This is a genomic window from Cohaesibacter haloalkalitolerans, from assembly GCF_003574655.1.
GTDB classification, from domain to species: domain Bacteria; phylum Pseudomonadota; class Alphaproteobacteria; order Rhizobiales; family Cohaesibacteraceae; genus Cohaesibacter; species Cohaesibacter haloalkalitolerans.
Genome location: NZ_QNUM01000004.1, coordinates 345,030 through 402,700, shown reverse-complemented (window position 1 = coordinate 402,700; position 57,671 = coordinate 345,030). Strand labels below are relative to the sequence as shown.

Below are 57,671 nucleotides of genomic sequence, written 5' to 3'. Positions count from 1 at the left end.
AAGGTCTGTCAGGCATGCAACCGCGACCGAGTAGGGGCTGTGAACATGAATGACGACATTGACGTCATCACGCTCATAGCAATTCATGTGCATGCGCCATTCCTTGGAAGGCTTGCCGGCTCCGATGACCGATCCGTCCATGGCGATGGTCACGAGATCCTGCTCCTCAAGCATGCCGAGGCTGACGCCCGAGGGCGTTATGACGATCCTGTCGCCAAGCCGCATGCTAGCATTGCCGCCTGAGCCGGGAACGAAGTCTCTGGCATAGATCCGGTGGCACAAGTCAATAAAGCGGGTGAGGGGATTGGGCGATTTCATTTTGATTTCCTTGAGACCTCCCGCTGCCGGGCACGGCGCATCCTGCTGTCTGCGCGTCTGTGACCCGGAGCGGAGCGGTCGTTCAAACCATGGGGCTATTTCAGAATGCTCGGCAGCCAGGTGGTCATGGCCGGAACATAGGTCGTGAACATCAGGATGACAAAGCCGACCAGGAACAAGCTTGCGCAATATCTCAAGGTCAGTTCCAGCCTTCCTTCGGCGATGTTGTTGCCCAGCAGGGCACAGAGACCGACCGGCGGCGTGATGAGGCCAAGACAGAGGTTGAAGCACATGACGACACCGAACTGGACAACGCTGAGGCCGCAGGCCATGGCGATGGGCAGCAGGATGGGGGTGAAGATCACAACGGCGACGTTGGCTTCCATGAACATGCCGACGATCAGCAGGAAGACGTTGAGCAGCAACAGCAACAAGACTGGTTGATCGGTGACGGACAGCAGATTGGCCGCGATGGCTTCGGGCACGCGCCCCATGGCCAGCACCCAGCTCGATGTCTTGGAACAGCCGACCAGAAACAGCATGATCGTGGAGACAATGCAGCTGTCATAGAAGATCCGGTTGATGCTCTTGAAGGTCAGATTGCGATAGACGAACAGGCCGATGATGAAGGCATAGACTGCCGAAACGGCTGCGGCTTCGGTCGGAGTGAAGACACCGCCAAAAATGCCGCCCAGAATGATGACCGGCATCAGCAGGGCCCAGAAACTGCGCTTGGTTTCCCGGCAGACTTCCTTGTGATCGAGCTTGTTGCCAACCGGCAGATCGAGGCTGCGGGCCTTGTAGTAGGTATAGGCCAGGAAGCCCAGAACAAGCGCGATGCCCGGAACGACTGCCGCCATGAACAGCTCACGAATGGAGGTCTGCACCGAGTTGCCATAGACAATCAGGATGATGCTTGGCGGGATCAGCGGGCCGACCGTCGAGGCGCTGGCTGCGATGGCTGCGGAGAGTTCCGGCGGATAGCCTTCCTTCTTCATGGCCGGAATGGTGATGCCACCAATGGCCGTGACGGTTGCCGTGCCCGAGCCGGAGATGGCAGCAAAGATGGCCGAGGCAATCACGGTGACAATGCCCAGACTGCCGCGCATCCAGCCCATGGTCGCCTTGGTGAAACTGAGGATGCGGTCTGTTATGCCGCCCCCTGTCATCAGGTTACCGGCGAGCACGAAGAAGGGAATGGCCAGCATGGGAAAGGAATCCATGCCTGCGAGGACCTTTTGCGGCACGACGATCAGGTTGTAGTTGCCGACGAGAATGGAGGCCATGGACGCAATGCCGATGGCAAAGGCGACGGGCATGCCCATCAGGACGAGGACAATCATGCCGACGAGTAGAACGGTTCCGATACCCATGACTATTTGCTCCCGGACGCTGATGTGTTGGCACCTGTTGGTACGAGGAAGTCCCTCAGGATGATCTGCACCGTGAACAGCAGCATCAGTGCAGAGCCGACGGGGATGCTCATATACATGAAGGACATCGGGATGTGCAGACCGGCCGAGATCTGATGGGTGGTCTTCAGCGAGATGGCGATGCCATATTTGATCAGGGTTGCAAGGAACCCGACGATCAGGATGTAGTTGATGAAATTGATCAGTTTCTGGGCGCGCTCGGGTAGCAGGTTGACCACGAAGTCGATCCTGATGTGCTGGAACCGGCGCAGCGCGCTGGCCGCTCCGAGGAGAACGACCCAGATGAAGGCATAACGGGCGAATTCTTCCGCCCAGATGTTTGAACTGTCAAAGACGTAGCGCAATACGACCTGATAGAAGATAACCGCTGTCATCATCATGAGGCAGACGATGATGATGAAGTTGATGGTCTTCTCGATCGCACTACAGACCCACTCTAAAGTACGCATGGTTTTCTCCGCAGGTCTCTGGCGGCGTCGGCCGCCCTGCAGTGGGGAAGGATCGGGCATGACTGACCCGTCGGGTGCCGGGATTGGGCTCCGGCACCCGTTGGTCATTCATTTGGCTCTAGTGAGTGCTGATTATTGAACGGCTTTGATCTTTTCGACCCAGTCGGTCAACTCAGGGAAGTTGTCTTTCACGACATCTTTTGTTGCTTCCCGGAAGCCATCGAGTTCAGGGGTGACGATCTCGGCACCGGCATCTTGCCATTTCTGCAGGAAGCCATCCTCGTTGTCAGTGATCAGGCCGCTGGTGTAGTGACCGGCTTCGTTGCCCGCTTCGACAATGGCCGTCTGGACATTTTCAGGCAGGCTGTTGAAGTAGGACTGATCCATCATGAAGACGTCGGCGCTCCAGCGGTGGTCGGTCTTGATGAGGAATTTGCAGATGTCGGCAAGGCCGAAGTTGTAGGACAGGATCGGAGGGTTCTCCTGAGCCTCCACGGTGCCCTGCTGCAGGCCGGTGAGCACTTCGGTCATGGCCATCGGGGTCGGGGTAGCACCCAGAGCCTGCCAGGTCTTGACGCTCATGTCGTCGGCGGGAACGCGGATTTTCAGGCCCTTGACACCGGCAACGTCGGTGAACTTCTTGGTCGAGGTGGTGACACGCACACCGCGATAGGATGGGCCAAACAGTTTCATGCCAGCTTCATCGCCAGCTGCCTTGAGCAGTTCCCCGCCAAGCTCGCCTTCCCAGACCTTGTCGAAATGGGCACGGTCACGGAACATGAAGGGCACGAGGTCCAGCAGGGAGAGATTGGTGTAGGACGGCAGGGTGCCGAAGCCTTCGATGACGACTTCGTTGGTGCCCAGCTGCAGGCCTTCGATGATCTCGCGCACGTTGCCAAGAACGCCCGCGCCGTAGATTTCAACTTTGACCTGACCGTTGGTCTTCTGCTCGACAAGCTCCTTGAACTTTTCGGCATCTTTTTGTTTCGGATCGGTATTTGCGTTGATATGGGCAAGACGCAATACGATCTGATCTGCTGCCAGAGCTGATGTGCTGGTCATCATTCCTCCTGCTGCGGTCAATGCAGCACCGGCAAGCAACGTCAATACCCAAGTTGTTTTTTTCATGATTTCCTCCATAGGGTTAAACGCAAATCTGTCTCGGGTACGAGGCGGGGTCCTGACCGTGCGGGCACGGGGCAGGCTCAGTCGAGACGTATCCAGGGCAGAAAGTCAGGAAATTTTTTGAGACGGTTTTCCCTGCCCGTCGAGGTGGCACTCTGCCAGCCTCTTTATCTGGTCGATGCGAAGCTGGGCTTCCTCATCGACGTTGTAGTCTTCGCAGGCATGCAGGACATGCCATGCGATGGCCTTGACAAATCTGGCTTGATCGAGCGCCTTGAGGGCTTCCATGATCTCACGGTGCTCAACCAGATTATTCTCGAAAATCGGCCGCTTCAGCGGCTTGTGTTCATTGTGCAGATAGGCAAAGAAGGTGAACTCATTGGTGTTGAGGCCATTGTAGACAGTCACCAGAGACTGGTTCTGGGCTGCCATCATGTAGCGCCGGTGAAAGCGGGTTTCATTTGATACCCAGGCTTCATAATCGATGCTGGCGTCGTCGCTGATTGCCTCCTCCATGGCAGTCAGACAGGCTTCCAGATCTGCCACCAGAGTGTCGTCCTTTCTGGCCGACCGAATGATCTCACCGGCATAAAAGAGCTCGCACATCAGTCGGACGCCCAGTCGCTCCACCAGTTCGTTGTTGGTGAAACTCTTGACGACCATGCTCTTGTTGGGGATCGCCTCGACCAGATCCTCGGATACGAGGCGGTTCAGCGCATCCTTGACCGGAGTGTGGCTTACGCCCAGCGTTTCGGACAACTCCCGCACAACCAGTTTTTCTCCCGGCAGATAGTCGCCGGCAAAAATCATCGAACGGATCTGTTTGGCCACCAGATCCACAAGCGAGGTGTTGATGAACTGTTTGAGGTCGGATTCGCGGGTGTTCTGCCCCTTCTGGGTTCCGGTCTTGAGGTCTTTCATTCAGGTGCTTTCCTTTGAGTTGAATTGAGCTGCAGCGTTCATTTTTACTCAAAAATATTTAGGTAAATCTTAGATCAGACTCGCTTTTTGTCAAGGAGGATTCTGGTCAAGGGTCGGCAGATGCCGTCAAACCAGCGGCTGAAAGCCGGTGGAGCAGGTATTCTTGAGGGTCGGAATGTGTCGGAAATTCAATGAGTTGTGAAAATTCGGTTGATGAATTCCTGGGTGTTTGCCCGTAGGCCAAAGTGTTGAGGATGAGCGCGCTGGTTCGTCATCCTGTCGATGTCTGATCAAGACATGACGATGCGTTCGCCCGTTGGGTGCGGCGTTCGGTTGATTGATCATCAACAGCGGCAGAGGGGATGATTAGCGATCCGTTGTTTCGTTGCCATATTCGGCAATGAAGGGCAGAGGGGCATCCTGCTCGTCATAGGCAAGGCCCTGTTGCTTCAGCCAGCCTGCGAGATGGCGGTTGAAGTCGGTGATGCCATACTGGACTGGGCGGAAACGCGGAGCCCACGGGGCAGGGTGGTAGGTGCCATCTTTATCGAATTCTCCGCCATTCCAATCGGTCCACGGGGCAAAGCGGTTGATGTGCCTGCCGATGCGGCTGTGAAGCACGGCGACCTTGCCTACCGCTTCCAGCGTCTTCAGTGCGATGGTGCCGGTCGGCTCCTCATAGTGGGACAATTCGTCAAGCGAGCAGCTATAGCCGGGCACCGGCGAGGAGCCATAGGGGGTTGCGCGCACCCGTTCGAACCATTGCCGTCCAAGATAGAAGCTGCCTTGCAGTGCGGCCTCGCTGTCGTCATGGGTGAAATCGCAATCCCAGAAGACGATGCCATAGGTGATATGGATGTTTGTGCTGGGGGCTGCGACATAGGTGTCGGATGTTCTGGCGCCTTTGGAGCGGATTTCGCAATGGTCGAAAAAGGCGGTGCTGTTGCCGAAGATGAAGTCGACGTCGCCTTCGATGTAGCAATTCCTGAAGCAGGACTTTACCGTCTTACGCGGCTCGTTGGTCTTGAAATAGAGGGTGTCCTGATCGCCGAGCAGGCGGACATTGTCAAACAGCACGCGGTCTGCAGCATCGATCAGAACGGCAACAGCCTGATGCTGACCGTGGGCCCACTGGCCTTGATGGTTGCGTGCTACATCCGTCCTGTCGGCAATGTCAGGCGTGAGCCGGTCTTCGTTGTAGCTGTTCTCGATGGTCAGGTTCAGGGCCTCGAAGCCATCGTTGCGCACACGCATGACACAAGAATTGGTGGTGCCGATGTCGAAATCGCCCCGTGCCGACACCTCCTCGAACATCGCCCGGATGCTGGGCTCGGTGTTGAGAAAGGCCGAGCCGAAGCGCATGGTATAGGCATCTGCCGTCAGGCCCTGATCGATGTCGACCGAGATGACGGTCTTGCGGGCATCCGTGTCGCGAGCGTAGAGCGTGATAGGCACCTTTTGTCCGTTCACTTCCAGCGCCGGGACGTAGACCAGTTCGTTGTATGTGCCCGGGGCAATCTCGATATGGAGGCGTCTGCTAAGGCTCTTGCCTTTGGCGTCGCGGACGGCCTGGCTGATGGCCTGCTGGATCGAGGCAAAGCAATCGGGTTTGGTCATGTCGCCCGGATCGACGCAATAGTCGGGCTTGAGACTGCGGGGAATGCCCTTCAGCACTGGTGCAATCGGGTCCCAGTCCGCTCCGCCTTCCGGCGCTTCGTCATGGTTGAGAACCACTTCGGGGCGATAGAGGGCCGCCAGCTCCTTGCTCATTTGCGGGCGCGTCGGGGTGCTGGCGATGGGCTGGTCGGTCATGAGTTTACCTTTGAAATCGGGGCGCGGCGGGCTGTTGGCTGGCGCAAAATCGGTTCCCCTTATGTCTCCTTCATTCCACTGTGCGGCGCGTGACTTTTGTCCCGTCGCCAAGGCCGGCGGATGGATAGAGGATGATTTCGTCGCCTGCGCTCAAACCATCAAGAATTTGCGCTGAAATGCCATTGTCTTTTCCGACCTTTACAAGGGTTTGATGTGCTGTTTTGTCCGTCACCCTGAAAACGGCCCAGTTTTCACCATCGCGGAACAGGGCGTTGGAGGGGACAATGAGGGTGTTGTCTGCCGACCAGACGACGATTTTGACTTCAACGCGATAGCCATGCCCTAGCTTTTCGCGTTCGGCTCGTGGGCTGGTGAAGCGAATGACGGCCTTGACCCGCTGTTCCTCGACGCCGAGGGAGGAATATTTGGTGTAGCCCCATGGCTCGACCCGATCGACAACGCCTTCAAGCTGCCTGTCGCCGCCCCAATCCTCGATCATCACGCGGTCGCCGGGGTTGACTTGAACCGCATCGGTGGAGAGCAGTTCGACCACGACTTCCAGATCATGATCGATATTGCCGATTTCCATGATGTCGGTGCCAGCAGCAAGCGTGGTTTCGCTCTTCTGAATGACACGCAGAACGGTGCCGGTGGTCGGCGCCGTGAGCGGGACCGTTGCCCCGGCGCTGTCGGGGGCTGCGCCCGAAGTCGTGTCAAAACCGATGAGGCGGGCGCGGGCGTTGTCGAGTTCGGCTTCCCTGACGCCAATCACCGCTTCGGCATTGTCGCGGGCAGCACTGGCGGTGCGATAGCTTGCCTCGGCGCGATCGAGGGCGGCCTTGCTGGCGGTATCTTTTGCTGCAAGCTGTCGGGTGCGGTCAAGCTCACGGGTGGCCAGCTCCAGATCGGACTGGGCCTTGTTGAGATCAGCCCGCGCAACCCGCAAAGTGGCTTCCGCCGCTGTAACGGAGGCGTTGGCCTGTTCGCGGGTCCGGATGTCGAGCATGGCAGGGCTTGCCGGACGCATCCGGGCAATAACCGTCTCGCCCTTGAGTACCGGATCGCCCGGTTCGACCTCCACCCGCAACAGGCGCCCGGCCACCGGGCTTGAGACCACATAGGCATCATGGACGCGGGTGAAGCCTTCCTCATTGATGGTTACCTGCATCGACCCAATCGTTGCCGTGCCCATGTCAACCGATGTCGGGCGTGGCCAGAAGGCATAGGCGAGGGCTGCCACGACGACAACTGCCGCCGTGATGGCGAAATAGGAGCGGGATCTTTTTCTGGCCATGACGGTCAGCCCTCCGGTTTGCAACTGGTGTTCATTTTCCCTGTTCCTTTCCTGCCGTTTCATTCCCTGATCTTGAGGGCTGAGACAAGGTCTGCGCGATCGATATCACGCCGGACGATCCAGCCCGAGAAAATGGCTGCGGCGAGAACCGCAAGGGCGGCCCGACCATAGCTCTCGGGGATAAAAAGGATCGGAATCTGATAGAGGTCCGTGCTGAACCCTCTGGCGATCACCATGGTGAAATAATAGCCCAGAATGGAGCCGATGGGCAGGGCGGCCAATGTGATAACCGCCAGTTCCCCCAGCAGAACGAAGGACACCTCCGACCGGGTGAAGCCCATTACCCTGAGACTGGCAAGATCGCGCTGGCGCTCGGCAAAGGCGATGCGGGCAGCGTTGTAGACGATGCCGAAGGTGATGATGGCGGCGATGATCAGCATGACATAGCGCATGGACCCGGCGCCGGTGTCCATCATCTTCTGGAAGGCAGCCCGGGCATCGGATTTCATGCTGACCCCCGCCACATAGGGGCGGCTTTTGAGTGCCTTGAAAATGGCTCCTGCCCGGTTTTTGTCGATGCGCAGATAGACTGAAGAAATGCGTCCGGGTTCGCCAAGAAGGCGGGTGAGGGAGGCGATCTGCATGTAGGCGGGGGAACCGAGCAGGCTTTCGGCGACACCGCTCACCGGAATGCGCAAGCTGGGGCGCTCACCTTCGAGCACATCGATGTTGAGGATTGTGCCGGGTTCGATGGCCAGCATCGAGGCGAGGGATCGCGACAGGGTGATGCCCTGCCGGGAGAGGGTGATGGGAGCGCTTTTCTCATCAAGGGCCCGTTTGAGGCGTGGCTGTGGTACAAGGCCGGTGATGGCGCCGCGATAGCTTTCCACGCCGTTACGGAAGACGACGGCAACGCTACGCTCCGGTTCCGTGTCGATAACGCCGGGGATGCTCTCAAGCTCGTGAACGACTGTCTCGCCGATCGGGTGGGTGAAGGTCACCGTCACGTCAGAGCGGTCCATTACCGTGTAGGTGAGGTCTATCGTGTGGTCGAACCCGGCCAGCATCGAGATCATCGAGACCGAAAGCGCCATGCCACAGGCAATGCCTGTCAGCGAGCCGAGCATGCGACCGGGCTGGCGCGTGATGCGCCGCAAAACCATCCGGCTCGGTTGATCAAGGAGGGTGATGAGTCGTCTGGCGAAGCGGCCCGTGGTCGAATAGTCTGGTGGTGCCGGAGGGCGCATGGCAACGGCGGGCGTGAGGGCAAATACCTTCCTGAGGACCAGCAATCCGCCTGCCGAGGCTGCGGCAATCGAGGTGAGGATTGCTGTGGCAAAGGAGGCCGGGTCAAGCCGGAAGACCAGCATCGGGAATTTGTAGTAGGTCAGATAGAGCGGCATCATCGCCCGCCCCATGGCGATGCCACCCAGACAGCCGAGCAGGGCTCCGCCGATGGCGATGATCAGCACGAATTTGAAATAATGCAGCCCGACCTCGCCGTTGGTGTAGCCGAAGGACTTGATGAGGCCGATCTGCTCGCGCTCTGCCTCGACCATGCGGGAAATGACGATGTTGAGCAGGAAGGCGGCCACGGCCAGAAACAGCGGCGGTACGACACGCGCCGAAGAGCGCATGCCCTCGATTTCCTCGGTGACGAAGCGGTTGGAGGTCAGATCCTTGAGACCATAGGCACCAAGCCCGCCGTAAGGGGACAGGATGCGGTCGACCCGGTCGAGGGTTGCCTGCAGATTGTTGCTACGGCCGATGGAGAGGATGGCCTCGTTGAAGGCCCCTTGCATGTCGAATGCGGCGGCAAGGGCGGTTCGGCTCATCCAGATGACGCCGAAGCGGCTGTCATCGGAGATCATTTCTCCCGGCGCAACGCTATAGAGATATTCCGGCGACTGGGCGAGGCCGACAATGGTAAGGGTGCGTCGGGCGCCATTCATGGTGGCCGAGAGAGTGTCGCCGGGTTTGAGGTCATGGGCTCGCGCGAAACTGTTGAGCAGGATGATCTCGTCGGCATCTTTCGGGTCCATCCGGCGACCATCGGTCAGGTGGATGGCGTTGAGGCGTGGCGCGCCGGTATCCGGTAGCGAAATGGCAATGGCACGCAAGGGCAGGTCGAGGCTTGGCAGGCTGATGAGGGCGGAGCCGGTGATGCGGCCTTCGGCTGCGGACACGCCGGGGAGCGCTGCCAGCTTGCGGATGACGTGGGAGGGGGCCCGCTTGACCGGCGCAAAGACATCGCCAAGGCGGTTGCGCTCGTAATAGACCCGCCGGGTTTCCTGTAGGGAATTGACGACCCCGGCCATCATCACCAGCAGTGTGACACCCGTGGCGATGACCATGGCAATGGCGATGGCCTGCCCCTTGATGCGCCAGAGATCTCTTGCCAGCTTCCGGTCCAGTGGTGTCATACAGAGCCTCTCCTACCACTCGATTTCGTCGGGGTCGCGCTTGGTTTCATTCTCCACCACTTCCCGGATGCGCCCGTCGGCAAAATGGATGACGCGGTCGGCCATGGCAGCGGTACTGGCTGCGTGGGTGACGATCAGCACCGTTGCGCCGAGCTGTTCGTTGATGTCCCTGAGGACCTTTAGCACCACCTTGCCGGTCTTGCTGTCGAGCGCACCGGTTGGTTCGTCACAGAAGAGTACGGTGGGCTGTTTGGCGATGGCACGCGCAATGGCAACCCGCTGCTGTTCACCACCGGAAAGCTGGGCGGGGAAATGGTCGGCCCGCTCGGCAAGGCCGACAAGCGCCAAGGCGTCCTCGGGCGCCAGCGGGTGGTCGGCGATTTCGGTGACCAGTTCGACATTCTCCCGTGCGGTAAGGCTCGGCATCAGATTGTAGAACTGGAAGACAAAGCCCACGTGATTGCGGCGGTAGAGGGTGAGCTTGTCGTCCGGCAGATCGGACAGGCACAAGTCCTGAAAATGGACGTCGCCGTCGGTGGCGCGATCAAGGCCGCCGATGATGTTGAGCAGGGTCGACTTGCCACTGCCCGAGGGACCGAGAAGGACGACAATTTCGCCGGACGGGATTTCCAGATCGACCCCGCGCAGGGCGTGCACCGCAGCGTTGCCCTCGCCGTAAACCTTTGTGAGGCCCCGTGTTCTGAAGGCGAAAGGCTTGTCCGCTTCGTTCGTCATCTGATGAGCCTCTCTATCCATCGGATCTAGCTCCGCGGTGTGGACACGGGGCGGGTGGTATGAATCCCACTATACACCATTTATGAGACCATATCGCTGGCAGGGTCAGGAAAGGGCCCGGAAAACGCCAAGAAAAAGTCCGCAGGGGTCGATGATCCCTGTGGTTTGGGGGCGAGGGGCTCGCTCAGTCCAACGTTTTGCGGAAGCGGGCGAGGGAGAAGATGATCAGCAGGATGGTGAAGCCGATGAGGGCCAGCATGGGTGTGCGCATGGCTTCAAGATCCGCCCCCTTCAGCATGACGCCGCGCACAATCCTGAGGAAATGGGTGAGCGGGAAGATCTCGCCGATCATCTGAGCCCAGTGCGGCATGCCCTTGAAGGGGAACATGAAGCCGGACAGCATCAGCGACGGCAGGAAGAAGAAGAAGCTCATCTGCATGGCCTGCATCTGGCTACCGGCAACGGTCGATATGAAATAGCCGATGAGCACCAGCGACGAGATGAAGATCAGGATTCCCGCGATCAGCAGCCAGATCGAGCCGACAAAGGGAACATGGAACACCAGCTTGGCGGCGACCAGAATGATGATGACCTGCACTGCCCCGACCGCCAGATAGGGCAGGATCTTGCCGAGCATGATCTCGAACGGTGTGGCAGGCATCGCCAACAGGTTTTCCATCGTGCCTCGCTCAACCTCGCGGGTCAGCGCCATGGCTGTCATCATCACCATGACAAGCTGCAGGATGACGCCGAGCAGACCGGGCACGATGTTATACTGAGAGATGCCTTCGGGATTGTAGCGGCGATGGACGACGATATCGACGGAGCTGGCCTCGTTCTGGTTTTTGCCCAGCTCGCGCTCGAATGCTTGTTTGGCAACGGTTGCCAGGGTCGAAACGGCGCCTGACGAAGCTGCCGGGTCAGAGGCATCGGCTTCGATCAAAATCTGTGGTTCGTCGCCACGCAAAACCCGTTTGGAGAAGTCGGACGGGATGGTCACCACAAAGGAAACCCGCCCCTCCTGCATCAGTTCATCGGCCTGACTTTCCGGAATGCCGACATAGTCAAAGCGGTAGTAGCCGGTCACTTCCAGTGCCGAGACGATGGCCCGGGTAAACTGGTCCTGCGAGGTGGTCACCAGCGCCGATGGCAGTTGCTTGGGGTCGGTGTTGATGGCAAAGCCGAACAGCGCCAGCTGGACAAGGGGGATGCCGATCATCATGCCGAAGGTGATGCGGTCGCGCATCATCTGCGTCATTTCCTTGGCCAGCAGGGCAAACAGGCGGGTGAAGGAGAAGAAATGGTTCATGTCATTTGCTCTCCGAGGCCGGCTCGGCCATGTTGTCCGTGGAGCCGGTCATATACTGGATGAAGACATCCTCAAGCGTCGTCTGGCCCGGTTCACAGCGGATATCGAATTCCTGCGACGCCTTGCGGACGGCCTGTTCCAGAAGGGTCTTGTTCTTGCCGACCACATGCAGGCTGTTGCCGAAGGGGGCGATCTGGTCGACCCCCTGTTGGTTTGCCAGCATGCGTGCGGCAGACTGGGAGCCCTTGCCGGAGAGGATGAAGGTGTGAAGGCCTGCTTCCGCCACGACTTCCTCAACCGTGCCGGAGGTCAACAGCTTGCCATAGGCGATATAGTTGATGCGGTGGCAGCGTTCCGCCTCGTCCATATAGTGGGTGGAGACCATGACGGTCATGCCGTCGGCGGCAAGGTCGTGGATTTCGTCCCAGAATTCCCGTCGGGCTTTCGGATCCACCCCGGCGGTGGGTTCGTCGAGCAGGAGCAGTTTGGGCTTGTGCATGATACAGGCGGCGAGCGCCAGCCGCTGTTTCCAGCCGCCGGACAGCAAGCCCGCCAGCTGATGTCGCCGGGAGGTGAGGCCAAGCTTGTCGAGCGTGTCGCGCACATAGCTGCGGGTGGGAGACAGGCCATACAGTCGGGCGACGAAAAAGAGATTCTCCTCGATTGTCAGATCGGTGTAGAAGGAGAATTTCTGCGTCATGTAGCCGACCTGGCGCTTGATCTTGAGTTGATCGGCGTGCAGGTCATAGCCCAGAACGGTGCCTTCTCCTTCGTCAGGAGTGAGCAGACCACACATGACACGGATGGTGGTGGTCTTGCCCGAGCCGTTGGGGCCGAGAAAGCCGGAAATCTCGCCCTCCTCGACGGACAGCGTGACGTGATCGACGACCGTCTTGTCGCCGAAGCGCTTGACCAGATTGCGGACGTCGATGGCCTTCATCAGTTGCCTCCGCCGTTGCCCGGAGCGAGCCACGCCGAAACGATCTGGCCGGGCTTGAGACCCGCCGTCACACCGGCTCGCGCCTCGATAAGGTAGACGAGCTTCTGGCGGTTTTCGAGCGAATAGATCACCGGGGGCGTGAATTCCGGGCCGTCGGCAATATAGCTCACTTTGGCGGTCAGTCCCGGTTGGCAGGAATCGCAGCTGATTGACAGCTGACTGCCCATCTTGACGCTGGCAAGGCTTTCCTCGGGGATGTAGAGGCGGAGCTTGATGCCGGTGTCAGGCAGGATCGAGAGGACAGGCACCTGAGGGCCTGCCATTTCACCCACTTCATGGATGATATCGGTGACAACACCGGCCTGCGGTGCCTTCAGCGTGCGCTGCTGCTGTTTCCATCGTGCAGCTTCGAGGCTCGATTGGGCCTGTTCGACGGCCGCTTCGGCCGCTGCGATCTCGTCCTTGCGGGCGGGCAGTCTGGTATAGGCCAGATTGGCCTTGATCTCTTCGACCTGCGCCTTGGCGACGTCGAATGCGGTTTGGGCGTTGTCAAAGACGCTTTGCGCAACGCTTCCCTTCTCAACGAGCGTCCGCTGGCGCTGCAGGTCGCGGTCGGCCTGCTCGACACCCAGCCGGGCTGCTTCCAGAGAGGCTTCCAAGGCCGCGATCTTTTCCGGCCTTGCCCCTTGCTGGAGGTTGGCAAGGGTGGCTCTTGACTGGGCGAGGGCTGCGCTGGCGTTGGCCACGGCTATGTCGGCGTCCTGCTGTTCCAGCGCGGCAACGGTCTGGCCGCGGGCAACACGATCACCCCGAGCGACGGCAATGTCGATGATCCGGGCCGTTTCAATCGGCGCGATCTGCACATAGTCCCCTTCGACATAGCCAGTGGCGAGCGGCGAGGGGGGCAGGCAACCGGTCAGCAGAGCGCCGACAAGGGGGAGGGAGCAGAGAAAACTCATGTTTTTCTCCTGTAGTTATCAATGATGCTTCGGATGTTCCCTTGCAGAACGCGCAGGATGATGCCGGTTTGGTCGGGCCCGTAGGCAGGCCAGTTCTGGTGTTTCAGGATGACGGGCTCGCCGATCCTGAAATAGGCAAGGACGCTGATCAGCGAGAAGATGGCGACCTTCAGTTCTTCCCTGTCGGCGTCGCTGTCCTCGCGGCCGGTTGCTTCCAGAAACAGCTGATAGAAAAGCAAGAAGGTGGGGTTGAAGAAATGGGTATAGACATGCTCGAACACCTCGCCCTTCGCGTGCGCCTCCCTGATCATGAAGCGCATGATGGCGTCGGCTTCCTCGATGCTGAGCACGACAATGGCCTGACGCAGCATCGAGGCTTCAAACCGGGTCTGGGGGGCGTCCAGCGTCGGCGGCAGGCTGATCGCTTCGGGGTGCCCGCGCAATCGGTCAAGGCGAGCAACGATTGTTTCCGCACAGGCCAGACGCAACCCGGCCTTGCCGCCGAAGTGATAGTTGATCGAGGCGATGTTGGTTTTGGCGTGCTGTGCGATTTCGCGCGTCGATGTCGCTTCGAACCCCTTTTCCGCAAAGAGAAAAAAGGCTGCCCTGATGAGATTGGCCTTGGTTGTGTCTGCTCGCGACTGAGCCATGGTGCATGCCTGCCCGAGGGGATCCTCGCCTTTCCTGTTGAGGTTGTTTTATCATGGTCATAAAATTTAATCAATCGATTGATTAAATTTTTGATCTCATTGTTTGGGGCGACTCACGCTAGCCTGCCGAAAACCGGAATGGGCGGGCCTGTTTTCCGCCGATTGGGCTAAATGACTATACGGCTGTGAGGGGATGAGATGGAGCGTGTGATCTACAAGGACAAATATCCTGTGCTTGAACTGGACATTGCCAAAACCAGAACGAAGGCCCGAAGTGTTGACGAGATCATCGCGGCCTTGCGGCAGCATATCGACGGCAACCCGGCGATAGCCTATCTGGGGATCTTCGAGCACTATGCCCACACCATGTCACTGGGTGGAGCCGTGGCCGACGGGGTGGTCGACGCGAAAAATCTGCTGTTCTGCTTTGGCAAGACGATCCCGGACCTGACCGTGCTTGCGGTGCGTCCGCGGTCGATTGGCATTCTCGATCTGGGGGATCATTTTCATATCACCTTTCTGGAACCGCCGCAGGATGGGGTGACAAGGCAGCTTGTGAGCTGGTGCGAGGCTCTGATAGAAGACTGACACTGTCCCCTGTTTCACCGCACTCTCCCGAACTTGCCCGAACTGGCATGGCTCCAAGGACCCTTCATGAACGACCCTTTGATCTCCCTTTCACAGCAAGGCGCCACGCCCTTGCATATCCGCATGGCTCGCGTTGAAGATGCCCCCGAAATTCATCGCATGATTGCTGCGCTCGCGGTCTTTCTGGGGGATGCTCACAAGCATGTGGCGAGCGTTGAGGACTATGTCCGCCATGGGTTCGGCGAGACACCGGCGTTTCAGTGTGTTTTGGCAGAGCAGGACGGCAGGGTGCTGGGGCTCTGCCTCTATTTCGGGATTTTCTCCTCCTGGATGGGGGTGCCGGGGCTTTATGTTCAGGATCTCTATGTGTCTGATGAGGCGCGTGGGTTGAAGCTCGGGCGGTTGCTGTTGCAGCAGGTCGCAAAGCTTGGTGCGGAACAGGGTTGCGGCTATCTGCGTCTGTCTGTGGATGCGGCCAATATCGGGGCGCAGGGCTTTTACGAGGCCTGTGGCCTTCAATGGTCCGGTTCGGAAAAAATGTATATGGCGCTCGGCGAGGCGTTCCAAGCACTGGCGGGGCGGGCGTGATGATGACGTTGCTTGAAGAACTCGACGCCTGTGGCGGCTGGCGTGACGCGCTTGCGGGAGAACGCCAGCGACTTGCCGGGCTGGAAGCGTGGCTTGCGGAAGAAGAGCGGCAGTATCAGGTTCTGCCGGAGCGCGGGCTGCGTCTCAATGCCCTGCGGCGAACACCGCTTGAGGATGTTCGGGTGGTGATCACCGGGCAGGACCCCTATCCGGGGCTTGAAGGCTCGGTTCCCCATGCCATGGGGCTGTCATTCTCGGTGCCGGAGGGGATCAAGCCGCCGCGCTCGCTCAACAATATCTACAAGGAGCTTGCCGACGATTGCGGGCTGATGCCTCCCTCCCATGGCGACCTGTCGACCTGGGCGGAGCAGGGCGTTCTGATGCTCAACAGCACGCTGACCCTCAGGCAGGGAGAGCCAGCCTCTCATGCCAAGCAAGGCTGGGAAGCCTTCACGGCGTCGGCCCTTGCCTGCGTCAACCGGGGGAGTGCGCCGGTGGTGTTCCTTGCCTGGGGCAAGCACAGCCACAAGCTGGCTGCCGATATCGATGAAGGGCGGCATGCTGTCATCCGCACCTCGCATCCGAGCCCGCTTGGTGCGCGCAAGGCTGGGGCCGATTTTGATGCCTTTATCGGTTCGCGATGCTTTTCCCGTGCCAACCGGTTCTTGAGGGAAAAGGGGCGCGGCGAGATCGACTGGTGCCGGCTCTGAGTATCTCAGGGCGGTGGCTGGTGGAACAAAACCCACCGGCGGGCGTTGAACAGAGGTAGTTGCACCCCTCTATCCGCGAGCCCATTGATGTCCGCCAATCCTCTTCAGACTAGCCGAACCGGTCCCATCCAGACCGAAGTGACGGAGATTTCCACCGAAGAGCGCTTGCGGCGTGTCGCCTATGCTGCGATCATCTTCGTCGGTTTTGTCGTTCTGGTGGTAGTGCTGGAACTGGCGCAGTCCATCCTTGCGCCATTGGTTCTGGCAATGATTGTCGGACTTGTCTTCGGGCCATTGGTCGAGCGCATCGAGGCTTATGGAGTGCCAGCGTGGGTTTCTGCCATGATCGCCGTTGTGCTTCTGTTGTTGCTGATCGGGCTGGCAATCACCGGGTTTGCGGTGCCGCTGTCTGACTGGATGGATCGGTTGCCGGTCATCTGGACCCGGGTTCAGAACGAGCTGGCCAACTGGAAGGGCCTGATTGAAACCATCTCCAGCCTGCAGAGCCAGTTCAGCGAGATAACGGGGGGCGACCCTGCCTCGATGACCGTCAACGTGGCCAATGGCGATACGGTCAAGCAGGTTGCCTTTTTTGCCCCGTCGCTTGCCGCCCAGATCATCCTGTTTCTGGCCGGGCTGTTCTTTTTCATCGCCACCCGGCATCAGATGAAATATTCGATCCTGATGCGGGCCGATAGCGGGCCCCGTCGCAAGGCACTGGCTCGAATGATTGTCGATATCGAAAAGCGGCTGTCGAGCTACATGCTGAGTGTCTCGATGATCAATCTGGGGCTGGCTGTGGCCGTTTCCCTTGCCATGTGGCTGATTGGTGTACCTTCGCCGATGCTTTGGGGGCTTTTGGCGGGCGTGCTCAATTTCATTATCTATATCGGCCCGGCCATCATGACGGCGATCATGCTGGCGGTTGGTCTTTCGCTGCACAGCCAGTTGGCCCTGATCATCGCTCCGGCAGCCGTTTATCTGTTCATCAATTTTCTTGAGGCGCAATTTGTCACCCCGATGGTGCTGGGGCGCATCATGACCGTCAATCCGTTCCTGATCTTCCTGTCGCTTGTGGGCTGGATCTGGCTTTGGGGTGCTGCCGGCGGGTTCATTGCCGTGCCGATGCTGTTGATCGGGCAGATTGTACTCAATCACGGGGATTTTATTGCCTCCGGTGGAGGTGATCGAGGATAAGTGAGCCTGTTCAGAGTATTTGGAGACTAATTATCTGCAAAATTACCGAATTTTAAAGCATTCAAAACAATACTGCTCGAATATCTCGAATTTCGAGATCAAAAGTTTTCCCAAGGCCCCTTAATCTCTGGATTGGCAAGGAACCCTTCGTGTCATACGTGCTGGAAAATCTGGATCAGTCCTTCTATGAGACGGTTCTTGATGCACTTAACGACGGGGTCTATTTTGTCAATCGCAAGCGCCGGGTGCTCTATTGGAACAAGGGCGCCGAACGGTTGAGCGGTTTTTCCGCCAAGGAAGTTCTGGGCAAAAGCTGCGCCGACCAGACCCTCAATCATGTCGATGACAAGGGCAGTTGCCTGTGCGTCAAGGGGTGCCCGCTTGCGTCCTGCATGCGTGATGGCATCTCCCGAGAGGTCAATGTCTACATGCATCACAAGGAAGGGCATCGGATACCGGTCAGTATCCGGTCTTTTCCGATCCGGGACAAATCGGGCAAGATTACCGGCTCCGTTGAGGTTTTCAAGGACAACAGCCAACATCTGTCCATGGTTTCAGAAGTCGAAACGCTGCAGCAGGAGGTCTTGACCGACCCGCTTTCCGGTGTTGGCAACCGACGCTTTGCCGATTTGTCGCTGGAGCGATTGCAGTCGCGTTTTGAAGAGGAGCAGGCCCAATATGGGGTGATCCTCGCCGATATCGACAATTTCAAGAATATCAATGACACGTGGGGACACACTGTCGGTGACAGGGTGATCAAGGCGATTGCCCGAACCCTGTCCTCCGTTCTGAGACCAACGGACATCGTCTGCCGATTGGGGGGTGATGAGTTCCTCATTCTGCTCCCCAACGCATCGGTCTCAGGGGTCGAGATCGTCGGCAAGCGGCTGGTCATGTTGATCAAGGAGTCCTGGATCGATCTAGGGGAGGAACTGCTGTCCTTCTCCTGCTCGATCGGGGCGGCTCATTCCAGCTCATGCAAGACCACAGGGATTGCTTTCGATCAGGCTGACAAGCAGCTCTACATGAGCAAGGGAGGCGGCCGCGGCTGCTTCTTCATGAACGACAAGCGGGTTTGTAACTACCCAGACTCCTGATCTCTCCGCAACGCGGCCAGCTTCCGCAGTTGCGCCCATCTGCCCATCTGCAGTGCCCATTTGTGATGCCCATTTGTGGTGCATGAATGGGTATGGCTTGCTCCATGCATCGATCTGCTGTTGGCGAAAAGTCATGATAATAGGGATTGAAACCCCGAGCGCTCGCCTTTAAAACGGGGCAACTCGTGATTTCCCCGCAGCATTCCCCTGATTCTTCCTGTGATCCAGGATGAAAGCTGCTGCTGGAGATCTTTTGGAACACTGTGCTTCTGACAGATCCTGCCGATTTCGGCAGGAGGGAAGCGCTCTATTCGGACGGTAGCGGTATATGGCTCGACAATTCATTTATCACATGCATGGTCTTTCCAAGACCTACGGTGGCGGCAAGAAGGTTCTGGAAAATGTCCACCTTTCTTTCTACCCGGATGCGAAGATCGGTATTCTCGGCCCGAACGGCGCGGGTAAATCAACCGTGCTGCGGATCATGGCCGGGCTTGACAATGAATTCACCGGTGAGGCCTGGGCCGCAGAAGGCGCCAAGATCGGCTATCTGCCTCAGGAGCCGGTGCTTGACGAGAGCAAGGACGTGCTCGGCAACGTGATGGAAGGCGTTGCGGAAAAGCAGGCCATTCTGGATCGCTACAATGAACTGATGATGAACTATTCGGACGAAACCGCCGAAGAGGGCGCCAAGCTTCAGGATGTCATCGACAGCCAGAACCTGTGGGATCTTCAGTCCCAGGTGGAAATGGCCATGGACGCCCTGCGCTGTCCTCCGTCCGATGCCGATGTTTCCGTGTTGTCCGGCGGCGAGAAGCGCCGTGTGGCGCTGTGCAAGCTGCTGCTTGCCGAGCCTGATCTGCTGCTGCTCGACGAACCGACCAACCATCTGGATGCGGAAACGGTCAACTGGCTTGAAAAGCATCTGCGCGAATTCAAGGGCGCCGTGCTGATCATCACCCACGACCGCTACTTCCTCGACAATGTCACGGGCTGGATTCTTGAACTCGACCGTGGTCGGGGCATTCCTTACGAAGGCAACTATTCGGCCTATCTGCAGGCCAAGGCCAAGCGTCTGGCTCAGGAAGGGCGCGAAGAAGCTGCCCGCCAGCGTGCCCTGTCGCGCGAACAGGAGTGGATTGCCGCCAGCCCGAAGGCGCGTCAGGCCAAGTCCAAGGCCCGTATCCGCGCCTATGACGAATTGCTCAAGCGTAACGAGGAACGCGCTCCGGGCACTGCCCAGATCATCATTCCGCCGGGAGAGCGCCTTGGTGATGTGGTCATTGATGTCGAAGGCCTGAAGAAGGGCTTTGGCGATCGCCTGCTGATCGATGGCCTCGATTTCAAGCTGCCACCGGGCGGCATTGTCGGCATCATTGGCCCGAACGGCGTTGGCAAGACCACCCTGTTCAAGATGCTGACCGGGCACGACACGCCGGATGAAGGCACGATCCGTCTTGGTGATACGGTGCATCTGGGCTATGTCGACCAATCCCGTGATGCGCTTGATCCGGACAAGACCGTCTGGGAAGAAATCTCCGAAGGGGATGACATCATCAAGCTTGGTAAGCGAGAAATGAACAGCCGCGCCTACTGCTCCGCCTTCAACTTCAAGGGTGGCGATCAGCAGCAGAAGGTCGGGTCCCTGTCTGGTGGGCAGCGCAACCGTGTTCATCTGGCCAAGGTTCTGAAGTCCGGCGCCAATGTGCTGCTGCTCGATGAACCGACCAACGACCTGGACACCGAAACGCTGGCGGCTCTGGAAGATGCGCTGGAAGATTTCGCCGGTTGCGCAGTGGTCATTAGCCATGATCGTATGTTCCTTGACCGTCTTGCCACGCATATCCTTGCCTTTGAAGGCGATAGCCATGTGGAATGGTTTGAAGGCAACTTCGAGGATTACGAGAAGGACAAGGTGCGTCGGCTGGGGCCGGATGCGGTCAATCCGAAGCGCATCAAATACAAACCATTTACGCGTTAAGCCGTATTTTCTGGTTATGAAAAACAAAAAGCCCCGTGGAGTGATCCGCGGGGCTTTTTGCTGAATCCTTAACAGAACGCGGTCGGCCTCAATTCGGTGCTGGCGGGCTGAACAGAAAAAATTCGCACTTCCACACAAGATTTTCCAACGAATTCCAGGGTGTTTGCAGGCGCACGCTGGCTGGCTTCGGAGGGGCGGAAACTTCGTGAGGCGTTGATTTCTCTTTTAAATTCGGAGCTTTGAATGTAATCGGCCCGGATCAATGCAATTTGAATAAAATTTTATTATTCTTTTCATAGATTTAGACTCAAATTCCCGTTCTCCGTTTAGGTGTTTGTATATGGCTTCTCTGTAGCTTGAATCGGAAATCAGATTCTCAAGTGGTGTCGATCTTAGATTAGAGCGGATTTTGTCAAATGCAGGCTGCCAACGTAAAAACCGAGCTCGTGGACTGGAAAGTTCTCAACGGTCAAAGCGATAATGGTAAGAGTGACGAACTGATGCGCCATGTTGCGTCCCTGTTCTCACTGACAGCATCTCATTGTGATGAAGAGCAACTGGCGACGTATGATACGGTTCTGCAGCGCCTCGCCGATCTTGTGGGGGAGGAAACGCGGTCCTTTGCGGCGCAGAAGATCTGCCATCTGGAGAATGCCCCGCACAGCATCATCCGCCGATTTGCCTTCGATGCGATCAAGGTTGCCGATCCGATTCTGCGCCATTCGCCGGTCCTCACTGACAAGGACCTGATCGAGGTGAGCGAGGTGCGTAGCGACGATCATCTCGTTTCGATCAGCATGCGCAAGACCCTCAGCAGTGTCGTCACCGATGTCCTGATCCGGACCGGCCATGGCACCGTCATGATCAAGCTGGCGGCCAATGCTGGTGCCGATCTCTCCGAGGAGAGCATGCAGGCTCTGGATGAGGCGGCGGCCAATGACAGATTTCTTGCCAATGAGCTGGCAAGCCGGATTGCTGAAAAGGATCAATCCCGCAAGTCAATCAGTTTCAGCGCTTTCCCGTCGCGTCAGGTTGATCTCAATCGATTGTGGGACGAGATCGAGCCGAAGGTCGAGGAGCGCTTCTACAATCTCTCCCGCCATTCCTATCTTGCGCGCTACCGGTTCGACCCGTCTTTGACCAAGATCGAGAAACTGTTCGAGCAGGGGTTCCTGGGCAATGGTGTGCTGAGGCAATTTGCCTGCAATGATCAGTTCGCCGATCTGGTCTGTGGTATCGCCAAGCTTTCCGGTTTTCCACATCAGATCGTGGCACGCATGATGTCGAGCCTTGAGTGGGACCAGATCCTGAGCCTGTTCCGGTTGCTGTCCTTCTCGGACGAACTGGTGCATGACATTCTTGAATGTGGCCCGTGGATGCTTTGCCTGTCTTCCGGCCAGTGCAATGCGGTCCAGAGGCGCTATCGACAGATCGGTCTCGAGGAAGCAAAGATCAACGTCAATCGCTGGCCGACAACCGGTTTGCGTCTGGATTGACGGCTTTGTGCCGGTTTTTGTGATTTGCAGTATCAGACCCTGAGCACGATCATGGGGATCAGAATTCGAAAGGCGGTCCGTTTCGGTGCCGCCTTTTCTTTTATTGGTTATCGGCTCGCCAATTCTCCATTTGTAGTGTCTTCCAAATCAAAAATCCGTTGTATCCTTGGCCATACACCCGCTTTGCTCAAGAGACCTTGTAAAAACAAAGCTTTGAAGCATTGGGGTGGAGCGTTAAAATCAGTAAGCACTTGGTTGATTACAACCGTTTTGCCTGCTATGGATTTCTCAGGTCGGTAACTATAAGTTCCGACTGCCAGTATAGGGGCCAGACAATGCATGTAACCGCATTCCGGATTTTCGTCAGAGATCTAGCCGTCGCGCGTGACTTTTATGCGAACGCGCTGCAATGGCCCATGGTTTGGGATCGGTTCGAGCAGGGCGCGGTCGGGTTCGAGCCGGGGATGCTGGTCATTATCGAGGAAGAAGATGCGCGCGGGCCTCAGGCTTCGCTGATCGGGCGTTTCACGGGGCTGTCGCTGGCTGTGGATGACCTGCCCTCGCTGTACCAGTCCCTGAAGGCGCGGGGGGTTCCCTTCGTTGCGCCACCGGAACGCCAGTTCTGGGGAGGGTCTCTGGTGCATCTCATCGACCCGTCAGGCAATATCATCACGCTGGTCGAATAGACCCGTTTGCTATTCCTTTGTGCGGACAGGCCGCTGCCGGGCGAACCAGAGCTGTGGCCATTGACGCAAGGATAACGGTCACCAAGAAAAAAGCGGGCTTGCGGCCCGCTTCTTCTTTATTGGGATTGTCAGAAGCCTAGTGGCCCTGTTGGGCATCATATTTTTCGATGATGGCGCGAATGGTGCTGGCCACGTTGGGGGCGATGTCGTCGCGCTCCATGCCAAAGGCGACGTTGGCCATCAGGAAGCCTGATTTGGAGCCGCAGTCGAAGGTCTCACCTTCATAGATCATGCCGGTGAACTCCTGGTCGTTGTTCAGGCTGATCATGGCGTCGGTCAACTGGATCTCGTTGCCACTGCCGGGCTGCTGATGGGTGAGATAGTCGAAGATTTCCGGCTGCAGGATGTAGCGGCCCGACAGGATGAGGTTGGATGGCGCGGTGCCCGGTTCCGGCTTCTCGACCATGCCCTTGATCTCGACGCTGTCCTCATACTGCCTGCCCGGCTGAATGACACCGTATTTGAAGGTCATCTCCATGGGCACTTCCTCGAGCGCCACTACGTTGCCATCCCGCTTGTGGTAAATATCCATCATCTGGGCAAGGCAGCCCTTGGGAGACTTCATGATCATGTCCGGCAGCAGAAGCGCGAAGGGTTCGCGACCGACCAGTTCCTTGGCGCAAAGCACGGCGTGGCCCAGCCCCAACGGCTGCTGCTGACGGGTAAACATGGTGTGTCCGGCCTTGGGCAGGTCTTTGCGCAGGCTCTTGAGAATATCGTATTTGCCACGCTGCTTGAGCGTGTCCTCGAGTTCGACCTGAACGTCGAAGTGATCTTCGATAACCGCCTTGTTGCGGCCTGTGACGAAAATGAACTGCTCGACACCCGCTGCCTTGGCTTCATCAACGACATATTGAATGACTGGTCTGTCAACAATCGTCAGCATTTCCTTTGGTAGCGCTTTGGTCGCGGGGAGGAAGCGCGTTCCAAGGCCTGCTACAGGGAATACGGCTTTGCGGATTGGCTTTACCATCTGTTTTAGCTCCGATCAGTTACTTTGAGCGTTTGACGTGCGGGCGGGATTCTAGATCAGCCCGGATAATGCTTTGCATTAATGTTTCTGGACATTATGGCGCTATTCACAAGAAAACGCAGTTGTTCCCTAACTTATTCAAAATTGCTTCGTTTCAAGAAAAGAGAGTGCCTATTCAAAACAGAAAAGCCGCTTCAATGCAAACAGGGAAAATTTATTTGACTGGTGACCTTTCTCTATCTTGGCCATATTCTTGTGGCAATGTGATTCACTGCAAAGTTGTATTCTCTCTCTCAGGATTTGTTAATGCCTATACGAAAATGGACAAGATCAATTGGGCGAACCCCGGTTGCCGGGGTGATTTCCACCGCGTTTCTGCTTTTTGCACTCCTTTCTTCTGAGTCCAACGCACAAACAGCCCAAGGGTTCCAAAACTGGATCCGGTCCTTCTGGCCGACTGCCCAGGCAGAGGGGATTTCCTCCAAAACCTACAATGCGGCGTTTGCCGGTGTCGAGTTCGACAGCTCTGTGATCAAACGGGCCACCAATCAGCCCGAGTTCGTCAAACCGATCTGGTCCTATATGGATGGCGCTGTCAGCGATGTCCGCATCAAGAATGGCCAGAAGATGAAGCACCAACACGCCTCGCTGTTGGCAAGGCTGGAGCGTGCCTATGGCGTCGACCGTCATGTTCTGCTGGCGATCTGGGGCATGGAAACGGCCTATGGCTCCATTTTCAGCAACAAGGCACTGATCAAGCCGACGATCCAGTCGCTGGCGATGCTGGCTTATGCCGACCCGAAGCGGTCGTCTTTCGGGCGAACGCAGCTGCTGGCGGCACTTAAGATCCTGCAGAATGGCGACATCGCGCCGTCGCAGATGGTCGGGTCCTGGGCGGGTGCCATGGGGCATACCCAGTTCATTCCGACCACATTCCTGCTCAAGGCCGTCGATTTTGATGGCGATGGTCATCGAGACATCTGGAATTCCGTCCCGGACGCTCTGGCTTCCAGCGCCAATCTTCTCAAGGATGCTGGCTGGGAGACCGGCAAGACATGGGGCTATGAGGTTTCGCTGCCAAGCAGTTTCGCCTTCGAGCTTGCGGACGGAAGCACCACCAAGACGCTGGCCGACTGGGGGAAACTGGGCGTCAAGCGCGTTCACGGGCGTGCCTTCCCGCGTCCGGATGATGAGGCCCAGCTGATCATGCCCGCTGGCTACAGGGGGCCCGCCTTTCTCGTCCTGAAGAATTTTTCCGTCATCAAGCGCTACAACAACGCCACCTCCTATGCGCTGGCCATCGGGCATCTGGCCGATCGCATCAGGGGCGGTGGCGGCTTCGCCCATGAATGGCCGCGGTCCGACCGGATGCTGACAACTAGTGAACGCGAGGAGGTGCAGACTATTCTGAACCGGCTTGGATATGATACAGGTGGCGTTGACGGGCAACTGGGGTCGCGGTCGCGGGCGGCCATCCGCCATTGGCAGAAGAAGGTCGGGCTGGTGCCAGACGGGTTTGCCAGTGGGGATTTGCTTGAGGCCTTGCGTAAGGCGCGTTAAAAGGAACCTGTCCCGCATGCAGGGTAGGCAAGGAGCATGAAACGATGGACGAAGTGAGAGGAAAGACTGCGAGCGGACGCGCAAGAGGCCTGATCTGCCTGTTGACGCTCGTCTGTTTTGCCCTCAGCACCTTCTTCTCCGGTCCTTCCCTTGCTGCGCCTTCTCTTTCGGGGGGCGACCTTCTTGGAGCCGGGACGGCGCCCTCGCGTGCGGTGCCTGATGATGGTCGTTATGATGTGGCATTGGGGTTCTTTGAATTTCTGTTCAAGCGGCGCACGCCCAAGAAGCAGAAAGAGGCCCCCAAGGCCCCGGCCTCCACGGCGCCCAAGGCTCCGGCTGCACCGGTCATAAAAACGGTTGCCAAGGACCCCGATGCGGCGGTGATCGCCGTGTTTGGCGATGAATTCTCGCAAGACATCGCCTGGGGGCTGAAGGATGCCTTTTCCAAGGCACCCGATGTCAAGGTCGAGATCTATTCCCAGCCCAACAGCGGGATCATCTATCGCGCCAAGAATAATCCGCTGGGCGATGCCGAAGCGTTCTTTGCTGCTCACCCGTTCAACTTTGCCGTGGTCATGGTGGGACTCAATGATCGCCGGGAAATCCCCGCGCGCAAGGATGCCGAGGGCAATGAAGTCGCGTCGGCGCTCGAATTCCGAACCGATGAGTGGGCTCGTGCCTACCAGAGGGAGATCGACCGCATCCGTTTGGCCTTTGCCAAGCAGGACAAGCCGGTCTTCTGGGTGGGGTTGCCGCCGGTCGGCAGCGAGGACCTGGCCGCCGACATGCGCTATCTCAACGATCTGGTATCCAGCCGTCTGACTGAGCGCGATGAGGATTTCATCGATGTCTGGGACGCCTTCTCCGATGAAGACGGCAATTTCTCCTTCCGTGGTCCGGACCTCAACGGACAGGATGTGCGGTTGCGCCTGAAGAATGCCATCCGTTTCACTCAGGAGGGGCGACGCAAGCTTGCCTTCTATGTGGAGAAGCTGGTCATTCGTGTCCTGTCCCAGTCGGTGGATGAGGATGTGCTGCCCAAGAATCTGGCTTCAGCCGACGAAAGCGCCCTGCGTGAAGGGTTGGGTGCACGCAGGGACATTTATGCACTGCGTAAGCCGCCTCTGGAATCGGACGAGTTGATCAATCCGAGCGTGTTTTCGCTGTCCTTTTCCGCAGAGGGTGGTGGAGACGATCCTCTGAACAATGCGGACAACGCGCCCAAATACCGGGTCGACGATTTCGTCTGGAAGGGACGGAATTAGGGTAAAAGCTACTCCGGCCTGTGCTTTTCTGTCTCCTTTCCCGATCTGTGATTGCCCACCATCACGGGACTCTGTAAGAGTGTTGACGGTCTTGGCAGGGCTCGCCGATGGATTGGCGGGGTCGTTGTCTTTTGATGTTTTCTGGCCCCTTGGCGGGCCCGCGTCTGGCTCGTTCGGGGCGGCTATCCGGCTCCGGTTCTGCAGCAGGGCGCCAGTGTTTGGGTGGGAGTTTTCATGAGCAATATTGATCGTGCACCGGATTTCGATTTTCTGCATCAACTGGCCGATCTGGCAGGGGAAACCGTGTTGCCGCTGTTTCGCCAGCCCATCGCGATCGAGAACAAGCTTGCCACGGGGTTTGATCCGGTAACGGATGCCGACAAGCAGGCCGAGCTGAAGATGCGGGCCTATATTCAGGAGCATTTCCCCTCCCATGGCATTCTGGGGGAGGAATTCGAGGCCAAAGACCTCAATGCCGATGGCTTGTGGGTGCTTGATCCGATTGATGGCACGCGCGCCTTCATCTCCGGGCTGCCAACCTGGGGAACCCTGATCGGCTATCGCCATTCCGGCGGGCAAACTCTTGGGATGATGAGCCAACCCTTCACCGGCGAACGGTTCTTTGGTGATGGCAAGCAGTGCCTTTACAAGGGGCCGGACGGGGAGAAGGCGATATCGAGCCGGGCCTGCAAGGCGATCAGCGATGCAACACTGTTCACCACGGCGCCTGATATCTTCGATGCCGAGGAACTCAAATGTTTCCGCCGGGTCGAGAAGGCCGTGCGTCTGTCGCGTTATGGGGTGGACTGCTATGCCTACTGCATGCTGGCCATCGGCATGGTCGATCTGGTCATCGAGGCCGGTCTCAAGCCGGTTGATATCGCGCCGCTGATCCCGGTCATCGAAGGGGCTGGCGGCGTCGTCACCAACTGGCAGGGCAAGTCGGCATTTGACGGCGGACAGGTGGTGGCCACCGGCGATCCCGCCTTGCATGATGCCGTGCTGGAGCTGCTCTCTGGCAAGGCCTGATCCTGCAAAGATGTCCCCACCTTGGCCCGGTCATCGGTTGATGGCCGGCGCGGGCAATCGCGCAGCTCAGGCGCTCTGCTGTCTGAGGGTGCTGGTGCCGGGAATGAAGCTGTCGAAGGCGGCCCAGAACTGCTCGCGGATGATCTCCCGTTCCATCATGATTTCATGCTTGCTGCCGGTGATCGAGGCGGCATGGGTGGCGCGTGTGGTCAGGGCAAAGAGTTCTGCGGCCCGGGAGTTGACAACCGCGTCATTGCCTGCGGTCAGAATGAAGGTCGGGGTGTGGATGGTCGGCTGGAAGTCGCTTGATTGCAGCACATCCAGCGCCTTGCTGATCTCATGGGTCCAGAGGATCGTTGGTCCGCCGATACCGAGTTCGGGTGCGTCAATCAGGAACTGCCGGTTGCGATCATAGCGCGGGCCGTCGGAGGTCAACTTGTTGGTGTAGAAGCCCTGCCGGTCCAGAGGGGTGCGCGGAGCACCGGGCACATACCAATTGCCAAACCCCAGATAGCGCAGAAGCCCGGACGCTTTCCGGATACCTGCCTGCTGCAGCGAAATCCCCATGAAGCCGTGGCTGCTGGTGTTGATCTCGACCAGCGGGGCACAGAGAAAGGCGCGTTCGATCTTGGTGCGCAGCCGAGGCAGATTGTTGAGCAGGATCAGGCCCCCCATGGAATGGGCAAGGGCAAAGCACGGCGGCGGGCAATCCGGCAGGATCACCTCCTTGATGAATTGATCCAGATCCCGGCCATAGTCGGAGAAACGGCGGACGTGGCCTTTCATGCGGTTCGGCAGCAGCCGGTCGGACATGCCCTGACCGCGCCAGTCAAGGGTGGCAACAGCAAAGCCGCGCTGGCGCAGCTCGCGGATGACCTCGTAATATTTCTCGATGAATTCCGCGCGGCCCTGAAGCAGACAGATCGTTCCCTTGGGGGTGGGCGAGAGTGAGGGCCAGCGGGCAACGCGCACCTCACGGTTATCCCGGCACGTCATGGCGTGACAGATACCGTCCGCCAGGTCTGGAAATTTTTCAAGATTATTCAGATGCATATCTGCCCCCGGAAGCCTTTTGCGAGCAGTGTAGCGAAATGTGGTCAAGATGGGAGGAGAAAATCGGGTTGGCGCGGTTTTTTCACGGCTAACACTGATGGACCTGATCGTGGCGCACAGAAGGAGCCTCTGCAGCGTGATCGACCCCTTGGGCGGGGTCGATCAGACGGGAAAGTCGGGCTTAATCAGTAGGACCAGAACGGCGTCCTGTCGCGGTGAGAATAGCCGTATGGGGTGTAATAGGCGTGGTAGCGAACGTCTCCCGAGCGCTGGTTTTCATAGTAGCCCTGACGGGGATAGCGATAATCCCGGTTATTGTTTGGGCGCCACTGATTTGCGTTGGGGCGCTGGCTTCCGGGCCGCCAACCGTTTTCCGTGTGACGTGGCGCTGGGCGCGTTTCCTTGACCCGCCAGCTCTTCAGGATCAGCCCTGAGCGGCTGTCGATCTTCAGATTGAAGAGTATGCCATCCTTGTTCCGGGCTGTCAGTGAAGCGACATCGCCTCTCTTGACGAAATTCCTGATGTCATAGAAACCGTGCTTGCGAATGGTACGGGTGATCCGGTCCTGACGGTTGTCCACCTGCGGCTGCCTGCGCTCAACCTGCCGGATCTTTTCACCTCTAGGCTGCTGGATAACGGTCTGCCGGATGACCTTCCGCTCGACGATTTTCTTTTCTACGGTCTTCTCCCGGATGCCCTGACGAGGGGCCGCCTTGTTCTGCGTGGCCTTAGGGGCTGCCTTGCCGGGGCGGGTTGCCTCGGCCGGAAGTGTCTGGCCATGGCGCAGATATTGATACGGATATCGGGTGTTGTCCTGCGCAATTGCTGGCGAGCAAACGGTGAATGCGACGAGGAGCGGAAGCGCGATTGCTGTCAGTTTCATGGTCTTGCCTTTCCTTTTTCCAGTTGGGTTTGGTTCTGCCATCGTTGTTGTGAAATCAGGTTAGCAAGAGCCATATGAACCCATTCGGAAGGTGCTGTTCATGTCGAGTTCAAGGACATGGCGATTGTGTGGCGGCCTGCTCTTATTGGCATATTTCTGCCATTTTTGAGAAAATTTCAGGAAGGTCTTGAAATGCTCCGGGCGCATTTCCATATCGATTGGTGTCGGAGGCCAGATGGCTCCGGCTTCATTCCCTTCCTGCCACAGAACGGGGGAAGGGGCACCGCAAAGAACGCACATTTGTCGCTCAAAGGAGGACTTTATCATGCGTAGCTATGATCTTACCCCGCTTTATCGCTCTACCGTCGGTTTCGACAAGCTCTTCTCGATGCTGGATTCCGTAACCGGCCCGGATAGCAGCGCTCCAAGCTACCCACCTTACAACATTGAACGTCTGGCCGAGAATTCCTATCGGATCTCGATGGCCGTTGCCGGATTCTCCGAAAAGGATCTGACCATCGAAGTGAAACAGAACACTTTGAAGGTAACCGGTGAAAAGGTTGTCGATGAAACCGAGAAGGACAAGGACTATCTGCACCGCGGTATCGCGTCCCGTGCATTTGAACGTCAGTTCCAGCTCGCCGACTACATGCTGGTTGAAGGGGCAAGCATGGAACATGGCCTGCTCCACATCGATCTCAAACGCGAGATTCCGGAAGCCATGAAACCGCGCCAGATCGAGATCCGCTCCTCTGGCAAGGAAAACGATCCAACCGTGATCGAAGGCTCAACGCATTAATCTCCGACACATTGCTGCCCGGCTTTCGCGGCCGGGCGCGACTGGTTGCCTTTAACAGGCTACCCACGCTTCTTCGTCCCAAGATCGAGTGTCGGGGGAAGCTCGTTTGATGCCGCTTCTTCCGGCAGTCACTCTCACAGGAAAGCGCTCTTCCGCAAGGTCGAGCGCTTTTTTGTTATCCGTACCTGCTGCGCGGTCCGTCGCAAAGGTGGCCGCTGGCCTTGCTACTTCATGCAGTCAAGAAAGCTGTCGACATCCTCGCTCGTGGTGGCAAAGGATGTGACCAGACGCAAAAGACATTCGTCTTCTGCCGGGCAGTCTTCCGGTGCAAGGCCGAAGGTTGGCCAGCTATGGAACACGGCACCCGCAGCTTCTGCGGCGCTGGCCTTGCTCTTTGGTACGATGGCAAAGACTTCGTTTGACTGGCAGGGCCAGGCGGTGCGGCTATGGTCAAGGGCGTTGAGGCCATCAGCGAGCCGGGCGGCCAAGGCGTTGGAATGGCGGGCATTGTCCAGCCAGTGGTCATTTTCGAAGTAGCCCTCGAACTGGGCAGCCGCAAAGCGCATCTTGGAAAACAGCTGCCCGGCCCGTTTGCGGCGATACATGAAGTCGCGCGTATAATCCTTGTTGAAGAAGACCACCGCTTCGGCACACCAGGCACCGTTTTTCGTGGCCCCGAAGGACAGCACGTCGACCCCGGCCTTCCATGTCATTTCAGCGGGCGTGACACCCAATGAGACCAGCGCATTGGCAAAGCGGGCACCATCCATATGCACGGCAAGACCATTGCTTTTGGCCTGTGCCGTGAGGCTGGTGATTTCGTCGATGCTGTAGAGAGTGCCGACTTCTGTTGCCTGCGTCAGCGAAACAGCGCTGGGCTGACCGTGGTGCACGACCCCATGCGGCACTTCCTGAAAGCCGATTGCCAGCGCTGCCGGATCGAGCTTGCCATATTTGCCGTCAATTCCCCACATGCGGGCGCCTGAGGTGAGGAATTCCGGAGCACCGCATTCATCAACCCGGATGTGGGCTTCCTTGTGACAGAAGACCGTGCCCGCCGGGCCTGTGAGTGCAGAGAGGGCCAGCGCGTTGGCTGCCGTTCCCGTGGCGACGACGAAGACAGTGCAGTCGGTTTCAAAGATCTCCTGAAACTTCTTCTCAATCGCCTCGCTCAGGGCTCCTTCGCCATAGGCGGGCTCAAAGCCGGATCTGTGCCGCGCCAAGGCGTTCATGATGGGCTCGGATGCTCCGGCCCAGTTGTCACTGGCAAAATACATGGGAAAGTCCTTCGGGCAGGTGTTCTGTTTGGCCTCACTAGAAACCGCACGCCGGGGCGTTGTCAAGGCTGCCGTTCCGGTATTGCGCAAGGCAAGGCGCATTTGAGGTTTGGTGCCTTGGTTGGGGCGAAAGCGCCAGACTGAGGTCTGAGGGCGTCGGTTGGACAAACTGCCATATTGGGGTGAGTCTGGGGAGGCTGCCTTTGAAATCGAAAGAAATTGCGTAAAATTACGTAATTCTTTGGGTCCCTGTGGTGAAAATTCTGGCAGAATCAGAAGAAAAATATGTGAGCCTAAAAATTGTGCACACTAATAATTAATCACGGATTTGTCGGGGATTGCGGGAAAATACATATCAGTTTCAACCTCTTGCTTGAAGTGGCTCTAATCAGGCGAGGGAATTCTTAAAGTTTGGCCTAGTGTGTGATTAAATATTGTGCAGTGCCTGTTTGACTATCTTTTGTGTAAATGCGAAAGTGTTCTTGCGGAACATTTTTCCCGCCGCCCTTGCTGGGCGTTTCCTCCTTAGACTTTTCGGGCCGCTTGCAGCGGCCCTTTTTTCTTTGTGAAAACAGTTGCTTCCAAGAAGGTGCCTGAGGGTAACCTCGCGCCTGAGTTTGAAGGCAGGCGCGCGTCTGGTGGCAGACAGGGGGAAGGCTAGGTCGGGCTACTCAGCCGCCGCCGCTGTCGGGTAGAGGGCATCACTGGCGCATTGCATCAGCATGTCCGTGAAGCGACCGAGCAACTCAACGAGTTCGGCAAAATGGGGCAGGGGCTCAAACGTTTCTTCATTCATGTAGAGGCTGCGATCGATTTCGATCTGCAAGGCGTGCAGTCCCTTGATGGGGCGCCCGTAGTGCTGGGTGATGAAACCACCGGCGTAGGGCCGGTTGATTTCCACCCTGAGGCCCAGATGGCCGAGAATGCTTTTGGCCGAGTTGATCAGTGAAGGATGGCAACTGGTTCCGAAGCGATCACCCAGAACGATGTCCGGACGATTGTTCGGGTTGGCATTCTGGAACACCCGGGACGGCATCGAGTGGCAATCGATGAGGCAGGCATAACCGAAATTGACATGCGCCAGCGCCAGTTCCCGTCGCAAGGCCTGATGATAGGGCTTGTAGAGAGTCTCGATCCGGTCAAGACCCTCTTGCAGGCTCAGTTTGTGGCGATAGATTTCCTTGCGCTCGGAAACGATGCGGGCGATGGTGCCAAGGCCGCTGCCAACGCGAGCGCCGGATGTTTTGGCATAGGAGGGCAGGGGATCGCTGAAGACGATTGGATCCAGCTCATAGGGCTCCCGATTGAGATCCAGAAAGGCGCGCGGGAAATTGGCCGCCATCAAGGGCACGCCACAGGACGGCGCCCTGGCATAGAGCAGATCGATATAGGAATCTTCCGAGCTGCGCAGTTCGAGCTCGGTCAGGCGGCTGGAATTCTTGAAGTCGGCGGTGTAGCAACGGCCGGAATGGGGAGAGTTGAACAGGAACGGGGCCAGCTGCTGCTCAGGTCGCTCGATCCAGAAGGGTTCATCGAGTATGTCTGTGGGCTGAAACTGTTCTGGGCTCAACGTTTTCTCTGTCTTATGTTCGGTTGCGGGGTCTTGCGACTGCCCTTGCCTTCCGGTGAAGGGCGCTTACGGCTTTATGCCACTATCTTGCGATTCTGCCGGATTGATGCCGAATTGCAAGTCAAAAACCTGATTCGGCTTATCTTCTCTCTTGTCAGGGAAGTGTATTTCAATATTATCTAAATTGGGAGCGTTCCTTACAGGGAAAATGGGCGGAATTCCGGCCAAATGAACAAGACTGTGGTTGAAATGCCGTTTGGTTCACCGGATTTTTACTCGTAGGGCCTTGTATGGTAAGTCACTGTATCCCGAGTTAGGGTTGAGACGAATTTGCCGAAAGATGCCCGCCAGCGGGCTGGAGAAAAAGAAACCATGTCGCAGATTTTGCTTGCTGAAGATGACAATGATATGCGCCGTTTTCTGGCGCGCGCGTTGCAGAATGCGGGATATGAAGTCGTCTCGTTCGACAACGGGAAAAGCGCCTATGATCGCCTGCGAGAGGAGCCATTTACGCTTCTGCTGACCGATATCGTGATGCCGGAGATGGATGGCATCGAACTGGCCCGTCGGGCAACGGAACTGGATCCGGACCTCAAGGTGATGTTTATCACCGGCTTTGCAGCCGTTGCGCTCAATCCGGACAGCAACACGCCAAAGGACGCCAAGGTTCTCTCCAAACCGTTCCACCTGAGAGATCTGGTCAACGAAGTCGGGAAAATGCTGGCCGCTTAAGTGGCCGACATTGTTCGCCAAACGGCGACAGGAAGGAAGCCGCAGAAGGTTTTTCACAGCTTCTCGGCTCTTTCATGACAGAATGATAAAAGGGGGGTTGCAATCCCTCTTTCAGGGCGGTAGAAGCCTTCTCACCGCACAGGCTGCAAGTGACGCAGCCGACCAAGGATGGGCGTATAGCTCAGCGGGAGAGCACTACGTTGACATCGTAGGGGTCACTGGTTCAATCCCAGTTACGCCCACCATCCTTTCCTCAATGAAAACAATGCTATAGATTTTCGGGCCGCCTCTGTAACGAAGTTCTCGCAGGTTCATCGTGAACCGGTTGTTCAAGAGACCCTCCTGATTTCCATTTAGCATGGGAAAAGAGGGATGTTTCCAGACAGATAACACTTGAGTGGCCATATCTTCTGGTTGGATTCGGCGGATCATTCCTCCATGTCCAATTCTGTAGCTTTTGCAATCTGGACCTGTCACGGTTCCGCTGCGTGTACTCATTTAGGCTGCTTTTCTCTCGAAAGCCAAGGGGCTTTTCCAGCCGAGAGCTGAGTGTTTTCTTCGCGGGAAGACCGGCAAGAAAGGCTGCCTCCTCCACTCTTGCAGAGACAGCCAACAGCCTTGCCATGTGAGCAACATTGTTGAGATGCACCGAAAGAGGCTGCCAATCCTTTTTGCAAGGATCATTGCCGGTATGAGCAAAATATTCTGGCACAGAGAATCTGATTTCTATTCATGAGAGTTCTATAAAAAGATACTCTTCTACATAGAAATTACAATCTCTGTTCTACACAGGCGTGTCATGCCGACTTCTCTTTGTGGTTGTCGGATCTGTCAGCCTGTGCGATCTGCCGCCTTCAATGCTTCATCTATGGTTGCTGCATATCGCACAAGTGGTTTGCGGATGCCGTGCCGGATGAAGGACCGCCGGATGTCATGGCTGGCTCCTGTCAGCCACAAGGCAATGCCCTGTTTGTGGGCTTTATGAGCCAACCCTTCGATCATGTTGGCGCCGCTTGAATCAAGAAACGGAACCGCCGAGAAATCGACAATCAGCGCCCGGTGCTGATCCTGTATTCTGTCCAGAACCGAGCCAATTGATGCGGTTGCTCCGAAGAAGAGCGCCCCGGATATCCGGTAGACCACGACGTCGCGGTTCTCTGCGGCTTCCTCATGATAATCCCCGCGCGGATGGGCATTGTCTGCCTCGTCTCTGGGCATAAAGGGTGTCTGTGTGGTCACGGCCGTGGAGCGGCTCATGCGCTGGATGAACAACAGGGAGCCAAGCGCGATACCAACCACAATCGCTTCGGTGAGGTCTCTGAAGATGGTGAGGAAAAAGGTCGCGAGCAGAACCGTTGCCTCGCCTCTGCCAGAGCGGAGCAGAATGGCGATTGCCGGCTTCTCGATCATGTTCCATGCCACGACCGCCAGAATTCCCGCAAGAGCCGCAAGGGGAATGTAGGAGGCAAGTGGTGCGGCCACCAGAACGAAAAACAGGAGAAACAGGGAATGGAGGATGCCTGCAACCGGGCCATGGGCTCCGGAGCGAATGTTGGTTGCCGTTCGAGCGATGGTGCCCGTCACACAGATGCCCCCGAAACAGGAGGAGAAAATGTTGGCAACGCCCTGGGCCACCAGTTCACAGTTGGAGCGGTGGCGCCGTCCGGTCATGCCGTCGGCGACCACTGCGGAGAGGAGGGATTCAATGGCTCCCAAAAGGGTGAAGGAAATGGCGGAAGGAAGGACCGCGATGACCTTGCTCAATGACAGGGCAGGAAGGTTCGGCATTGGCAAGGTTGACGGGATGCCGCCGAATTTGGTGCCGATGGTTTGAACCGGCAGCGCCAGCGCTGCTGTGATGAGGGATGCCAGTATCACTGCGATCAGCATGCCCGGCCAGCGAGGGAACCATGTCTTGAGGCCAAGGATCACGGCGATTGTTCCGACCGATACGACAATGGCGTCCGGCGTCACGCTTGACCGCGCCATCCACAGTGCCTCAAGCTTGCCGAGCAATTCTCCCGGCTCGTGGGCCAGGGACAGACCGAACAGTTCCTTGAGCTGACTGGCAAAGATGATGACGGCGATCCCTGCGGTAAAGCCGACGGTCACCGGAAAGGGAATATATTTGACGAATGTTCCAAGGCGGAAAAGGCCGACCAGCGCCAGCATGATCCCGGATAGAAAAGTGGCCAGTATCAGCCCTTCCATTCCGTGGGCGGCGACGGTGGCGGCGACCAGCACGATGAAGGCTCCGGCAGGGCCGCCAATCTGAAACCGTGATCCGCCAAGCAGAGATACGAAAAAGCCACCCACGATGGCCGTGTAGATGCCTTGGGCGGGGGACGCTCCCGAAGCAATTGCGATGGCCATGGACAGGGGCAGGGCGACAATGGCAACTGTCAATCCGGCAATGGCATCGGTTCTCAGATGCGTCAGGCCATAGCCTTCCCGAAGAACGGTGATGAGCTTTGGAGTAAACAGCTCCAGAAAGCTTGGTGACACGTATTGATGCTTTATCTTGGAACTCACGATGTCCACGCTTTCCTGGATTATGCAATGTGTTTCATGCGGTGGGTGTATCGGGCCTTTGTCCGAAACCCGGGGCCGTTTGTCCGGCGAGATCTCAGAGCACTCTACGCTCTCCATGATCATTTCCAAGACTTTTAGATTGCAATTATGCGTATATCAACTTGCATCTCATGCACTTTCGATGCTTTGAACCTCTAACAGTCGGCGAACGATGGGAAGCTTTTTTCATTTTGGCAAAAGCTGGCCATGGCGGCATGCCTGCTTGTTTTTTAACGGCAATCAAGATCACATTCGGTATCAACGACGATTGGGATATGGCTATGATGATGCCCTCATTTTACGTTCCTGTATTGTTAGATCGCTATTTTAACGCAACACGATAGCAGGCTAATGGCAACCGGCACCGATCCATGCATATTGCGGCTCTTTGGAGAAAATGGTGGGCAGCGCGCTTTTTGAATCCTGCTTTGTGGTGTGCCGGGAACCTTGGAAACCAATTTTTATCATCTTCTTCCCGATAGTGATTTGGCTTGCCGGATTTGCCAAATCACCCGGCGCAGTTTCCCGAAACCGACATGCCTTTCTGCGAGGGGCATATCGTAACAACTCACCATCGCATAGTAGATCTTGGGCACCATGACACTCAGTCGACGAACCCTGCTGCGCAACACCGCTCTGGCTGCCAGCTTTGCCACCATGCCATTCAGCCTGCGTTATAGTCTGGCAGCTGAAGACACACAGCCATTTTCCTATGAAGCTCTGATCGACCGTGCGCGCGCCATGGCCGGGGTCGACTATGAAGCGCCCTATCGCCCGCGCCCGGAAATCGTTCAGCAGATCGACTATGAGCAGCATGGAAAGCTGAAGTTCAAGCCCCAGCGTTCGCTGTTCTCCGGAAGCCCGGATACCGAGGGCGCTGCGGCCTATCCGCTGGAGTTCTTCCATCTTGGGCAGTATTTCACCAAGCGGGTCAAGATGCACCTGGTTGAAGGCGACAAGGCACGGCTGATCGCCTATAACCCGGATCTGTTCGAGATGCCGGAAGATAGCCCCGCTCGCCAGTTGCCATCCGATGCAGGTTTTGCTGGTTTCCGGCTGCAGGAATGGCATGAGGCCGATGACTGGGATCATCAGGACTGGGTTGCCTTCCTTGGCGCATCCTATTTCCGTGCCATCGGGGCTGCGGGACAATATGGCCTCTCTGCCCGTGGCGCCCTGATCAATGCGGCGGTTCCCTCAAGCGGCGAGGAGTTTCCCGACTTCACGGAGTTTTACATCGCAGAGCAATCGGACCCAAATGCTCCGGTCGTTGTGTGTGCGCTTCTTGATGGCCCCAGCATCACCGGTGCCTATCGGTTCAAGCTCTGGCGCGGTCTTGACCGTGACAAGGGAGTGACGATGGAAGTGGAGGCCGCGCTGTTCCTGCGCAAGGATATCGAGCGCCTTGGTCTGATGCCCCTGACATCGATGTTCTGGTATGGCGAGTATGGTCGCGAGCGGCTGAAGGACTGGCGTCCGGAAGTTCACGATTCCGACGGTCTTGCCATGTGGACCGGCTCGGGTGAACGCATCTGGCGTCCGCTCAATAATCCGTCTTCGATGCGCATCTCGGCATTCTCGGATGATAATCCGCAAGGCTTTGGCCTGCTGCAGAGGGATCGCAATTTTGATCATTTCCGTGACGGCGTCATGTACGACCGCCGCCCCTGCCTGTGGGTCGAGCCTCTGAGCCCTCTTGGAAAGGGTGCCGTGCAATTGCTCGAAATCCCGACCGACGACGAGATACACGACAATATCGGAGCCTATTGGGTTCCTGCCGACCCGGCGGTTGCGGGCAAAAGCTACAGCCTGCATTACAAGCTGCATTGGCTCAACACTGAGCCCTATGAGGCAACCAATGTTGCCCAGACAATAGCAACCCGCATCGGGCGTGGTGGCCAGCCCGGAAAGCCGCGCCCGGCCAATGTGTACAAGTTCGCCGTAGAATTTGACCGGCCGCCAGTGATGACCCAGATCCCATACGGGGTATTCCCCGATGTCAATGTGACCACCAGTGCAGGCTCTGTAAGCCGGGCCTTCTGCGAACCGGTGCCAAACGGCAATGTTTGGCGCGCCAGTTTCGATCTGGAAATCATGCCCGGAGAGCTTGCCGATCTCAGAATGTACATGTCACTGGATGGCAAGCCCCTGACGGAAACCTGGCTCTACCAGTTTTCGCCGGATCTCGTGATCTTCTGAATCGAGCAGATCGTATGGCGCTCGCAACGGACTTCATTTGATGTCCTTTATTGAGTATGAAATGAAGATAGTAATTCCTTACTTTCAACATTTCAATCTTAATTGGAAAGGTCTATCTTTGCTTCAACGAAACGCCGCGACCTGCGGCAATGATGAGGACAAAACAAATGATCGACCTTTCTTCCAATTTCCTTGGCTTCGCTGGAGCCGGTTCTGAAAACGCTATCGCCCTTGCCGCCCTGTTGCTGCGGGTCTCGCTTGGTGGCCTTTTTCTGGCACACGCCTATCTGAAATATTTCATCTTCACGCCTAAAGGTGCCGCTGGCTTCTTTGCATCGCTGGGTGTTCCGGGCTGGTTTGCCTATCTGACCATTGCTGCTGAAACCCTCGGTGGCATTGCCCTGATCCTTGGCTTCCAGACCAGCCTGGTTGCTCTGCTGCTGATCCCGACGCTGCTTGGCGCTGCCATTCTTGCACACGGCAAAAACGGTTTCTGGTTCACGAACGCAAATGGCGGCTGGGAATATCCCGCTTTCTGGGCCGTTGCCCTGCTTGTACAGGTTCTGCTCGGTGGTGGTGCGCTGGCCCTGACGGCCTGATCCGTCCCGGCCCTGCTGACCATGGACGCTCAAATAGGATGCGTCTTTCATACGGCTCCGGTGCTCGACAGCTCCGGGGCCGTATCTGTTTGACTGGTGAAAGGCCGGGTGAGGCAGGCGTCAGCTCTGGCTCGCATCGGTTGGAAAGGCCTCTGCCAGACGTTGTTCATCCTGCAGGACACGCTGGAAGATCGGGCGTGCGATGATGCGGTCTCGATAGGCCGTGAAAACCGGTTTTTCCGGCAGCAGGCCAAACATCATTGTCCAGTGCAGGGCAGATCCCCATTGTAGATCGGCGATGCTGAAGCGCTCTCCCAGTACATAGGGACCATGCGACAGGGCGGTTTCCAGCACGTTGACCATCTGGTCATAACTGCCATAGACGGCCATGGTTTCCGGGCCGGGGTCTCGTGACTGTGATTTGTCGATCAAGGCAGGCTCGAAGCAGGCAGCATAATAGACCAGCCAGCGCAAATAGGTGCCACGGTCCGGCTCGGACATGGCTGGTGCCAAACCTGCTTCGGGGAAAAGATCCCCCAGATAGATGGCAATGGCGATCTGTTCGGTAATGATCGTTTCGCCATGTTTGATGGCTGGCACCTTGCCCAGAGGATTGATCTTGAGATAGTCGGGCTGGCGGTTTTCCTTGGCCTTCAAGTTCATCACGTGCATGTCATATGTGACCCCAAGCTCATCAAGGATGATGCGCGTGGTGGTCGAGCGCGTTTGTGGGCAATGATAAAAGGTGAGATCTGTCTTTGTGGTCATGGCGTCGTCTCGTTTGATCGGGGTTCGAATGGGCTTTCTGATAAGGACCACAAGATACGCGGCCATACCTGTCAAATCCTGTCAGGTTTGTTTAAGGTAATGTGCAAAAGGGAGAGTTATCCATGCGCGCCAGCCGCCTCATCAATATTCTGACCACGCTTCAAGCCGCAGGCCACGCCACAGCCACGCGGCTCGCCGAGGAGAACGAGGTTTCTCTCAGAACCATCTATCGTGACATTGATGCGTTGGCCGCTGCGGGCATTCCGGTCTACAGCGAGCGCGGCCCTGAAGGGGGGTATAGACTGCTCGATGGCTATCGTGTCCGTCTCAATGGCATGTCGCCAGAGGAGGCCGAGGCGCTGGTCTTTTCCGGCATGTCCGGTCCTGCCGCCATTCTCGGGCTTGGGTCCATTTTGGCTGCCGCGCAAAACAAGCTTGTTGTGGCCTTGCCGGAAAGCCTGCGCAAAGGGGCCGAGGAAATGCGCCAGCGCTTCCATCTGGATGCATCGGCCTGGTTCGATGAACCCGAAGAGCCACCCTTTATCCGGGAGATCGCCGATGCAGTCTGGCGCAGTCTCGTCATTCGCATGACCTACCGGAGCTGGCATGCAGAAAAAGCCCGCATTTCCCGCCCCATTGGCCTGATCTTGAAAAACGGGGCCTGGTATATGGCTGCGCTGACGGAAGGCTCTGTCAGAACCTACCGTGTCAGCCGCATCCAGTCACTGGAAGTGACAACGGAGAGTTTCACCCGGCCGTCTGATTTTGATCTGGCTTCCTATTGGCAGGAGAATGCGAAGCGGTTGGAACGGGAGATGTATCCGCATCTGGCCACTGTGCGGGTTTCCGAACTGGGTTTCCACATCCTCAAAGGCATCAGCCCGGCCTATGGACGCGCCCATATGGAGGCATCAGAACCGGACGCCAATGGCTGGCGCACCGTCACGCTGCCAAGCGGCACAAAGGAGCAAGCCGTCTATGAGTTCCTGCGTCTTGGTCGCGAGGTGGAGGTGCTGGAACCGGTGGAGTTGCGCAAGGCGATGGCGGATGTGGCAAGGGATATGGTTGCGCTTTATGAGCGCTGACCGCGCAAAGAAAAAATTGGCTGGTTTATGCTCAAGAAGCTGTCGCTGTGCGTATGGCGAAAATTGACTGTACGGAATATTACTGATAATTTTTCTGAATAGAAATGTGGAGAAGATGGTGTTCAAGAAAACCTGTTTCTGATCCCGGACAATCCATCACTTTCGATGAAGCAATGTTCCAGCGTTGTTCTGGCAATGCCCTGATTGCAGTGGGGCGCCGGGGTGAAGTCCTTGTCTGGAACGAGATCGGGCCGATTGGCGGGTGTCATTGTTAAATGAGACGTCAAGCCCTTCCGGCCCTCGCTTATTCTGCCACGGAAGCCAAAGTTCATATTGGATCCATTGGCGGGCAATTATTTGAAACCACAAGTCATTATTATTACGAGAATGGATAATAAGAGCATGCAAGACACTGTAATGAACCAGCGGGAAAAAATTGATGCCCTCAACGCAACGCTCCAGCAGGATTCGGGACGTTTCGTGACGATCAAGGGGATTGGCCACAGGTTGGTCGGAATGGTAACCGACCCAGATCTGTCCGGTTATTGGTTTGGATATCGATGTGGTGCCTTGTTCCATGTTCCCGTGTCGAAACATGGTATTTGCCTTTTGTCTGCGGGTGAAAAGGGCGCAACGAATGTTCATGGAAAACTGTCCAAGAGCGATTTTCTTCAGATTTTTGGCAAGGACAAGCTGAGTGAACTGGACAAGGCTTTCAGCAAGTCCGTGCTCAGCATCCTCGCGTTCTATGTGATCTTCTTCGGGATTCTGGGCCTTCTCGGCTTCTATCTGTTTGACATGTGATCTGTGAGGCGTTTTGCTTCAGGCCTGTTGAGGGGGCTGATATTGGCGCCGAACGATGATCCAGGCACCGCAAGCAGTCTTTCTTGCTCTTGCGGTGCCGGTTTTTCATACTCCGATCTCTGGCCAAGACTATTTGGTCAGGCGGCTTTTCCCTGCTCCAGATCCTCAACGAGCTTGTTGATGGCAGCGAAGTCGAGCTTGCCCGATCCTAGAACCGGAACCTTGGAGACCACCCGGACATCGGCAGGGATCATCAGGTCCTGCGCGCCTTTCTGCTTGGCAAAATCGAGGAACTCCGTTCGCGTGGCGTCTGGCCGTTCGGTGATCAGCACCAGCTTTTCACCCTTGCGGTCATCCTTGACACTGGCAACGGCAGACAGGGTTCCAGGCCACAATTCACCGGCCAGTTCCTCGACCGCTGCCAGAGAAACCATTTCTCCGCCGATCTTGGCAAAGCGCTTGGCACGCCCCCTGATCGTGACAAACCCCTCGTCATCAATATCGACGATATCGCCGGTATCGTGCCAGCCGCCTTCCAGCGGCACCAACTGGCCGGGCCGGTCATGCAGCAGATAGCCCATCATGATATTCGGCCCCGCAATGCTCAGGCGTTTGCCGTTGTCGATCCCCGGCACCGGCTCAAGCCGGTATTCGATGCCGGGCATGAATTTGCCAACGGAGCCAGCCTTGTTGAACATCGGCGTGTTGATGGCGATGACGGGGGCGGCTTCGGTGACGCCATAGCCTTCCAGAATGCGCAGGCCAAAACGCTGCATATAGGTCATCTGGGTTGAGGTCTTGACCGGCTCCGCACCGGCAAAGCAATAGCGCAGCGAGCGGAAGTCATAGGCATGGGCGGTGCGGGCATAACCGGACAGGAATGTGTCCGTGCCGAACAGGATCGTTGCGTTCGATGCGTAGATCAGTTCGGGCACGATGCGATAGTGCAGGGGCGAGGGGTAGAGATAGACCGGAACGCCCGAGACCAGTGGCAGAATGGTGCCAGCGGTCAGCCCGAAGGAATGGAACATCGGCAGCACGTTGAACAGTTTGTCGGTCGGTGTGAAGTCGATGCGTGCGGCGGCCTGGGTGGCATTGGCCAATATGTTGCGGTGGCTGAGCACCACGCCCTTGGGGCGACCTTCGGAACCGGAGGTGAACAGGATGACGGCCACGTCGTCGATGGAACGTCTGGTCAGTGGGCGATTGCGGCCCAGAGAACCACGGATCTTTTCCAGGATGGAAATGCCGGCACGGATGTCTTCGAGCCAGATGAACTCGATTTCCTTGCCGATTTCTGCAACCAGACCATCAAGCTTGGCCTGCGTGACGAAGGCGCGGGAGGTCAGCACCTTGGTGACCTTGGCGGTCTGGCAGGCCGAGAGCACATTCTTGCTACCGGCAGAGAAGTTGATCATGGCAGGCACCTTGCCTGCTGACATGAGGGCGAGGGTGGTGACGACCGTACCATTGGCGTTGGGCAGCATCACGCCGACCGTGTCTTCCGTTGCCAGAAGGTGAGAGAATTTTCTCGCCAGAACATTGGTTCCCGTCAGCAGCTTGTTGTAGGAGAGGTTGCCGCTGACCGGATCCTGCAGGGCTAGGCCGGACATGCCTCGTTCGTGCGCTGTTTCGATGATCCGCTCAACGATCGTGGCGTTTTCATTCATTGACGTGTGAAACATCAGGTCTGACATGATCTCATATAGTTTGGTGCCTGCTGCCACGCGGCGCTTTCTGCCTTTGAGGGCTGCGTCGACTGAAAGGCTGCGAGGCTCCAGAATGGTGATCCTGAGTTTGGGAAAGAGGCTTTTGCGGATCTGGCTGGGGTTAAGATAGGAGAAGGGGGTGCGTTCCAGTCCATCGATGCGGATCGGGACGACCTTTGCTCCGGTCTTGTCGGCAACCATCGCGGCCCCATCGTAGACCTTCATGAGGGAACCGGTGACAGTGAGACGGCCTTCAGGGAAAATCACCATGGGTTCACCGGATTCGACCACCTTGATCAGGGACCGTGTCGCCATCGGTTTGGCCGGGTTGATCGGCAGGGCATTGGCAAGCTTGAGGAAGGGACGTACCCACCAGATTCTGGCAATCTGATAGTCGATGGCGAAGGTTGGGGCCTTGTCGGTGAGGGTCAGCGCTGCTGCGGCATCCAGATAGCTGACGTGATTGAGGGCGAGGATCGGGGCTTCGCCCGCCTTCTCGAGATTTTCGAGGCCCTTGATCTCCATACGGAAGAAGCAGCGGTAGATGATCGAGACAAGGTCGCGGAAGGGGCTGGTTGGTGTCAGTTTGATCATCACGAGCAGGGCCAGTGCGTTGAGGCCGCTCAGCGCCAGCATAACATTGGCGACCGAAGCGCCAAAGTTCTGGGCGATGGCAAGCAACAGTGACCCGACAACCATTACGGCCGCGCCAAGTGCATTGGCACCGGCAATGGTGCGGGCGCGGCGTTCCGGCCTGGCCCAAGTCTGCAGCGCGGTAAAGGTGGGGACGACCAGCAGCGCTCCGGCGATTGCAAGGCCAGCCAGATCGAAGGCCACGTGGAGGACACCTTGCCGGACAACAAAGTCGCTCAGGTTTTCCACGGGGGCAAAGGTCGGCAGGCCATCGAGCACAGTGTAGAGATCGTAGCAGAGGATGCCGATCAGAGCGGTGCCGATGAGGGCGGGAAGAAGATTGACCCGACCCGAACTCAACCAGGCCGCAAGGGACGAACCGATACCGATGGACAGGGCAAAGACGGTCAGAAAGAAGGTCACAGCCAGCTCTCCGCCGCCAAGAATGTCTTTCACCAATATCGGCAGGATCGACATGATGATGGCACCCGTCAGCCAGAACCAGCTGTTCATTGCCGCCGCCTTGAACAGACGCTCCTCGCGGTAGAGGTCGCGCAGGATATTGCGGGTTGACGCCAGAATGTTGCGATCGATCGTGAGATCGGGGGCTGCGATTCCCGTGGCCGGAATGAAGCGGCTGAAGCCGTAGCAGCCGATCGCCAGAAGGATCATCACCGGGCCGAATATCACGGTTGCAGCCCCTTGTGTGAACAGCAGGCCCGCACCGATGGTGCCACCCAGAATGGCCAGAAATGTGCCAGCCTCGACCCAGGCGTTGGCGGCGGGCAACTCGGAAGGCTCCAGATGGTCCGGCAGCAGGCCGTATTTGATCGGGCTGAACAGCGCGGAAATCAGGCCGAACAGAAACAGGGCAACAAACAGAACCGGGATTGAATGCAGGGCCATGCCGCCGACAGCCAACACGGCGGCTCCGGCCTCGGCCAGCTTCAACTTTCGCGCAACGGAAGCCTTGTCGTGGCGGTCCGCGATCTGGCCCCCGAGAGCAGACAGGAACAGGAAGGGGGCAATGAAGATGCCACCTGCCAGAGAAATGAACGTGGCCGAGCCGTCCGATACCCGGAACAGGATCAGGAAAACCAGAGCATTCTTGAGGAAGTTATCGTTGAAGGCGGACAGGAACTGCGTCCAGAACAAAGGGGCGAACCGCCGGTTTTTCATCAATGACTGTGACATAATCTCTTTCCCTGAAAAAGTCGGGCTGTCGGGACAGCCTTGTAATTTCTGTGATTGTGACCATCAGGGGCTTTTCCCGCCAATGGCTCCGGGGCGGTTGTGATCAATCGGACGGACCTGCATTCATCAGCAGTTTTTCGGTTTTGGCGTCTTCTATCCGGTTATGCAGCTTGTCCGCCTCTTCCCTGTCTCGCAATGTCTTTGTCAGGGTGATGGAGGTGTGGACGAGCATGATGGCTGCCATTGCGTAAAAGCCCTTGGCGGAAAAGCTGGCTTCGAGGAAGTAGATGCCGCCTGCCATCATTGCGACTGCGATGGCAAAGGACACCATGGTGAAGATGTGCCAGCTTTCCGAATGCTTGATGCTGTTGGTCTGCATGATCGTTGCCTTTCCGGTTTGTGGTTGGGGTGCTATGAAAATGAACATTGTTCACTATTTGACAAAGCCATATCTCTCTGGCAAAGTCAAATTAAAAATGAACATTGTTCAATTTTCAAATCGGAGCGTGGTTGATGGCGGGCGTACAAGAGGCCAAAAGGTTGGAGACGGGGCGGCGAGTGCTGGAAGCGGCTGTGTCGCTGATGCAGGAGGAAGGGCTGAAGGCCCTGCAGATCCGGACAATTGCGGCCAAGGCGGGATATTCGGTCGGGTCCGTTTACAAGCACTATCCTGACGTGGATGCGCTCATCATTGCGGTGAACAGTCTGACGCTCGACCAGATACGGCAACGAATGGTCGAGGCCATCCGGGAGCCGGGGTCGCCGCTTGATCGGTTGAAAATTCTGGCCCGCAGCTATTTGCATTTCGCGGTTGAGCAACCGAACCTCTGGCGTGGGCTGTTTGATCATCACCTTCCCGGCAATACGAGCATTCCCGAAGAGCACAGAACGCAGAATGTCAAACTGCTGGACCTGATCGGGCAGGAAATCGCGGCGCTCAATCCGCAGCTTGGCTCCGAGATGTTGTCTGTTCGCAGCAGGACCTGCTTTGCTGCCGTGCACGGGATGGTGACTTTCAGCATGGAAGGGCGTTTTATCGGTCTCAAGAGTGATCAACTGGAGCAGGAACTGGATTTTCTGGTCGAAAGGCTGGCTCTCGAGGCTCGCTGACGGCCCCCATGCGGCAGGAAAGAGGGGATGGGATCATCGCCGCTGCCTGCTTTGTAATTTGGCGGCCTAATTTTGCATTTTACCCCGGCTGAAGGGCCGCTATCCTGTGCCCGCAAACAAGACCTCTCATCTTAATTCAGTCGCTGTGCGCCCATCCCGCAAAGCGCTTGGTGATGTGACCGGCTCTCCTCTGGGGGTGAGGGGAGAAAGGGTCTTTTGTTTTCGCCATTCTGCCTTACTATGCCGCGCATGAGCCGCAAGAATGGTTGCGCCAAAGCAGTGTGTTGCCAACGGGGAGTTCTCAAGATGACGGTCAATCAATACGGACAACCGATCGGTGATGCCCTGCCGGACTGGTCGGCTCGCCCACGCCCCGGAGATGTCGTGCTCAAAGGCCAGTATTGTCGGCTGGAGCCACTTGATGCCGACCGGCATGGACGTGATCTTTATGAGGCTTATGCGACGGCGCCAGACGGCCGCGACTGGACCTATATGACCGGTGGTCCGTTTCTCTGTCGCGATGGGTTCGATGCCTATCTGCGAGCGGCGGCCCAAAGCCCGGATCCCAAACATTATGCCATCATCGATCTGGCGCTAGGCAAGGCTGTTGCCACCTTCTCGCTGATGCGAATCGATCCGGCCAATGGCGTGATCGAGGTTGGCAACGTCGCCTTCTCTCCCTTGCTCAAACAGAAGACAGCAGCGACCGAGGCGCAGTTTCTGCTGATGGGCTATGTCTTCGGGGATCTTGGCTATCGTCGTTATGAATGGAAATGCGACAGCCTCAACGCGCCATCACGCAAGGCTGCGGAACGGCTTGGCTTCAGCTTCGAAGGCATTTTCCGACAGGCGATCATCTACAAGGGCCGGTCGCGGGACACGGCCTGGTTCTCGGTCATCGACAAGGAGTGGCCTCTCCTCAAAGAGGCATTCGAGCTATGGCTGGCCGCTGACAATTTCGATGCCGGGAACCGGCAGACAAGGCGGCTGGAAGACATCAGGCAGGTTCTGGTGGCCAAGGAGTAAGTGCTCTCTGCCTGTTGCGCTGCGACGACCTACTGCAATTCGTTGATGTAGCGATGGCTGCGGGTGGTCGCCCGGTGTTTGGTGAACAGCACCGGGGTGCCGGTCTGATCATAGGCCACTTCCTCGATCGTCAAGACGGCGCTCGGGGCTTCCAGTTGCAGATGGACGAGGTCATCCTCATTGGCCAGTTCCGCCGCGATCTTTTCCCGCACGGCCGAGATGCGAATGTCGTAATGCTCAAGCAGATACAGATAGAGCAGGGCCGGGACGTCTTCCACATTGCGCGGGAAATCGGCCAGTTGGCCCGATGGCATCGTTACGGTTTCCACCATCACGGGCTTGTCGTGAACGCTGCGCACACGCGACAGGCGCATCACCGGGGTGGCTGGTTCGACGCTCAGGTTTTCTGATTCGATATCCGTCGCCTCTCCGAAAACCAGCGACAGGTTTCTGGCCTGCGAATGTTGCAGGGATCCGTCCAGTCCGTGCAGACGGAAATACTGGAAGAAGAAGCGCAGGCTGTGCTGGGGGGTGCGACCAGTTACCACAGTGCCGGTCTTGCGACGGCGGCTGAGCATGCCTTCATTGGTCAGCTCACTGAGGGCCCGGCGGATGGTTCCGACAGAGACGCGCAGCATCCGCGCCAGTTCGACTTCGCTGGGCAAGACGGTGCCAGCGGGCCATTTCCCCATCATGATAGCATCAAAGATTTGTCTCTTGACCACGAGGTAGAGGGGTTGGGCCCGGTCAGCCATGGACGGTGAAAAATCATCTTCCTGCGTCGCCTGGGGGAACAGGGCCATCAGTGTCTCGTCATCTTTCATATTGACAATCTATCTCTTTTGCTCGCATATATTTCTATATAGTTTATAGAAAACATTCGTCGCCGTCCACTATCCAGAGGCAACAAGGTGTCAGACAAAAGTTACTCTCTACGCTCGCATCAAGCTTTGCAACCGGCATTTGAAGCCATTGAGAAGTCTGTCAATTCTGCAGAGGATGCACTGGCTCGGATGATCGCTGTCGATACCACTTTCCCTCCGGGAGAGGGCTATGGAGCGTTTGCGGATCTGGCGCAATCGCTGTTTGAACCGCTGTCTTTCGGTTTCGAACGGGTGTCGGTGCCCGAAGGTCTCTGGAAGACCCGATCGGGCAAGGCGTCTGGCGAACGGATCAATCTTATTGGTGAGCGTGTAACGGGCAAGCCGGTCTGTGGGCTCTATTTCCACGTCGATACGGTTCCCGTTGCACCGGGCTGGACCTTCGAGCCATTTGCCATGACCAAGATGGACGATCGGCTCTATGGACTAGGCGCTGCGGACATGAAGGGCACCATGGCTGCCTGTTATCTGGCGCTCAAGGTGGCCAAGGATCATGCTGTTCCGCTTGCCTATGACCCGATGCTGCTGTTTTGCACCGATGAGGAATCCGGCCTCTATCCGGGTATCCGCTATCTGGCGGAACAGGGCTATCTCAAGGGGCATATTCTCAATTTCAACGGTTCTGCGGCGCCGCGCGTCTGGGCCGGGTGCTTTGGTGTCTTTGCACTTACGCTGACCATTCGCGGCGTGCCCGTACATGCGGGTGACGGTAACCGCAGCGGGGCAGGAGCCAATGCCATTGAAGCCAGCATCCCGCTGATGAATGCACTCATGGCACTCAAGGAAAAAGTTGGTGCGCGCGCTTCGAAACTGGCGCCGGCTCCCGGTGCGAACGGTCCCTTGCGGCCCCAGCTCTATATTGCCGCCGCCAATGGCGGGACGGCGCCGGGGCAGGTGCCGGGGCGTTTCGAGTTGCTGATCGGGCGGCGCTATGCGCCTGAAGAGACCTACGCGGACGCCCGTGCAGAGATCGAGGCATGCATTCATGCTGCTCTCGATGATCTCGACATGATCACCTATGGCATCGAGCAGACATCCCATCTGACCCCGACAGCAGACCCGGACGGTGCCCACTGGCCACGTTGGCAGAAGGCGCTTAGCGCAGGGTTTGGCTATCGCAAGAAGGACTTTGCCAAATGGGGCGCCGCAAGTTGTTCGGACTTCGGATATGTCCAGCAGGCCGGTGTGATGCAGGAAATTCTGTTGGGAGGGCTGGGGAGGCCTTCCAGCAATGTCCACGGCCCGGACGAACATACAACTTCGCCAGATATCATCGCGCTTGCCAAGAGCGTGCTGTCCTATCTGGCAGCAGACTTCGAACCGGATATGAATCCGGATCAAAAATAAGAATATCAGCCAAAAATCACTTCAAGAAGGAACCACCAATGCTTGAAACAACCCGCAGACGTTTTCTCCTCGGAACTGCCTTTGTGGCAGCTTCGGCGACCCTTTCTCTTTCCATGCCCGCCTTTGCGCAGGCTCCGGTAAAAGGCGGCACCCTGCGTGTGGCCATTGATCAGGCTACCAGCGTGCTCAACCCGCTGCTTGTCCGCGTCAACCCGGAATACATGCTGGCCGAACTGCTTTACAGCGGCCTGACCCGCCTCAAGGTGGACATGAGCCCGGAAGCCGATCTGGCTGAAAGCTGGAGCGCCAATGAAGAATTGACCGAATGGACCTTCATCCTGCGCAAGGGCGTCAAGTTCCACGATGGCTCTGCACTGACCGCAGCTGACGTGGTCGCTTCCTACAAGGCAATCCTCAATCCGGATACCGCCTCTCCCGGCCGCAAGAACGTTGGGCCGATCGAGGACGTCGTTGCCAAGGATGAGCTCACCGTCGTCTTCAAGCTCTCTGGCCCCTATGCCGACATGCCGGTAGCAACAGCCTACATGAACGCCAAGATCGTTCCTGCCGCCATCATCGAGAGTGGCCTTGACAAACTCTCCAGCGAAGCTGTTGGCACTGGCCCGTTCAAGCTGGTTTCCTTCGAGCCGGACCGTCAGGTCGTGGTTGAACGCAACCCGGACTATTATGATCCGGAACGCCCCTATCTCGACAAGGTCGTGCTGAATGTCTATCCGGATTCCACCGCAGAGAGCTCCGCGCTCATTGCTGGTGAGATCGACCTGATTTCCACCCTTGATCCGACTGAGTATATGCGCCTTGATGGCACCGATGGTGTCGACCTGCAGCGCGTCGCTTCCGGCCAGTTCTGCAACGTCAACATGCGGTGCGATGTCAAGCCGTTTGATGATCCGCGCGTTCGTCAGGCCCTTGCCCTGACCGTGGATCGTGAAGCCATGATTCAGTTCGTGACCGAGGGCTTCGGCACGGCAGGCAACGACACGCCGATCAACAACGCCTATCGCTTCTTCTCCGAGCAGCCCGCGCGCAAGCCGGACATCGCGAAGGCGAAGCAGCTGCTGGCTGATGCCGGTTATGCCGATGGCATCAAGATTACGCTGGTGGCTTCTGAAAAGCCGGCCCTGCGCACGCAGCTCGCCGTTGCCCTGCGCGAAATGGCCAAACCGGCTGGCTTCGACATCGAAGTCCAGACGATGCCACACGCCACCTATCTGGATCAGGTCTGGAAGAAGGGCAATTTCTACGTTGGCTTCTACAACATGCAGCCGACCGAAGACGGTATCTTCAAATTGCTCTACACCTCCGATGCTGCGTGGAACGAAACGCGCTGGGATAATTCGGACTTTGACAAGGCGGTCAACGCCGCCCGTGTCACCGCCGACGAAGCGACCCGCGCCAAGCTTTATGCCGAAGCCCAGAAGCTTCAGTATGAGGGTGTTCCATCCATCATCCCGACCTTCTTTGATGTGCTGGGTGCCAAACGGACCTGGGTTGCCGCCTATGATATCCATCCGCGCGCTTCCGTGTTCCGTTTCGACCATGCATGGCTGACGGACAAGGCTCCGACGCGGTCATAATTTCCCCGTAGCATGTTCAATGCTGCCGACGGCCTGACGGTTCCAAGTCCCCTCTCTTGGGGCTGTCAGGCTGCCGGAGACAAACAACAGGAATAGTAATTTGTCTGCCAGCTATCTCACAAAGCGGGTGGCCCTGATTTTCTATACGCTCCTGATCGTGTCGCTGATCGTTTTCGCCATGACCCAGATTCTGCCTGCCGATGCGGCGGTGATGATGCTGGGCGAGAACGCGACCGAGGAAGCGCTTGCCGCGCTTCGGGAGCAGATGGGGCTGAACAATCCGGTCTGGACGCAGTATCTGCACTGGATCGCCGGTGTCTTTCAGGGTGATTTCGGAACCTCGCTGCGCACCGGGCTGTCAGTCGGACCCGTCATGGTCGAGGCTCTCAGCCGCTCGCTGCTTCTCGCTCTCTTTTCCATCTGTCTGATGCTGTTTATCGCCGTGCCGCTGGGCATTCTCGCTGCGGTGCGTCGTGGCAAGATTGTTGACATGGCTGTCAGCCTCATTTCCTATGTTGGCGTGTCTCTGCCAGAGTTCGTTACGGCCACGCTGGCGCTGCTGTTCCTTGCCGATCGCTGGAAACTGCTGCCGCCGACGGGCTATGTGCCGCTCACCGAGAATTTCTGGGACGGGGTCGCCCATCTGATCATGCCTGCTGCCGTCATTTCCATCATTCTGGTGGCCCATGTCTCGCGCATGGTGCGATCGGAAATGGTGGATGTGCTGCATACGGACTATATCCGTGCGGCGCGTCTCAAGGGTCTTTCTTCACGGCAGGTTCTCTGGGGGCATGCCTTGCGCAACGCGCTGCTGCCCACGATCACCATCGTGGCACTTGATGTGGGCTATCTGCTCGGCGGTGTGATCGTGGTGGAAGAGATCTTTGCCATTCCCGGCATTGGCCGCCAGTTGATCATCGCCATTCAGGCTCGCGACCTGCCGTCGATTCAGGCGGGTGTGCTGATCATGGCGGCGACCTATTGTGTGGTCAATTTCATCGCCGACATCCTCTATTCCCTGCTCGACAAGAGGATCCAGTATGACTGATTTTATCAAACGTCTGATGCGATCCCCGCAAGGTGCGATCGGCACCATCATCGTCTTGCTGGTGCTGGTTGCCGTGGCCTTCGGGCCCTATCTGGCCCCGCATGATCCCGAAGCCATGTCCATTCTGGCGCGCTTCAAGGGCCCCAGCGCCGACTTTCTGCTGGGAACCGATCAATATGGCCGGGACATTTTCTCACGGTTGATGATTGGCGCCCGCTCCACCGTCATCATGGCAGTGGTGGCCACCCTGATCGGCACTGTTGTCGGTGCTCTGGTTGGGGTCACGTCGGCCTTTCTTGGTGGCCGGGCCGATGAGGTCATCATGCGTACCGTCGACGCAGTGATGTCGATCCCGAGCCTGCTGTTTGCGCTGATCATCGTCAACCTGCTCGGGTCTTCCGACATCAATGCGCTTCTGGCCGTGTCCATCGCCTTTGCCCCCGGCATGGCCCGCATCAGCCGTGCGGTTGCCCTGTCGGCTCGCAAGCAGGATTTCGTCAGCGCCGCCATTGCGCGCGGAGAGAAGCCGAATTTCATCGTCCTGTCGGAAATGCTGCCCAACACCGTGGCACCGATCATCGTTGAAATGACCATTCGCGTGTCCTTCGCCATCATGCTGTTCGCAACGCTCAGCTTCCTTGGTCTTGGGGCGCAGCCGCCGTCTGAAGAATGGGGGCTGATGGTCTCCGAGGCGCGCCGCTACATGCATATCTCCAGCTGGATTCTGGTCTGGCCAAGCCTTGCCATCGCATTGGTCGCCATCGGGTTCAACCTGCTCGGCGATGGTCTGCGCGATGTGCTCAACCCGAAAACGTGAGGAGACCGGAATGACCAGTGATACAGCAGCTCCGGTGCTCTCGGTCGAAGGCTACAGCCTCGACTATCTGACCGCCAAAGGCCCGTTTCATGCGCTCAAGAATATCAGCCTGAGCATCGGCGCGGGCGAGATTGTCGGGCTCGTGGGCGAAAGCGGCTCGGGCAAGTCGTCGCTTGCCTGGTCGATCATGCGCTATCTGCCGGGCAACGCCCATGAGGTTTCCGGTACCATCCGCTTTGATGGCTCGGATCTGATGGCGCGTTCGAACAGCGAGATCGAGGCCATTCGTGGCAAGCGCATTTCGATGGTCTTTCAGGATCCGGCAACCTCGCTCAATCCGACCCTGTCGCTTGGCCGCCAGATCAGCGAAGTGCTGATCCGCCATCAGGGGCTGAGCAAGAAGCAGGCTTGGGCCGAAGCGGAAGCGCGGCTTGCCCATGTGGGCCTGAAGACCCCGGCGCAGATGATGCATCGCTACCCGCATGAAGCTTCGGGGGGCGAGAAGCAGCGTGTGGTGATCGCCACCGCCTTTGCCTGCAATCCGGAATTGATCATCTTTGACGAGCCGACCACGGCGCTGGATGTCATCACCTCGCGGCAGATCCTCGAGCTGTTCCAGTCGCTGCAGCAGGAAACGGGCGTTGCCTCTCTCTATATCTCCCATGATCTGGCGCTGGTGGCCAGCACCGCCCACAGGGTGTCGGTGATCAACCGGGGCGAGATTGTCGAGCAGGGCAAGGTGGGTGAAATCTTCACCCGGCCTCAGGATCCCTACACCAAAAAACTCATTGCCGCCGTGCCTGATCCTTCCGTCCGCCTTGCGGGCAGTGAGCCGGACTATGCGGCCAAGCCCTTGGCCGAGGTCGAGAATGTCAGCGTCATCTATGGCCGCAAACCGTTTTTCGGGCGCTTCTCCAAAAAGGCTGGCAATCATGTGACCGGCAACCGGGCCGTCAATCTGGCCATCCAGCCGGGAGAGATTCTCGGGATCGTCGGGGAAAGCGGCTCGGGCAAGTCAACGCTGGCCAAGGCCATGACGGGGCTCAACAAATTCGAGGGCGAGATCCGCTTCGAAGGGCGCCCGATCCATAGCATTGCCGACATGAGTGATTCCTATCGCCGGGATGTGCAGATCATCTTCCAGCACCCGGACGCCTCGCTCAACCCGCGCAAGACCATCGGCGACATCCTCTCGCGCCCCTATCGGCTCTATACGGAATATTCCGGCAAGGCGATGCGGGACGAGATTTCCCGTCTTCTCGAACAGGTCAAGCTGCCCGCCTCCTATGCGGCCCGCTATCCGCACCAGTTGTCGGGCGGCGAGAAGCAGCGCGTGGCGATTGCCCGTGCCTTTGCCTCTCAGCCCAAGCTGGTCATCTGCGACGAGATCACCTCGGCGCTTGATGTTTCGGTGCAGGCTTCGGTGATCGAGCTGCTGATGGAGCTGCGCGAGGAGTTCGGCACCGCCTATCTGTTCATCACCCACGACCTCAACCTCGTGCGTCAGATTGCTCACCGGATCGCCGTCATGTATCGCGGCGACCTTATCGAAATTGCCCCCACCCGGGACATCACCGCCCCTCAGAGAGCCGCCTATACCCGGCAGCTTCTGGAGGCTGTCCCCGTGCCGGTTGCCCGCAGCGCTCCTTGAGGGAGCAACGGATCTCACCAAGGTGAAGCGAGATCATAGAAGGACATGAAATGGATCCCAGGGAACTGATCGGAAAAGTCGACGAGAAGGCCTGCCTAGATTTTCTGGCAAGCATGGTTCGTCACAAGAGCTACTCGGAAACCGAGGGCGAGGTTGCGCTGGCCCGCTATATGGCCGAAGAGCTCGAAAAGCTGGGCCTCACCAGCGATCTTCAGCCATTCGATGAAGGCCGGCGCTACAATGCGATCGGCACATGGAAGGGCGAGGGCGGCGGCAAGAGCCTGTTGTTCAATGGCCATCTTGATACCAATCCCGTCACGGAAGGCTGGACCGTTGATCCATGGGGCGGCCTGATCGATGACAAGTTCATCTATGGCATTGGTGTCTCCAACATGAAGTCGGGCGACGCGGCCTATTTCTGCGCGGTCAAAACCCTGATCGATGCTGGAGTCAAACTCAAGGGCGATGTGATCCTGACCTTTGTGGTCGGCGAATTGCAGGGCGGTCCGGGCACCGTGGCAGCCATCCGGGCCGGCTACAAGGCGGACTATTTCGTCAACAGCGAGCCGAGCGACCTGCAGGCCGTGACAATGCATGCCGAAGCGCTGACCTTCACCATCGAGCTTACGGGCAACACCCGCCATCTGTCCAAGCGAGAGGAAGCCGTTGATGCCATCGCAGCTGCCTGTGACATCATTCCGCGGATCAATGCCATGACCTTCTCGGGGGCTCTCAGCGAGGAGCACAGGGGAATCAACCGGGGCCACATCGGCGTCGTGCATGGGGCGCTGGGCAAGGATCTCGTCGAATGGCGTCCGCCGCAGGTGGCCGACTTCGCCCGTCTCAAGGGCACCGCGCGCTATGCTCCCGGCCAGACCCGCGAGGGTGTTCTTGCCGACCTTCGGGCCGAGTTGGACGGGCTGGAAAGCCGCTTCCCTGGCCTCAAGGCAGTCATCCTGCCCGAAAGCGCCGAGGGTCGCCTGACCATGCCTGCCTTCGAAGTGTCCAAGGAATCCCGGATCGTCAAGTCGATCAACAAGGCCTATGAGACCGTGCGCGGCGAACCGCAGCCGACCGGCGCGATCACGCCGACCGGCTTTTACGGCAGCGATGCTGGCCACCTCTACCATGAACTGGGCATGGAAGGCATCGTCTGTGGTCCGGGCGGTCGCTACAACACCATGCCGGACGAGCGGGTGGACATTGCCGACTTCCTCGACATGATCCGCATATACATGCTGACCATTCTCGATATCTGCGAGGTTGCCTGAGATGGCTTTCCCGCGTGAGGAATATGACTGGCGTCTGGGCAAGGCCCGGGCGCTGATGAATGCTCATGGCGTGGACATCTTGTTGGCTGACTGCGCCGAACTGATGACTTGGCTGACGGGCTATGCGCCGTCCGAGACGATGTACCGGGTTGTTCTGCTGCCCAAAGACGGCGAGCCTGTGTATGTGCTCAGAAAGCTTGATGAGGATCCCTGCCGCCGCAACAATCTGGTGGCAAGGATCGTGACCTTCGAGGACCATGAAGAGCCACAGTTGGCAATCGCCGGTGTCCTGCAGCTTCTGGGGATGGAGAAGGCGCGCATTGGCGTCGATTTCAACTCCTACAGCTTCACTGTCCGTAGCTATCGCCGCCTGATGGAGCTGTTGCCGCAGGCGGTGTTCGTTGACCTGCCCGATGCCTCCGATGCCCTCCGCTGGATCAAGTCCGGGCGAGAGGTGGAGCAGTTGCGCGCAGCTGCCGCCATCGCCGACAAGGCCATGGGAGCGATTGTGCATGACATCCGGGCTGGCATGTCTCCGCGCGATGCTGCCGCCATTGCTGCCCGCACCTATCTTCTGGAAGGGGCCGACACCGGCGAGGTAGGCCCTATCGTCCGCTCCAGCGGCGGCCATGAATTTCTCCATGGCGGCCTTGGCAATGACCGTCTTGAGGATGGTGACATCCTGCATGTGGAACTGATCCCCAAGATCGCCCATTATTGCGCCCGCCTGATGCGCCCGATTTTCATCGGCCAGCCATCACGGGAAATGGATGAGACCGCCCGGATGCTGATCTCGCTTCAGGATCAGCAGATCGTGGAAATGAAAAGCGGTGCCGTTGCCTCTCAGGTCGACGCCATCCTGCGGCAGGGTTTGCTCAAATCAGGCCTGCGCGATGCCTTCCCGAATGTCACCGCCTACACGCTGGGGATCTACAACCGGACCCCGCGGAGTAGCGATTTTTCCCGGGTCTTGCTGCCAACATCGGACTGGCCGCTTGAAACCGGCATGGTGTTCCACCTCTATGCCTCCGCGCAGGGTCTCGGATTTTCCGAAACCGTAGTGGTGACAGAGGATGGCGGCAAACGCCTGACGCAGTTTGAACGCAGGCTCCTCAGCAGCCAAGCCTGACAGAGGTCTTTCCTGATTGCTTTCTGATGGCCTGATTTTCTCAGGCCATCAGTCATTTTGCTTTTTCTAATTGCTCAGAGGGACAGCAGGGCAATGGCTGACGCGCCGAGGGCGCCGAGGAACAGGATGGACAGGGTGCCCGTTGCCAGAACCCGGCCACTTGAGGCAAAGACCGACTTGACGTCGACCATCAGCCCGAGCCCGGCCATCGAGAGGATGGTTAGAAGGGTGGTGGCGTTCTTGATCGGAGGCATGGCGACTTCGGGGATGGCACCGAGGGACTGCAGGGCGATCATCAGGAAAAAGCCGATGATGAAC

The 57,671-nt window shown here is 57.7% G+C and carries 50 protein-coding genes and 1 tRNA gene (2 of these 51 cut by a window edge); 27 read left to right on the top strand and 24 right to left on the bottom strand.

From position 1 onward, the window contains the following. From DSL70_RS12420 to DSL70_RS12360, 13 genes are all read right to left on the bottom strand, one after another. Positions 1-318: the 5' portion of a class II aldolase/adducin family protein gene (locus DSL70_RS12420; protein WP_119308231.1), read on the bottom strand. 303 nt of this gene lie to the left of the window's left edge; the window shows 318 of its 621 coding nt (coding positions 1-318); its start codon is at positions 316-318; the stop codon falls past the left edge of the window. A 95-nt stretch (positions 319-413) separates the two neighbouring features. After that, positions 414-1,691: a TRAP transporter large permease gene (locus DSL70_RS12415; RefSeq protein ID WP_119308230.1), complete on the bottom strand. Its 1,278-nt coding sequence runs from the start codon at positions 1,689-1,691 to the stop codon at positions 414-416. Between the two features lie 2 nt (positions 1,692-1,693). Beyond that, positions 1,694-2,200, bottom strand: coding sequence for a TRAP transporter small permease (locus DSL70_RS12410; RefSeq protein ID WP_162916648.1), 507 nt, complete (start codon positions 2,198-2,200; stop codon positions 1,694-1,696). A gap of 132 nt (positions 2,201-2,332) precedes the next feature. Next, entirely contained in the window at positions 2,333-3,328 is a 996-nt protein-coding gene (locus DSL70_RS12405; protein WP_162916646.1) for a TRAP transporter substrate-binding protein, read from the bottom strand. Positions 3,329-3,433: 105 nt separating this feature from the next. Continuing rightward, the gene (locus DSL70_RS12400; RefSeq protein WP_119308227.1) at positions 3,434-4,246 is read right to left on the bottom strand and encodes a GntR family transcriptional regulator; all 813 of its coding nucleotides are present in this window, start codon (positions 4,244-4,246) and stop codon (positions 3,434-3,436) included. A 366-nt stretch (positions 4,247-4,612) separates the two neighbouring features. Then, positions 4,613-6,058, bottom strand: a complete 1,446-nt coding sequence (locus DSL70_RS12395; protein WP_119308226.1) for a pectinesterase family protein — start codon at positions 6,056-6,058, stop codon at positions 4,613-4,615. A 70-nt stretch (positions 6,059-6,128) separates the two neighbouring features. Continuing rightward, positions 6,129-7,352, bottom strand: coding sequence for an efflux RND transporter periplasmic adaptor subunit (locus DSL70_RS12390; RefSeq protein ID WP_119308388.1), 1,224 nt, complete (start codon positions 7,350-7,352; stop codon positions 6,129-6,131). 59 nt (positions 7,353-7,411) lie between these two features. Next, positions 7,412-9,775, bottom strand: a complete 2,364-nt coding sequence (locus DSL70_RS12385; protein ID WP_119308225.1) for an ABC transporter permease — start codon at positions 9,773-9,775, stop codon at positions 7,412-7,414. 12 nt (positions 9,776-9,787) lie between these two features. After that, positions 9,788-10,510 carry an ABC transporter ATP-binding protein gene (locus DSL70_RS12380; protein WP_119308224.1) on the bottom strand — a complete coding sequence of 241 codons (723 nt, stop codon included), beginning with the start codon at positions 10,508-10,510 and terminating at the stop codon, positions 9,788-9,790. A 184-nt stretch (positions 10,511-10,694) separates the two neighbouring features. Continuing rightward, a complete protein-coding gene (locus DSL70_RS12375) occupies positions 10,695-11,819 on the bottom strand; it encodes an ABC transporter permease (RefSeq protein WP_119308223.1) in 1,125 nt (374 codons plus the stop codon). 1 nt (position 11,820) lies between these two features. Beyond that, on the bottom strand, positions 11,821-12,759 hold the full coding sequence (locus tag DSL70_RS12370) for an ABC transporter ATP-binding protein (RefSeq protein WP_119308222.1): 939 nt from the start codon (positions 12,757-12,759) through the stop codon (positions 11,821-11,823). Then, complete coding sequence (locus DSL70_RS12365) at positions 12,759-13,718, bottom strand: HlyD family secretion protein (RefSeq protein ID WP_119308221.1); 960 nt, start codon at positions 13,716-13,718, stop codon at positions 12,759-12,761. The genes DSL70_RS12370 and DSL70_RS12365 overlap by 1 nt, the downstream gene beginning before the upstream one ends. Beyond that, the gene (locus DSL70_RS12360) at positions 13,715-14,368 is read right to left on the bottom strand and encodes a CerR family C-terminal domain-containing protein (RefSeq protein ID WP_119308220.1); all 654 of its coding nucleotides are present in this window, start codon (positions 14,366-14,368) and stop codon (positions 13,715-13,717) included. Before DSL70_RS12360 ends, DSL70_RS12365 begins: the two co-directional genes overlap by 4 nt. A gap of 198 nt (positions 14,369-14,566) precedes the next feature. On the opposite strand from DSL70_RS12360, the gene DSL70_RS12355 reads away from it, so the two are divergent. The 8 genes from DSL70_RS12355 (at position 14,567) to DSL70_RS12320 (ending at position 22,711) form a co-directional block, all read left to right on the top strand. Further along, on the top strand, positions 14,567-14,956 hold the full coding sequence (locus tag DSL70_RS12355) for a DUF6858 family protein (protein ID WP_119308219.1): 390 nt from the start codon (positions 14,567-14,569) through the stop codon (positions 14,954-14,956). Positions 14,957-15,022: 66 nt separating this feature from the next. After that, on the top strand, positions 15,023-15,544 hold the full coding sequence (locus DSL70_RS12350) for a GNAT family N-acetyltransferase (RefSeq protein ID WP_245418198.1): 522 nt from the start codon (positions 15,023-15,025) through the stop codon (positions 15,542-15,544). Further along, a complete protein-coding gene (gene ung / locus DSL70_RS12345) occupies positions 15,544-16,254 on the top strand; it encodes a uracil-DNA glycosylase (protein ID WP_119308218.1) in 711 nt (236 codons plus the stop codon). The genes DSL70_RS12350 and ung overlap by 1 nt, the downstream gene beginning before the upstream one ends. A gap of 87 nt (positions 16,255-16,341) precedes the next feature. After that, on the top strand, positions 16,342-17,451 hold the full coding sequence (locus tag DSL70_RS12340) for an AI-2E family transporter (protein ID WP_119308217.1): 1,110 nt from the start codon (positions 16,342-16,344) through the stop codon (positions 17,449-17,451). Between the two features lie 149 nt (positions 17,452-17,600). Then, positions 17,601-18,548, top strand: a complete 948-nt coding sequence (locus tag DSL70_RS12335) for a sensor domain-containing diguanylate cyclase (protein WP_205563243.1) — start codon at positions 17,601-17,603, stop codon at positions 18,546-18,548. 328 nt (positions 18,549-18,876) lie between these two features. Next, complete coding sequence (ettA, locus tag DSL70_RS12330; protein ID WP_119308216.1) at positions 18,877-20,529, top strand: energy-dependent translational throttle protein EttA; 1,653 nt, start codon at positions 18,877-18,879, stop codon at positions 20,527-20,529. A 416-nt stretch (positions 20,530-20,945) separates the two neighbouring features. Then, entirely contained in the window at positions 20,946-22,025 is a 1,080-nt protein-coding gene (locus tag DSL70_RS12325; protein WP_119308215.1) for a DUF2336 domain-containing protein, read from the top strand. Between the two features lie 335 nt (positions 22,026-22,360). Beyond that, the gene (locus tag DSL70_RS12320) at positions 22,361-22,711 is read left to right on the top strand and encodes a VOC family protein (protein ID WP_119308214.1); all 351 of its coding nucleotides are present in this window, start codon (positions 22,361-22,363) and stop codon (positions 22,709-22,711) included. A 136-nt stretch (positions 22,712-22,847) separates the two neighbouring features. Here DSL70_RS12320 and galU read toward each other — a convergent pair whose 3' ends face one another. Beyond that, positions 22,848-23,744: a UTP--glucose-1-phosphate uridylyltransferase GalU gene (gene galU / locus DSL70_RS12315; protein WP_119308213.1), complete on the bottom strand. Its 897-nt coding sequence runs from the start codon at positions 23,742-23,744 to the stop codon at positions 22,848-22,850. Positions 23,745-24,050: 306 nt separating this feature from the next. Between galU and DSL70_RS12310 the strand changes: the two genes are divergently transcribed. The 3 genes from DSL70_RS12310 to hisN all read left to right on the top strand — a co-directional run bounded on the left by DSL70_RS12310 (position 24,051) and on the right by hisN (position 27,598). Further along, the gene (locus DSL70_RS12310) at positions 24,051-25,304 is read left to right on the top strand and encodes a lytic murein transglycosylase (RefSeq protein ID WP_119308212.1); all 1,254 of its coding nucleotides are present in this window, start codon (positions 24,051-24,053) and stop codon (positions 25,302-25,304) included. A gap of 44 nt (positions 25,305-25,348) precedes the next feature. Further along, positions 25,349-26,569 (top strand): SGNH/GDSL hydrolase family protein, encoded by a 1,221-nt coding sequence (locus DSL70_RS12305; RefSeq protein ID WP_119308211.1) that lies wholly within the window; start codon positions 25,349-25,351, stop codon positions 26,567-26,569. A gap of 234 nt (positions 26,570-26,803) precedes the next feature. Then, the gene (gene hisN, locus DSL70_RS12300; protein WP_119308210.1) at positions 26,804-27,598 is read left to right on the top strand and encodes a histidinol-phosphatase; all 795 of its coding nucleotides are present in this window, start codon (positions 26,804-26,806) and stop codon (positions 27,596-27,598) included. A 66-nt stretch (positions 27,599-27,664) separates the two neighbouring features. Here the strand turns inward: hisN and DSL70_RS12295 are convergent, their stop codons facing one another. Both DSL70_RS12295 and DSL70_RS12290 read right to left on the bottom strand, forming a co-directional pair. After that, positions 27,665-28,651 carry an alpha/beta fold hydrolase gene (locus DSL70_RS12295; protein ID WP_119308209.1) on the bottom strand — a complete coding sequence of 329 codons (987 nt, stop codon included), beginning with the start codon at positions 28,649-28,651 and terminating at the stop codon, positions 27,665-27,667. A gap of 185 nt (positions 28,652-28,836) precedes the next feature. After that, positions 28,837-29,535: a hypothetical protein gene (locus DSL70_RS12290; RefSeq protein WP_119308208.1), complete on the bottom strand. Its 699-nt coding sequence runs from the start codon at positions 29,533-29,535 to the stop codon at positions 28,837-28,839. Between the two features lie 325 nt (positions 29,536-29,860). On the opposite strand from DSL70_RS12290, the gene DSL70_RS12285 reads away from it, so the two are divergent. Further along, positions 29,861-30,334, top strand: coding sequence for an Hsp20 family protein (locus DSL70_RS12285; RefSeq protein WP_119308207.1), 474 nt, complete (start codon positions 29,861-29,863; stop codon positions 30,332-30,334). A gap of 224 nt (positions 30,335-30,558) precedes the next feature. Here the strand turns inward: DSL70_RS12285 and DSL70_RS12280 are convergent, their stop codons facing one another. Both DSL70_RS12280 and DSL70_RS12275 read right to left on the bottom strand, forming a co-directional pair. Next, the gene (locus tag DSL70_RS12280; protein WP_119308385.1) at positions 30,559-31,611 is read right to left on the bottom strand and encodes a threonine aldolase family protein; all 1,053 of its coding nucleotides are present in this window, start codon (positions 31,609-31,611) and stop codon (positions 30,559-30,561) included. 667 nt (positions 31,612-32,278) lie between these two features. Then, positions 32,279-33,181 carry an N-formylglutamate amidohydrolase gene (locus tag DSL70_RS12275; RefSeq protein WP_119308206.1) on the bottom strand — a complete coding sequence of 301 codons (903 nt, stop codon included), beginning with the start codon at positions 33,179-33,181 and terminating at the stop codon, positions 32,279-32,281. A gap of 372 nt (positions 33,182-33,553) precedes the next feature. Here DSL70_RS12275 and cpdR point away from each other — a divergent pair, with 372 nt between their 5' ends. After that, entirely contained in the window at positions 33,554-33,913 is a 360-nt protein-coding gene (gene cpdR, locus DSL70_RS12270) for a cell cycle two-component system response regulator CpdR (RefSeq protein WP_119308384.1), read from the top strand. A gap of 170 nt (positions 33,914-34,083) precedes the next feature. Next, positions 34,084-34,158 (top strand) — tRNA-Val (locus tag DSL70_RS12265). A gap of 586 nt (positions 34,159-34,744) precedes the next feature. On the opposite strand, the gene DSL70_RS12260 is transcribed toward DSL70_RS12265, so the two are convergent. Then, a complete protein-coding gene (locus DSL70_RS12260) occupies positions 34,745-36,448 on the bottom strand; it encodes a SulP family inorganic anion transporter (RefSeq protein ID WP_425359361.1) in 1,704 nt (567 codons plus the stop codon). A gap of 633 nt (positions 36,449-37,081) precedes the next feature. Here DSL70_RS12260 and DSL70_RS12255 point away from each other — a divergent pair. Further along, positions 37,082-38,683 (top strand): OpgD/OpgG family glucan biosynthesis protein, encoded by a 1,602-nt coding sequence (locus DSL70_RS12255; RefSeq protein WP_119308382.1) that lies wholly within the window; start codon positions 37,082-37,084, stop codon positions 38,681-38,683. Positions 38,684-38,850: 167 nt separating this feature from the next. Next, on the top strand, positions 38,851-39,282 hold the full coding sequence (locus DSL70_RS12250) for a DoxX family protein (RefSeq protein ID WP_119308205.1): 432 nt from the start codon (positions 38,851-38,853) through the stop codon (positions 39,280-39,282). Between the two features lie 120 nt (positions 39,283-39,402). On the opposite strand, the gene DSL70_RS12245 is transcribed toward DSL70_RS12250, so the two are convergent. Beyond that, positions 39,403-40,050, bottom strand: a complete 648-nt coding sequence (locus DSL70_RS12245; RefSeq protein ID WP_119308204.1) for a glutathione S-transferase family protein — start codon at positions 40,048-40,050, stop codon at positions 39,403-39,405. A gap of 122 nt (positions 40,051-40,172) precedes the next feature. On the opposite strand from DSL70_RS12245, the gene DSL70_RS12240 reads away from it, so the two are divergent. Both DSL70_RS12240 and DSL70_RS12235 read left to right on the top strand, forming a co-directional pair. Beyond that, positions 40,173-41,135, top strand: a complete 963-nt coding sequence (locus DSL70_RS12240) for a helix-turn-helix transcriptional regulator (RefSeq protein WP_119308203.1) — start codon at positions 40,173-40,175, stop codon at positions 41,133-41,135. A 357-nt stretch (positions 41,136-41,492) separates the two neighbouring features. Continuing rightward, positions 41,493-41,939, top strand: coding sequence for a hypothetical protein (locus tag DSL70_RS12235; protein WP_162916644.1), 447 nt, complete (start codon positions 41,493-41,495; stop codon positions 41,937-41,939). Between the two features lie 137 nt (positions 41,940-42,076). On the opposite strand, the gene DSL70_RS12230 is transcribed toward DSL70_RS12235, so the two are convergent. Together DSL70_RS12230 and DSL70_RS12225 are read right to left on the bottom strand one after the other, a co-directional pair. Then, positions 42,077-45,475: an acyl-[ACP]--phospholipid O-acyltransferase gene (locus tag DSL70_RS12230; protein WP_119308201.1), complete on the bottom strand. Its 3,399-nt coding sequence runs from the start codon at positions 45,473-45,475 to the stop codon at positions 42,077-42,079. A 103-nt stretch (positions 45,476-45,578) separates the two neighbouring features. Next, entirely contained in the window at positions 45,579-45,854 is a 276-nt protein-coding gene (locus DSL70_RS12225) for a YiaA/YiaB family inner membrane protein (RefSeq protein ID WP_119308381.1), read from the bottom strand. A 134-nt stretch (positions 45,855-45,988) separates the two neighbouring features. Here DSL70_RS12225 and DSL70_RS12220 point away from each other — a divergent pair, with 134 nt between their 5' ends. Together DSL70_RS12220 and DSL70_RS12215 are read left to right on the top strand one after the other, a co-directional pair. Continuing rightward, the gene (locus DSL70_RS12220; RefSeq protein WP_119308200.1) at positions 45,989-46,585 is read left to right on the top strand and encodes a TetR/AcrR family transcriptional regulator; all 597 of its coding nucleotides are present in this window, start codon (positions 45,989-45,991) and stop codon (positions 46,583-46,585) included. Positions 46,586-46,891: 306 nt separating this feature from the next. Next, positions 46,892-47,611: a GNAT family N-acetyltransferase gene (locus tag DSL70_RS12215; RefSeq protein WP_119308199.1), complete on the top strand. Its 720-nt coding sequence runs from the start codon at positions 46,892-46,894 to the stop codon at positions 47,609-47,611. Between the two features lie 29 nt (positions 47,612-47,640). Here DSL70_RS12215 and DSL70_RS12210 read toward each other — a convergent pair whose 3' ends face one another. Next, a complete protein-coding gene (locus DSL70_RS12210; RefSeq protein ID WP_245418196.1) occupies positions 47,641-48,435 on the bottom strand; it encodes a GntR family transcriptional regulator in 795 nt (264 codons plus the stop codon). 189 nt (positions 48,436-48,624) lie between these two features. Between DSL70_RS12210 and DSL70_RS12205 the strand changes: the two genes are divergently transcribed. The 7 genes from DSL70_RS12205 (at position 48,625) to DSL70_RS12175 (ending at position 57,353) form a co-directional block, all read left to right on the top strand. Further along, positions 48,625-49,839: a M20 family metallopeptidase gene (locus DSL70_RS12205; protein WP_119308379.1), complete on the top strand. Its 1,215-nt coding sequence runs from the start codon at positions 48,625-48,627 to the stop codon at positions 49,837-49,839. Between the two features lie 38 nt (positions 49,840-49,877). Next, a complete protein-coding gene (locus DSL70_RS12200; protein ID WP_119308198.1) occupies positions 49,878-51,437 on the top strand; it encodes an ABC transporter substrate-binding protein in 1,560 nt (519 codons plus the stop codon). Positions 51,438-51,537: 100 nt separating this feature from the next. Then, the gene (locus tag DSL70_RS12195) at positions 51,538-52,485 is read left to right on the top strand and encodes an ABC transporter permease (protein ID WP_119308197.1); all 948 of its coding nucleotides are present in this window, start codon (positions 51,538-51,540) and stop codon (positions 52,483-52,485) included. Further along, positions 52,478-53,302, top strand: a complete 825-nt coding sequence (locus DSL70_RS12190; protein ID WP_119308196.1) for an ABC transporter permease — start codon at positions 52,478-52,480, stop codon at positions 53,300-53,302. Before DSL70_RS12195 ends, DSL70_RS12190 begins: the two co-directional genes overlap by 8 nt. Positions 53,303-53,312: 10 nt before the next feature. Next, positions 53,313-54,953: a dipeptide ABC transporter ATP-binding protein gene (locus tag DSL70_RS12185; protein ID WP_119308195.1), complete on the top strand. Its 1,641-nt coding sequence runs from the start codon at positions 53,313-53,315 to the stop codon at positions 54,951-54,953. Positions 54,954-55,003: 50 nt separating this feature from the next. Continuing rightward, positions 55,004-56,224, top strand: a complete 1,221-nt coding sequence (locus DSL70_RS12180) for a M20 family metallopeptidase (RefSeq protein WP_119308194.1) — start codon at positions 55,004-55,006, stop codon at positions 56,222-56,224. Position 56,225: 1 nt separating this feature from the next. Further along, entirely contained in the window at positions 56,226-57,353 is a 1,128-nt protein-coding gene (locus DSL70_RS12175) for a M24 family metallopeptidase (RefSeq protein ID WP_119308193.1), read from the top strand. Positions 57,354-57,427: 74 nt separating this feature from the next. Here the strand turns inward: DSL70_RS12175 and DSL70_RS12170 are convergent, their stop codons facing one another. Then, positions 57,428-57,671, bottom strand: the 3' end of a protein-coding gene (locus DSL70_RS12170) for a YeiH family protein (protein WP_119308192.1). The gene runs 788 nt beyond the window's last position; 244 of the gene's 1,032 nt are visible here — the last part of the coding sequence; its start codon lies off the right edge, out of view; it ends in the stop codon at positions 57,428-57,430.

What these genes read in the sequence shown, in the direction of transcription:
- DSL70_RS12415 (WP_119308230.1), bottom strand. Translation starts at nt 1,691, where the DNA reads ATGGGTATCGGAACCGTTCTACTCGTCGGCATGATTGTCCTCGTCCTG.
- DSL70_RS12410 (WP_162916648.1), bottom strand. Translation starts at nt 2,200, where the DNA reads ATGCGTACTTTAGAGTGGGTCTGTAGTGCGATCGAGAAGACCATCAAC.
- DSL70_RS12405 (WP_162916646.1), bottom strand. Translation starts at nt 3,328, where the DNA reads ATGAAAAAAACAACTTGGGTATTGACGTTGCTTGCCGGTGCTGCATTG.
- DSL70_RS12400 (WP_119308227.1), bottom strand. Translation starts at nt 4,246, where the DNA reads ATGAAAGACCTCAAGACCGGAACCCAGAAGGGGCAGAACACCCGCGAA.
- DSL70_RS12395 (WP_119308226.1), bottom strand. Translation starts at nt 6,058, where the DNA reads ATGACCGACCAGCCCATCGCCAGCACCCCGACGCGCCCGCAAATGAGC.
- DSL70_RS12390 (WP_119308388.1), bottom strand. Translation starts at nt 7,352, where the DNA reads ATGGCCAGAAAAAGATCCCGCTCCTATTTCGCCATCACGGCGGCAGTT.
- DSL70_RS12385 (WP_119308225.1), bottom strand. Translation starts at nt 9,775, where the DNA reads ATGACACCACTGGACCGGAAGCTGGCAAGAGATCTCTGGCGCATCAAG.
- DSL70_RS12380 (WP_119308224.1), bottom strand. Translation starts at nt 10,510, where the DNA reads ATGACGAACGAAGCGGACAAGCCTTTCGCCTTCAGAACACGGGGCCTC.
- DSL70_RS12375 (WP_119308223.1), bottom strand. Translation starts at nt 11,819, where the DNA reads ATGAACCATTTCTTCTCCTTCACCCGCCTGTTTGCCCTGCTGGCCAAG.
- DSL70_RS12370 (WP_119308222.1), bottom strand. Translation starts at nt 12,759, where the DNA reads ATGAAGGCCATCGACGTCCGCAATCTGGTCAAGCGCTTCGGCGACAAG.
- DSL70_RS12365 (WP_119308221.1), bottom strand. Translation starts at nt 13,718, where the DNA reads ATGAGTTTTCTCTGCTCCCTCCCCCTTGTCGGCGCTCTGCTGACCGGT.
- DSL70_RS12360 (WP_119308220.1), bottom strand. Translation starts at nt 14,368, where the DNA reads ATGGCTCAGTCGCGAGCAGACACAACCAAGGCCAATCTCATCAGGGCA.
- DSL70_RS12355 (WP_119308219.1), top strand. Translation starts at nt 14,567, where the DNA reads ATGGAGCGTGTGATCTACAAGGACAAATATCCTGTGCTTGAACTGGAC.
- DSL70_RS12350 (WP_245418198.1), top strand. Translation starts at nt 15,023, where the DNA reads ATGAACGACCCTTTGATCTCCCTTTCACAGCAAGGCGCCACGCCCTTG.
- ung (WP_119308218.1), top strand. Translation starts at nt 15,544, where the DNA reads ATGATGACGTTGCTTGAAGAACTCGACGCCTGTGGCGGCTGGCGTGAC.
- DSL70_RS12340 (WP_119308217.1), top strand. Translation starts at nt 16,342, where the DNA reads ATGTCCGCCAATCCTCTTCAGACTAGCCGAACCGGTCCCATCCAGACC.
- ettA (WP_119308216.1), top strand. Translation starts at nt 18,877, where the DNA reads ATGGCTCGACAATTCATTTATCACATGCATGGTCTTTCCAAGACCTAC.
- DSL70_RS12325 (WP_119308215.1), top strand. Translation starts at nt 20,946, where the DNA reads ATGCAGGCTGCCAACGTAAAAACCGAGCTCGTGGACTGGAAAGTTCTC.
- DSL70_RS12320 (WP_119308214.1), top strand. Translation starts at nt 22,361, where the DNA reads ATGCATGTAACCGCATTCCGGATTTTCGTCAGAGATCTAGCCGTCGCG.
- galU (WP_119308213.1), bottom strand. Translation starts at nt 23,744, where the DNA reads ATGGTAAAGCCAATCCGCAAAGCCGTATTCCCTGTAGCAGGCCTTGGA.
- DSL70_RS12310 (WP_119308212.1), top strand. Translation starts at nt 24,051, where the DNA reads ATGCCTATACGAAAATGGACAAGATCAATTGGGCGAACCCCGGTTGCC.
- DSL70_RS12305 (WP_119308211.1), top strand. Translation starts at nt 25,349, where the DNA reads ATGGACGAAGTGAGAGGAAAGACTGCGAGCGGACGCGCAAGAGGCCTG.
- hisN (WP_119308210.1), top strand. Translation starts at nt 26,804, where the DNA reads ATGAGCAATATTGATCGTGCACCGGATTTCGATTTTCTGCATCAACTG.
- DSL70_RS12295 (WP_119308209.1), bottom strand. Translation starts at nt 28,651, where the DNA reads ATGCATCTGAATAATCTTGAAAAATTTCCAGACCTGGCGGACGGTATC.
- DSL70_RS12290 (WP_119308208.1), bottom strand. Translation starts at nt 29,535, where the DNA reads ATGAAACTGACAGCAATCGCGCTTCCGCTCCTCGTCGCATTCACCGTT.
- DSL70_RS12285 (WP_119308207.1), top strand. Translation starts at nt 29,861, where the DNA reads ATGCGTAGCTATGATCTTACCCCGCTTTATCGCTCTACCGTCGGTTTC.
- DSL70_RS12280 (WP_119308385.1), bottom strand. Translation starts at nt 31,611, where the DNA reads ATGTATTTTGCCAGTGACAACTGGGCCGGAGCATCCGAGCCCATCATG.
- cpdR (WP_119308384.1), top strand. Translation starts at nt 33,554, where the DNA reads ATGTCGCAGATTTTGCTTGCTGAAGATGACAATGATATGCGCCGTTTT.
- DSL70_RS12255 (WP_119308382.1), top strand. Translation starts at nt 37,082, where the DNA reads ATGACACTCAGTCGACGAACCCTGCTGCGCAACACCGCTCTGGCTGCC.
- DSL70_RS12250 (WP_119308205.1), top strand. Translation starts at nt 38,851, where the DNA reads ATGATCGACCTTTCTTCCAATTTCCTTGGCTTCGCTGGAGCCGGTTCT.
- DSL70_RS12245 (WP_119308204.1), bottom strand. Translation starts at nt 40,050, where the DNA reads ATGACCACAAAGACAGATCTCACCTTTTATCATTGCCCACAAACGCGC.
- DSL70_RS12240 (WP_119308203.1), top strand. Translation starts at nt 40,173, where the DNA reads ATGCGCGCCAGCCGCCTCATCAATATTCTGACCACGCTTCAAGCCGCA.
- DSL70_RS12230 (WP_119308201.1), bottom strand. Translation starts at nt 45,475, where the DNA reads ATGTCACAGTCATTGATGAAAAACCGGCGGTTCGCCCCTTTGTTCTGG.
- DSL70_RS12225 (WP_119308381.1), bottom strand. Translation starts at nt 45,854, where the DNA reads ATGCAGACCAACAGCATCAAGCATTCGGAAAGCTGGCACATCTTCACC.
- DSL70_RS12220 (WP_119308200.1), top strand. Translation starts at nt 45,989, where the DNA reads ATGGCGGGCGTACAAGAGGCCAAAAGGTTGGAGACGGGGCGGCGAGTG.
- DSL70_RS12215 (WP_119308199.1), top strand. Translation starts at nt 46,892, where the DNA reads ATGACGGTCAATCAATACGGACAACCGATCGGTGATGCCCTGCCGGAC.
- DSL70_RS12210 (WP_245418196.1), bottom strand. Translation starts at nt 48,435, where the DNA reads ATGAAAGATGACGAGACACTGATGGCCCTGTTCCCCCAGGCGACGCAG.
- DSL70_RS12205 (WP_119308379.1), top strand. Translation starts at nt 48,625, where the DNA reads ATGATCGCTGTCGATACCACTTTCCCTCCGGGAGAGGGCTATGGAGCG.
- DSL70_RS12200 (WP_119308198.1), top strand. Translation starts at nt 49,878, where the DNA reads ATGCTTGAAACAACCCGCAGACGTTTTCTCCTCGGAACTGCCTTTGTG.
- DSL70_RS12190 (WP_119308196.1), top strand. Translation starts at nt 52,478, where the DNA reads ATGACTGATTTTATCAAACGTCTGATGCGATCCCCGCAAGGTGCGATC.
- DSL70_RS12185 (WP_119308195.1), top strand. Translation starts at nt 53,313, where the DNA reads ATGACCAGTGATACAGCAGCTCCGGTGCTCTCGGTCGAAGGCTACAGC.
- DSL70_RS12180 (WP_119308194.1), top strand. Translation starts at nt 55,004, where the DNA reads ATGGATCCCAGGGAACTGATCGGAAAAGTCGACGAGAAGGCCTGCCTA.
- DSL70_RS12175 (WP_119308193.1), top strand. Translation starts at nt 56,226, where the DNA reads ATGGCTTTCCCGCGTGAGGAATATGACTGGCGTCTGGGCAAGGCCCGG.